Below are 55,217 nucleotides of genomic sequence, written 5' to 3'. Positions count from 1 at the left end.
TCAAAAGCCATGCGTTGGGTTGGCCAAAGACCAAGGGCCTACTTGCCATCTGCGATACCAAACGAATGATGCTCTCCAACCATTCAAAGACAAGGTTAAGCTGAGTGACTGGGTAAACAAAAGACAGAACGAATAAGATAGACAACAGCGGTAAGAAAACCAAGTCAAACAAGAAGGAAAAGACAAAGGTCAAAAGGATTGACCAAGGCTGAAATTCTGAAAAATAGAAGGATAGAATGGGCAATATTCCCAAGGAAATGACCAGACTTTCTCTGGTAACAGCCTTGAGCCCCTCCCCTTCTTTGCTTGTCATAGTCAAGATAAAAACGTAGGCGCAGGACAAGACACCTCCTGCCGTTAGGAAAAAGTTGGGCGTGATGATAAAGAGGACAAGAACCGTTAAGGCAAAATTATCCAAACCCTTAACACCATGTTGGGCCAGTAACTTTTGCAAGAGACTGCGAATGACCGAAGCTGAGAATCCTGTCAGACCTGCATAGATAAGGGAAAAAGGATAGGTCAGCCACTTCAACTTTTCTTGAGTCAAGCCCAATCGTAAGAGGAGTTTCTTAAAACCATCCATAAAGAAGCCAACCTGCATACCTGACAAGGCAAAGAGATGGATAATACCAAGACTGGAATAAAGCTCATTCATCTCTTCAAAGTCGGTATCCAGATGTCCGAAAAGAAGACCTGTCATATAGTTGCGCATAGGATCTGGAAAGTGCGTCTTGATCCAAACTACAGCCTTTCGACGTAAACAGGACAGATTTTCTCCTATATCCCAACTGCTAATCTTTTTCATTGACTGGATACTCTTGATAGTCAAAGTTTGGTAAATCCCCTGAGTTTTCAGATAGGCTTGGTAGTCAAAGCCACCAAAATTTCTCTGGCCTTCTGGTTCCGAAAGTTTTCCTTCTAGTTCTATCTCATAGAGCTCTGTCAAGGCTTGAAATTGCTCTTTCTCCTCCTCGGACTGGAGTTTATAGTAAACTTGGAAGGTGAGGCCTTCAGTCTTGCCCCGAAAAGATAGACTATCTCCATTAACCTTAATAGTATCTGGTAAAATTCTCACCTTCTCTACAGACGCAACTAAGTCTTGACCAGCTTGTGTCTGTTGCCAGTTTTGAAACAGAAACCAAAAGCCAAAGACTCCACAAATAGCTAGAACTTTACCAGCCGATTTCCAAGGAAATTGGAAAAAGAGACAGATGAGCAAAAAAACGAAGCCCAACAAAGCAAGATAAGATGCTGAGAAAATAGCATAGTAAAGCCAAAGCAACAAAAAGCTCAGATAGATTAGGGGAATAGGGAAATTCTTAATCCACTGTGACATAATCTTTTAGCTTTTCTATGGTCTTAGCGCCAATGCCAGATACTTTCTTGAGTTCATCTACCGACTTGAATTTGCCATTTGCCTCACGATGGTCGATAATATCCTGGGCTCGCTTTCCTCCCAAGCCTTTGACCTGTTTTAGTTCTTCCAGACTAGCTTTATTAAGGTTGATCTTCTTTTCTTTACTTGTCGAAGGAGTCGTTCCAGAGGCAGCCTGCTGACTAGCCGCTTCTTCTCCCTTAGTTGGAACATAGACAAGAGCCTCGTCACTGACTTTCTGAGCGAGATTGAGCGATTTGCTATCTGCCTCCTCTGTCAAGCCACCTGCCTTCTGAACGGCATCATGAACCCGACTACCTACTGGCAAATCATAAATCCCTGGTGATTTAACAGCACCTTTGACATCTACTGTGATTAGATCTTGTTCAGGAGATTCTTCCTTTTCTTCCTTCTTGATTTCCTTTTCAGATGATGAATCCTTTGAAACAGCTGCGACTTCAGCCTGCAAATTTGTTTCTTTCACAGATGTTTGTGAAGTTGGCTTTAGTAGGAAAAATCCGCCCAAGGCCAAACCCAAACCAGCACAAATGAAAATGATTTTATACTCTTTGATTTTCTCGATAATTGCTTCCATATTTTCTCCTCTCTTAAGTTATTCGCAAGAGAAAGAAAAAAACAGTCGAAAATTTCTTTTCAACTGCTTATTTATTTGCAAAATAGTCTTCCTTGGTCAAGACATAATGAACTCTTGTGATCATTCGACCTGGTTCTTTATTATCCATTCTAGCATAAGGTTCTTCGTGGGAAAAGCGCATATCTGATTTCTCCATGACCTTGCCTGATGCAGGATTGTCTTTATCGTGAAGAGCAGTCAACTTGTTCATTCCAATCTGCTCAAAAGCCAGTTCAATCACGGCACGATTGGCTTCTGTCGTCAATCCTTGATTCCAATATTTTTTATTGATAATGTAGCCAATGGCTGCCTTCTTAAGAACAGTATCGATCTTGTGCAAGTCAATGGTACCAATAAACTGACCATTGCTTTTTAGTTCGATTCCCCACCGTCCCAAGGGACTAGCCAAGTAAAACTGAGCTATGTTGTTCTTGGTTTCTTCTAAGCTTTGATTTGTTGGAAAAGTGTAGCGTGTATTTTCTCTGTCTGAGGCATACTCAAACATAGCTTCCGCATCGTCCAAGGTTACAGGTCGGAGCAATAAACGCTCCGTTTCTATAGATGGATACTGGGCAAATTTCACAAATATTGATTCCATGCTTTTTCCTCCATTGGAGCTTGATTCTCACTAGTCTAGCATAAATAAATTTGGATGACAAGTTTTTCTTGATTTTTGAAGCGGTTTCATATACAATAAAACCATCACATTTTTGATTTATGAACTGAAATGTGACAACTAAAACAATCCCGTCAATTGAAAGGTAGGTTATCTCTATGTTAATCGGAATCCCAAAAGAAATTAAAAATAATGAAAACCGTGTTGCCCTCACTCCTGCTGGCGTCCACAGTTTAGTCAGTCGTGGACATCGTGTCCTCATCGAAACAAATGCTGGTCTCGGTTCAGGATTTACTGATGCGGACTATCAAAAGCAAGGAGCTGAGATTGTCGCTACTGCTGCTGAAGCCTGGGCTGCCGAGTTGGTCGTGAAAGTAAAAGAACCACTAGCTTCTGAATATGGATACTTGCGCGACGATCTTCTCCTCTTCACTTACTTGCACATGGCCGCTGCGCCAGAATTAGCAGAAGCTATGTTAGCAGCCAAAACAACAGGAATTGCCTATGAAACTGTTCGTGACAATCAAGGACAACTACCGCTCCTCGTTCCTATGAGTGAGGTTGCAGGTCGTATGGCTGTTCAAATCGGAGCTCACTTCCTTACTAAGCAAGCTGGTGGTTCTGGTGTCCTACTAGGTGGTGTACCAGGTGTTCCAAAAGGAAAAGTAACCATCATCGGTGGTGGTGTCGTCGGTACACATGCTGCCCGCATCGCCCTTGGTCTTGGTGCTCAAGTGACTATTTTAGATATCAGTGCGAAGCGTCTCTCAGTTCTAGAAGAAGTCTTTGGAAACCAAATCCAAACTCTTATGTCTAATTCATTCAACATCGAAGCAAGTGTGAGAGATGCTGATGTGGTGATTGGTGCAGTTCTCATCCCTGGGGCCAAAGCACCGAAATTGGTGACAGATGAGATGGTCAAACAAATGCGTCCTGGCTCAGTCATCGTTGACGTTGCCGTTGATCAAGGTGGCGTTATCGAGACAGCTGACCGTGTGACAACGCACGATGAACCTGTCTATGAAAAATACGGTGTTCTCCACTATGCCGTTGCCAATATCCCTGGTGCGGTTGCACGTACTTCAACCATCGCCCTAACCAATGTCACTCTTCCTTATATCGAAGCATTGGCTGGCAAAGGATTCGCACAAGCAATTGCTGAAGATGAGGGCTTGCGTCAAGGTGTGACCACTTATAAAGGTTACTTGACCAGCCTCCCAGTTGCTCAAGGCCTCGATAAAGATCACACGTCAATCGACGAACTTGTTTAAAGCTAGACACTCATTAAAAAAGCAGTTCAAATCTGAACTGCTCTTTTGCTATTCTGTTTCTTGATTCTTTTCTTCAACCTTAACTGGAGCCGGTTCATAAGCTCGGATAATCTGAGCGACAACTGGATGGCGAACCACATCCTTGGCTGAAAAATGAACAAAGTCGATTTGGTGAATGTTCTTGAGCTTTTCTTGAGCATCAATCAAACCAGACTTAACATTACGTGGTAGGTCAATCTGGCTGATATCTCCATTGACAATCATCTTCGAATTAAATCCTAAACGAGTCAAGAACATCTTCATCTGCATGATGGTCGTATTTTGTGCCTCATCTAAAATGACAAAGGCATCATCCAAGGTCCGCCCACGCATGTAGGCAAGGGGCGCGATTTCGATAATTTCACGCTCCATGAGACGGGTCGTTTGGTCTTTGCCGAGAATCTGATACAAGGCATCATAAACTGGTCGAAGATAAGGATCGACCTTCTCCTTAAGATCACCTGGAAGAAATCCTAGACTCTCACCTGCTTCCACTGCTGGACGAGTGAGGATAATCCGCTTGACTTGCCCACGTTTAAGGGCAGTTACTGCCAAGGTCACTGCAAGAAAGGTCTTCCCTGTCCCTGCAGGTCCGATTCCAAAGGTCACATCATGCTGTTTGACACTGTCCACATAAAGCTTTTGACCCAAGGTTTTGACACGAATAGGCTTCCCTGTATTGTCTTTGATAATTTCTTCTTCGTAAAGGGCGACAAACTTGTCGATTTCATCATTTTTGACCATGCTAATCGCAGTCACCACATCTGGCGTGCCAACCGTCATCCCCCGATTCACCAAGACCATCAAGGCTTGGATAACCTGACGGGCTTCCTCACAGGCAGACTCTTCTCCGATAACCTGGACAATTTCCGTACGAGCATGAATCACCACACCGAGCTCTTCTTCCATCAAACGAAGATGGCGCTCGTTGGATCCAAAAAGATGAAACAGGTCATCTGGATGACTTAGTTGAATGTCTATTGAATGTTCCTTCAAATAAAGAACCTCTCTAATCCGTTTATTTCTTTTTATTATAGCAAAGAGAACAATAAAATACTAGCCTCATCTCATTGTCTCTAGTGTTCTAAGTATTCTTGCCAGATGGCGTCAAAGTCTCCTAGGTTAAAAGAGAAGCTGGCATGCTCCTCCAAAAAGCGACTCACCTCATCAAAATCATCCGTGTGTTTTGGAAAAGCTGACTCCTCAAAAGCGAGATCTGCCAAGATGGCTTTGGGGCTATTACTTTTAGGATTGCGCTCGGTCATGAGCCAAGTGTAAAATGATTTTCTCAATTCTTTCTCCTATCAAGAGTTTTTTGATGACACTTTTCTGATTCTTGAAAATTACTGGACTTAGCCTCTGAAACGTAGTGGTTTATAAAATCTGTTTTCGCATCTGTATAGGCGTCTCGGTTGTGTTCAAATTGTTTCCACAAACTGAGTTTTAATTCCTGATACGCTTGGGCAATATCTGGGTGCTGGCAGAGATAATCTCTAAAATAAATCTCGTCATGATCTCCCGTCATTCGCAAATGTAAATGAAAAACTTTCTCAGCAAATCCCTGCTCTGTATATCCTTTATTTAGCAAAATCCTGTTAGGACTCTCCGACATCACTAGCCAACCATTCTTCACCAATAAATCCCTAACTCTTGCTAAATTCTCTATTCTACCTACTTCTAGCAGAATATCAACGATATTTTTGGCCCAAATATTAGGGATAGCAGTGCTACCGATATGTTCTATTCTTTGAATAACATTTGCACCCAATATTTTTTTCAGACTTGTTTTTTCCGATTCATACCAGTCTTTCCACTCTGACTTGTGCTCTACTAGAAAAATAGGAAAAAGTTACCAGAGTTCCTCTAAACTCATTTCTTCAAGTTTCTTTATCATGTCTATAAGGTTTAAATCAACTCTGTACCAAACTGGTCTTGCTTGATTTTGCCAGCCTTCATCAAGCCACCGAGTGCTTTCTTGAACTGACCTTTAGAGATACCAAAGGTTGCCTTGATATCCTCAGGAGACGACTTATCATTTAAAGTCATGAAACCGCCATTGATTTCCAAGTAGGTCAAAATCATCTGAGCATCATTTTCCAACATTTCAAAGGAACGTGGTTTGAGGGAGAGGTTCAAGGTACGATCCACTTCACGGAAACCGATGACCCGCGCATCTAACACTTGCCCCAAACGTGGCTCTGCGTAGCGCTCACTTGGGTGAATGAAACCAAGCATGTTATTCTCTGGCAGATAGACAAAGGTCCCTGACAGCTTGAGACGGTAAACAATGGCCGGCCAGTTTTGGTTCTGCATGTTGTTGTAAGCAGGACGAGCCAGACGTTGGAAGTCTTCCTGATACGCCAAGAGTCCCCAGATTCGGTCTTTCTTGTCCACTTCAAGGCGGATGTAAAGTTTATCACCCTTCTTAGGCCAGAGTTCCTTGAGCTCAGGGAGAATATCAAGTGACACAACGATTTCCTTGTCAGGTAGACCGGTATCGACAAAGACACCCAAGTCCTTACGAACTTCTGTTACGGTTCCCCAGCCAAATTGGTCCTGAGTGGCAGTCACTTCTAAGGTTGTCAGACGGAGTTTTTGCTTCATATCCGTGTAGGCAAAACCTTTGACCGTATCCCCTACTGTATGTTGGCCTTCTTCCTTGGCAAGGGCGTAGGTCTGACCATCCTTTTGTACAAAGTAAAAACGGTCATTTTCATCGATGATGAGTCCAACGATAAAACTTGCAAGATTTGTATTCATATTTCCTTCTTTCGAATAAAACTCAGCCAGCAATGCCAACTGAGTTTTTCTGTTTATTTTTAGACTTCCAAGATTTCTTTTTCTTTATTGGCAGTCATGTCGTCGATGTGTTTCACAGCGTCGTCTGTTACTTTTTGAATATCTTTTTCAAGAGTCTTCAATTCGTCTTCAGTGATTTCTTTTGCTTTTTCTTGTTTTTTAGCTTCGTCCATAGCGTCGCGGCGGATATTGCGGACAGCTACTTTAGCATTTTCACCGACCTTCTTCACTTCTTTGGCAAGGTCACGACGAGTCTCTTCTGTAAGAGCTGGGATAACCAAGCGGATCACAGAACCATCATTAGCTGGGGTGATACCAAGGTCAGAAGCGTTCAAGGCACGTTCGATGTCCTTCAATGAAGACTTGTCAAATGGTGTTACCAACAAGACACGCGCTTCTGGTATGGTAATTGAAGCGATTTGGTTAAGAGGAGTTTCGACTCCATAGTATTCTACGTGGATACGGTCTAGTAAGCTTGCGTTGGCACGACCGGCGCGGATACCACCGAATTCACGAGCAAGTGATTGGTGAGACTGGGTCATTCTCTCTTTAGCTTTTTCTACAATTGCATTAGCCATAATTTTCTTATTCCTTTTCTTCAATATTGTTTGAAACTGTTGTTCCGATATTTTCACCAAATACGACACGTTTGATGTTGCCTGGTTGGTTCATGTTGAAGACAACCAAGTCAATGTCGTTGTCCATAGAGAGCGTGGAAGCTGTTGAGTCCATGATACGAAGACCTTTGTTGATAACGTCACGATGAGTCAATTCTTCAAACTTAACAGCTGTCTTGTCTTTCTTAGGATCGGCATTGTAAACACCATCGACCCCATTTTTAGCCATAAGGATGGCATCCGCTTCGATTTCAGCTGCACGAAGGGCTGCTGTTGTATCTGTTGAGAAGTAAGGTGAACCAATCCCAGCACCAAAGATAACGATACGGCCTTTTTCAAGGTGGCGAAGGGCACGTCCACGTACGTAAGGTTCTGCCACTTGTTGCATGGCAATGGCAGTTTGCACACGCGTATCGACGCCAACTTGCTGCAATGAATCTGCCATCACAAGAGCATTCATCACGGTCCCAAGCATTCCAGTGTAATCTGCCTGAACACGGTCCATTCCTGCTTCTGCAGCAGGTTCCCCACGCCAGAGATTTCCTCCACCAATAACAAGGGCAATTTCGATACCTAAGCTATGAACTTCTTGAATCTCTTTTGCGATTGTTTGAACTGTTTGGATATCAATCCCTACGCCACGTTCACCGGCAAGGGCTTCACCTGATAACTTGATTAAAATACGTTTATACTTGGGATTCGCCATTTTTACTCTCCTTTTTTTATCCTACCTATTTTATCACAATTTCTAAGATTTTTATAGTGCCATGAGCAATTCTTTCAAAAAAATTAAACCGTTAAAAATTCCTCTAAGTCGGTAAGAGCACGCTCTGCAATTTTTTCATAACGAGCCTTCTTATCACGGATACGCTCGCCATCCAATTCCTTGATAATCCCAAAATTGACATTCATTGGTTGGAAATGTTTGCTATCAGCGTGAGTGATGTAATGAGCTAGACTTCCGATCGCTGTGGTCTCTGGGAAGATAGCTTCACTTTCACCCTTGAAGAGTCGAGCCGCGTTAATACCTGCAACCAAGCCTGAAGCTGCTGACTCAACATAGCCTTCTACACCCGTCATTTGACCAGCAAAGAAAAGATTGGGTTGTTTCTTAGAACGGTAAGTCTGCTCGAGAAGATTTGGTGAATCCATGTAAGAATTGCGGTGCATGACCCCATAACGGACAAACTCAGCATTTTCAAGACCTGGAATCATTTGGAAAACACGCTTTTGCTCCCCCCATTTGAGGTGGGTTTGGAAACCAACGATATTGTAGAGGCTACCAGCCGCATTGTCCTGACGAAGTTGAACAACTGCATAAGGAGTTTTAAATTCGCCATCACGAGGTCCTGTGTAGTCGTCTGGATACTCCAAACCGACTGGCTTCATCGGACCATAAAGCATGGTTTTAATGCCACGCTTAGCCATGACTTCGATAGGCATACAACCTTCAAAGTACTTTTCTTTTTCAAAGGAATTGAGCGGTGCTTCTTCCGCATTGACCAAGGCTTCATGGAAATCCATAAACTCTTGCTTGGTCATTGGAGCATTGAGGTAGGCCGCCTCTCCCTTGTCATAACGAGACTTGAGATAGACCTTGCTCATATCAATGGTGTTGACATCGATAATCGGCGCCGCCGCGTCGTAGAAATAGAAACCATCGCCGTCATTAAGGGCATGAATCTTTTCAGCTAGGGCATCGCTGGTTAAAGGACCAGTAGCGACAACTGTAATAACATCGGTCGGCAATTCTGTAATTTCATCACGAACCACCTCAATCAAGGGGTGGTTGGCCACTTTCTCAGTCACCATTTGGGAGAAACCGTCACGGTCCACCGCAAGGGCACCGCCCGCAGGAACACGTGTAGCTTCAGCAGATTCCAAGATAACAGAACCCAAGCGACGCATTTCTTCCTTGAGAAGACCGACAGCATTTGTCAAAGCATCCCCACGTAAGGAATTGGAACAAACCAATTCAGCAAAATTGTCTGTTTTGTGTTGGGGTGTTGACTTGACACCACGCATTTCATAGAGTTTAACTGGAATACCACGTTCTGCGATTTGGTAAGCTGCTTCAGACCCTGCCAAACCTGCTCCGATAACATTGATATAAGATTGAGACATGACACTAATACCTCTTTGGGTGGAACCTAAGTTCATATCAAAACAAGCTACTAGACTGTTTGACACCCACAAATCTTTCTAAATTTTCTTTTACTAGTATAACAAAAAAAGGGAAGAAGGCAAACTTCCCTGTTTAGTCATTTTCTTGATTTTCTTCCCAATCGTGGTAGGCAGCGTAGAGATGGCTTTTATTCCACTGGTAGAGTTTCGCAACTTCCTTAATGGCTTGATTTTTCTTCATGCCATCTTGGATACGAGCTTGGATTTCTGAAAACAAGTCCTCCTCGTCCTTTTCCTCCACATCCTGACTGGCGCCTTCAACGATGAGAAGGCATTCACCCTTGAGTGGCGTTTCAGCAATACTTTCTAGTAGCTCTGAAATCTTTCCTCGTTGGTATTCTTCATAGATTTTGGTCAATTCTCTGACCAAGACCACCGAGCGATCGCCGTATACTGCTAGCATATTTTCTAGCGTATCCGCTACACGATGGGGTGATTCATAGAAAATCTGAGTTTCTGGGTAATCTTTTTTTAAGTCGAAAAATTGCTTTTGCTGGCCAGACTTTCTCGGTAAGAAACCGTAAAAGATATGTGGCTGTGGTGCTAGGCCACTGGCAATCAAGGCAGAAATTCCTGCAGAGGCACCTGGAACTGTCACTACTGCAATTTCTTCCTCAATAGCTACCTTAACCAAATCATGCCCTGGATCTGAGATACTAGGCAGACCCGCGTCGGAGACCTGAGCAATACTTTGTCCTGCTTTCAGAAAACTAATCAAGTCAGGAATCTTTTCCTTGGCATTGTGCTCGTGAAAACTAATCTGCTTGGTGGAAATGTCAAAATGCTTGAGCAAAAGTCCTGTATTGCGCGTGTCCTCAGCTGCAATCCAGTCCACTTCTTTCAAGGTCTGAATGGCACGAAAGGACATATCGTCTAGATTGCCAATCGGCGTTGCTACTAAGTAAAGCTTGCCATAGGGAGTTTGCCCCTTAAAACTTTTTTGAATCTGCATGCCTACTCCCTGTACAACAACTCGTCACAGAACATACATTCCTCGTCCTGCTCTCGGCGTTGTCCATAAAAATCATTACATACGTGAAACCCGTCTTTATAGATTCGACGGACACTTTCACGAACATGCTTGGCCTTGACGGGGGTATCTGCTTCCACCTCGCCTAAGCGTTCACGCAACTTACTATTTTCCAAGCGAAGAGCTGTATTTTCCTCTACCAGGCTCTTGAGATTTTTCTTAATGGCTTCCACATCGGCCAAGGTCACCAATAACTGTTGAGAAAAATCGTCTAGCGCGTCAAATAATTCTTTTTTGTCCATAAAACAGCCCTTTCCTTTCTTTATCCTTCATTTTGAGTTTATATTTCTTTCAAGACCAGATATTCCATGGCATTTTGAAAGCTGACATTAGCCTGCCACATTTTTCTAGCTTCTAGTAAATCTTGTAAAATCTGTCGAATCCTTGCTTGCAAGAGTTCCTGACCACAGAGTACTTCGAGGATTCGCAAAACCTGATCTTGTTTTTCCTTGTCATCTGCCAGACTAGCTAATTTAGCCACCTGCAAATAACTCTCTTTTTTCTTAGCTAATAACCAAGTCAGCAGTCGTTCGCTCTCATCCACCAAGGTCCAAAAACTAGCTTGATTGACCAACTTTTCAGCTTCAGCACGCGATTGACAAAACTGGGCTAAGAGAGTCGCTTTTTTCTTGACCAGACCTGCTTGTTCTAATTGATGGATGAGCTTTTCTTCTTGCTTTTTAAAATGGAAAATCTGGGTCCGACTACGGATGGTCGGTAAAATTTTTTCCTCATCACTAGTTAAGAAGAAAATGTAAACTTCACTCTGGGGTTCTTCGATGACCTTGAGCAGAGAGTTAGCTGCGTTGGGATGCATTTTCTCCACCTGCTCGATAATAAAAACCTGCTGCTGGCTTTCAATCCCTGTTTGGGAAAACTGGCCCACCAATTCCCGAATGCGTTCTGTCTTGATGACCTGATTGACTGGCTTAATCAAGGTAACATCGGGAAATTCTTCCTGTTCAATCAGCTTGCAGTTTCGGCAGTTCTCACATGGTAAAACGCCTACTTTATCCGTACAGAAAAGACTTTTAGCCAAAAATTGCGCCATTTCCAAACTTCCAAAGAAACCTGAAAAGAGATAGGCGTGATTGAGCTGGTCTTGTTCTAGGATACGGACAAAACGGTCAAACTGGTCTGGCTGCCAAGCTTTTAGTTGTTCTTGTTTCATTTATCCAAGCCCATTCTGTCAAACAAGACAGCCTTGGTCGTTTCCACAACTTGCTCCAAAGGAAGACTCGCATCAATCTTGACAATGCGATTTCCTTCTTTGTCCAGAAGAGAAAGGTAACCTTGACGGACTTTCTTGTGCAAGTCCAAACCTTCCATGTCCAAACGATTGACCTCGCGATCACTATTGGCAGCAATGCGAGCCAGTCCTTCTTCCACCTCGATGTCAAAATAAAGTGTCAAATCAGGTTTGAGGCCATCTGTCGCAAAGTGATTGAGCCAATCAATGGCATCAATATCCAAGCCACGGCCAAATCCCTGATAAGCAACGGAACTATCGATGAAGCGGTCCATAATGACCAACTTACCAGCTTCAAGAGCAGGGAGAACTTTTTCCACCAAGTGCTGTCTGCGACTTGCGATATAGAGAAGAAGCTCTGTTTTAGAATCCATCTGAGTATGACTTGGGTCCAAAATCACTTGACGAATCTTCTCCCCAATCAAGACTCCACCTGGCTCACGGGTCGTCAGTACCTCTACTCCTTTTTCCTCTAAAATGGGGAGTAGAGCCTCTAAAACACTGGTCTTTCCTGCTCCCTCTGGTCCCTCAAGAGAGACTAAAAATCCTTTTGACATGTCTAACTCATTTCTTTTTTTCTACTTTCTATTCTATCAAAAAAATAGGTTTTTGTGACAATCTTTTTGTTTCTTCTCTATTCAATCGACCATAAAAGAGGTTGGGAGTTATCCAACCTCTTAATTACCTAGTTCTTGTGTTCGTTTATAAGCTTGATGAACTGCGTCCATGACTGTGCCTCTAAAGGCATGTTCTTCCAAACTTGCTACACCCGCGATAGTCGAACCTCCTGGACTGCAAACTTGGTCTTTCAATACTCCAGGATGTTGTTGACTTTCGAGGACCATTTGTCCAGCGCCGACTACTGTTTGAGCTGCCATTTTCAAGGCCATTTCTCTTGGCAATCCTGTCTGTACACCCGCATCTGCCAAAGCCTCGATAAAAAGATAGACAAAGGCCGGCCCACAACCTGCAAGACCTGTCGCAGCATCGATTAAGCCATCTCCCAGCTCAACCAAGAGACCGGCCTTGGCCAATAATTGACAAAAGAGTTCACTTTCCTCGGCACGACAGTTTGCTGACATGGCATAACTAATCACTCCTTGGCCGATAGCAACTGGTGTATTAGGCATGATGCGAATGATGCGGTGGTGACTTGGAAGAAGTCCATCCAGTTTTTCCAAGGTCAATCCAGCCGCCATGGAAATTAAAAGAAGACTCTCTCTCTTTTCAAGAATGGTCTGATATTGAGAAAGCAGTTCAGAAAACTGAGCAGGCTTAACTCCTAGAAAAATCACATCTGCTTCTGCGAAGATTTCGTCATTGCTGGAAGCCTGACCACCAAAGTTGGCAATGAAAACATCTACTTTTGCTTGACTACGATTGGCAAGGAGAATCTGAGCACCCGTCTTGGCCTGCAAGACAGCCTTGGCCAAGCTAGCTCCCATATTTCCCAAACCGATAAATCCAATCTTCATCTCTTACTCCCTTATCTGTCCGTCACCAGTAACCACATACTTGTAGCTAGTTAATTCCTTCAAACCCATTGGACCACGTGCGTGCAGTTTCTGAGTCGAAATCCCCATCTCACAGCCAAGACCAAACTGGCCTCCATCAGTGAAACGTGTTGAAGCATTGACATAAACCGCTGCAGAGTCCACTTGATTTGTAAAGTAAGCCGCAGATTCAGCATTTTCTGTCACAATGGCGTCCGAATGATGGGTACTGTGAGCTTCAATATGCGCAACCGCTTCTTCTAAACTGCTCACGACCTTAACCGCTAGGACATAGTCTAAAAACTCAGTGTCAAAGTCTTGGGCCTCAGCCGCTCGACCTGAAACAAACTGACTTGCTTTCTCATCCAAGCGGAATTGAATCGGTTCCAGTCCAGCTTCTTTTCGATCCGCAATCAGCATTTGCTCCAAACGAGGAAGGAAATCCGCTGCCTTGTCTTCATGAACCAGCAAAACCTCCATAGCATTGCAGACAGAAGGACGACTGGTTTTAGCATTGTTGATGATAGACAGAGCCTTGTCTTCATCGGCATCCTTGTCCACATAGACATGGACAATTCCAGTTCCTGTCTCGATAACAGGTACGATAGCATTTTCAACCACGGCATTGATCAAGCCAGCTCCTCCACGAGGAATGAGAAGATCTAGATAACCCTTGGCCTTCATCATGGCATAGCTGCTTTCACGGCTAGTATCTTCTACTAGTTGAATCACCTCTGGATGAATGGTAGTCGTCTCCAAGCCCTTCTTCAAGGCTGTGACAATAGCATGGGCAGTTTGATAGGCATCCTTGCCACTACGAAGAACGACTGCATTACCACTCTTAAGAGCCAAGGCAGCCGCGTCAGACGTCACATTTGGACGGCTTTCATAGATAATACCGATAACCCCCATAGCCACACGTTTCTTGGTAATAAGCAAGCCATTTTCAAGATGACTTGTTTCTAGGACTTCACCGATGGGATCTGGTAAAGTAACCACTTCACGAATCCCTCTTGCCATCGCTTCTATACGTCCCGCATCCAAATAAAGACGATCCAGCATGACATCTGAAATTTTCCCCTTGGCTGCTGCCATATCAAGAGCATTGGCCGCTAAAATTTCCTCACTAGCTGCTAATAAGTGATCAGCCATAGCTAGCAAGGCTTGGTTTTTCACTGCTTCACTGGCTGTGTTGATCGACTTTTTAACAGCCTGTACTTGCTCAAATTGTTCTTGTATCCTTACCATCGCTCACCTCTAAAATTCTGTAAAGAGTAGCTGGATTTCAGGAGTGATGGAAATCCAGTCATCACGGTGAATTAAGACTCCCTTAGCTTTTTGAGAACGGAGCATATCTTCTAGGGCTGAGACGCCAAATTGGACACGTCCCTTTCCAAGAGATTGACCTGTTTCTTTATCTGCTACTGTGACAATATCATGGTAAGAGAAGTTGCCTTCCACTTCTACCACACCTGATAAAAGGAGACTTTTCCCGTTTTTTGAAAGTGCCTCAGCAGCTCCACCATCGACCCAAATCGTTCCCTGACTTTGAGCATAGAAGGCTAGCCATTGTTTCTGAGTACGAAGGCCTTTCTCTTGCGCAACAAAGAAGGAACCATCCTTGGTCTCCTCCGCCGCCTCAATCAGGGCATCTGATTTCAGGGACGAGCAAATATAGACCGGCACCCCCGACTCCGTCGCAATCGTGGCCGCCTTGATCTTAGTCAACATCCCACCTGTACCATTAGACGAACCTGCTCCACCAGCCATATCAATAATCTCACGATTGATAGTCTCGATTCTCTCAAGACGTTTAGCTCTTGGATCTGAGTTGGGATTTCCAGTATAGAGACCGTCTACATCCGTCAAGAGAACCAAAAGGTCTGCTTGAACCATAGCCGCTACCTGAGCACTCAAGGTATCATTGTCCCCAACCTTGAGCTCATCAATAACGACACTGTCATTCTCGTTGATGATAGGAATGGCACCACGATGAAGCAATACAGACAAGGCCTGGTGGGCATTCTTATAACGACGTTTATCTACAAAATCATCTTGTGTCAGCAAAATTTGCGCAGAGACTATTTGACGCATGAGGAGGTTGGTTGTGTATTCTTCTAGTAGCAAACCTTGTCCTACTGCAGCCGAAGCCTGCTTATCTGCAATCTTGGTCGGACGTTTTTTAAAGCCCAAAGCTCCAAACCCTGCCGCTACTGCACCAGATGAAACCAAAATCAACTCATGTCCAGCTTCATGCAACATAGCTAATTGTTGGGTAATTGCCTTTACTTTACTTCTTGATAAACTCCCGTCTTCATTTGTCAAGGACGAAGTCCCCACCTTAAAGACGATTCGTTTGTACTTCATATTCTCACTCCGATTCTTCATATTTATCCATTATAACATGAATGTTTTAAAATAGAAAAGACTTGAAATGAAAAAGGTTGAGACAGCAATCTCAACTCTTTTATCTATTCTCAGTTTTACGCAACCTTTCCAGCGTTTCTTTAAAAATCTCTGGAATATCTGCTGTGAATTCCAAGGTTTCACCTGTTCTCGGATGGGTAAAACCTAGAGTTTTAGCATGGAGGAATTGCCCATGTCCTTTCAAGGTTTTGCGTGGACCATAGACCTCGTCACCAGCGACTGGATGACCGATATAAGCCATATGGACACGGATTTGGTGGGTACGCCCTGTTTCCAGTTGCAACTCTAACAAACTATAGTCTCCAAAGCGTTCCAAGACCTGAAAACGAGTCACAGCTGGCTTCCCTTTAGCAGTTACAGCCTGTTTCTTACGGTCTTTTTCGCTCCGACCAATCGGTGCTTCAATGACACCACGATCATTTGGCAGATTGCCATGAACAATCGCCCAGTATTTGCGTAGTGACTTCTTATCTTTTAGCTCTTGGGCAAGTGCTAAGTGGGCCTCATCATTTTTAGCAATCATGAGGAGACCAGACGTGTCCTTGTCAATGCGGTGAACGATTCCTGGGCGAAGAACCCCATTGATACCTGACAAGTCCTTGATATGGTACATGAGGGCATTGACCAAGGTTCCACTAGTATGACCTGCGCTGGGATGAACCACCATACCTTGAGGTTTGTTGACAACGGCGACGTCCTCATCTTGGTAGATAATTTCCAGAGGAAGGTCCTCAGCCACATACTCCAAAACTTCTGGCTCTGGAACATGGTAAGTTACGACATCCCCCTCTTGGACAGTGTATTTAGCTTTCTTGGCTTGGCCGTTGACCAAAACTTGTCCAGCCTTGATTTGTTCATTAGCGAGACTGCGTGACAATTCTGTCAGGTCCGACAGGGCCTTGTCTAAACGGAGTCCGCCTCTTTCAATTTTTATTTCCATTTACTTCCTCTTTAAGCATTGCAATCAATAAAACAATGACACCAACTGTCAAATAGCTGTCAGCCACATTGAAAATCGCAAAGTTAATAAAGTCTAGGTGGAACATATCCACCACAAAACCTTGACTTATTCTGTCAATAAAGTTGCCAAGACCTCCCGCGATTATCAAAGTCAGTCCAAAAACCATCCAGAGAGAATCCTCCATGTGCTTATGTAGATACCATATGGCACCTGCCATGACAAGCAAGGTTATGATGGCAAAAAACCACTGCTGGTCTTGTAACATAGAGAAGGCTGCTCCTCTATTCTGCAGGTAGGTCAAGCTAACAAGATTGGGTATCCAAGACCGAACCTCTCCCAAAGGTATCTGTTGGACGACATAGGCTTTAACCCACTGATCCAGTGCAATTAAGAGCAGTACAATCACTGCCACTATTCCTCTTTTTTTCATGATTTCCTCTTTTGATCAAAATATTCTTGCATAACCTCAACGAAAAGAGTCCCAGCTTGACTAAGCTCAACTTCTTCCCGTTTGACATAGACCATGCGGTTATCTAGATTATCCTTGAGACGAATGACTGTAATCCCATTAACACTGTCGCTATCTAAAAATCCAGATCCAGTCGCATAAGCATCCGTCCGCTCCAAAATACCATTCAAAGTAGCACGGTCGGTCACATTGAACATCTGGGAGCTTGCGCTGGTGTCGACAAAGTTCTCTGAATAGTAAAGGTACTCATCCTTTTCCTGAGTAAAACGAACCGTTGGTAAATCTGCTAAATCCCCCATGACCAATTCCTCTTTCTGTGCTAAAGGATGCCCTTCACGGAGATAAATGTGAGTCTGGAAAGGAATTAGTTCAATAACTTCTAAACCAAGCTTTTCAACCCGTTGCATGATTCCCTTTTGATTTTGATTGTTGAGGTAGATAATCCCAATCTCACTGTGCCCCTGAGCTACTTCATCAAGGATTTGAACTGTAGTAGACTCAAAAATACGGAAGTTTTTGTAGTCAGGATAGCGCTCTGAAAAAGCCGTAATCGTTGGTGGCAAGAAGTCATAGTGCTGACTGGCAATGGAAAATTCATCCTTTTCTTCCTCAGGATTGGCATACTGATTTTGAAAAACATCAAACCCTTTGACCAATTCCTGCGCTTTTTCGTAAAATTCCATACCACGACGGGTCAAGAAAGTTCCCGAACTCGTCCGACGGAAAATCTTAAAGCCCAGCTCTTTTTCCAAATCACGAACAGAAATTGACAGACTGGGCTGACTGACATACATCTTTTCAGCAGCTTCACGGAAAGTACCACTGTTGGCAATAGCCACAACATAGCGTAATTGTTGAATATTCATCTTCTACCCCCAACTTCTCTATCTGTTTATTATACCATAAATCAGAAGTTTTCCACAAAGGGAAAAGAATATCCATCATAAAATCCAACTATACAAGACTTAAAAAAGATGGGTATCAGCGTGGGTATCAAAACAAAAAAACAGGCTCTCCGAAAACTCGGAAAGCCTTATTTAATGCTACTTCTAGCTTCCTCGCCTTTTCATTTCAAGGCTCGGGATAAAAAGGTTCACTGGACCTTTTTATTTTGCGATTGGGTAAACAGAAACTTGTTTCTTATCGCGACCTTTACGTTCAAAGCGTACTACGCCTTCAACTTTAGCGAACAAAGTATCGTCTCCACCACGTCCAACGTTTACACCTGGATAGATGTGTGTACCACGTTGACGGTAAAGAATTGATCCACCTGTTACAGTTTGTCCGTCAGCTGCTTTAGCTCCAAGACGTTTCGCTTGTGAATCACGTCCGTTTGATGTAGAACCTCCACCCTTTTTGTGGGCGAAAAGTTGCAAGTTGTTAAGAGTCATTTTTAACATAATGTTTTCCTCCGTGTTAGTTTTCTGTGATAACTCTGGTTTGGACGAACTCAGACGAGTTCTCCGATAAGTTTGCCATACCCAAGAAAAATGATTCGAAGAATAACTGCGTCATTTCTCTCTGGTGAGAAGGAAGATCTTTTGGTATTTCCACCATCAGATAGCCACCTTCATCTTCGTTTAATTCTAGGATTGGTTCATAGCCTGCAAATTTCTCAATAGAATTGATAAAGTTAATGGCAAGCGTAGAAACCGATGCACACACGACATCTAAGCCGTATTCGCCACTCTCGGCGTGTCCAGTAATTTCCGCACTCCTCAGCTCGCCATCTTCGGCTCTCTCAAAGACTGCCTGTATCATGTGTTCTCCTTAAAATTAAGCGTTGATTGCGTTGATGACAACTTTTGTATATGGTTGACGGTGACCTTGTTTACGGTGGCTACCTTTTTTAGGTTTGTACTTGTAAGTAACAACTTTCTTTTGTTTTCCTTGTTTTTCAACAGTTCCAACTACAGTAGCTCCAGCAACAAGTGGAGTTCCGACAACAGTGTTTTCACCACCAACAAGAACAACTTCGTTAAAAGTAACTTCTTGACCAGCTTCAACGTTCAATTTTTCAACGTAAACTGCTTGACCAACTTCAACTTTAACTTGTTTTCCGCCAGTTTTGATAATTGCGTATGTGCTCATTATGCACCTCCTATGATTTTTTGGGTTTCCCCGTATTTTGTGAAGACTCGCCTAGCATCGTGGGACGAACCACTTAGAAGAGCTCTAAGTATAACAAAGTTTATATTTTGTATACGTCGAGCAACGATGTTCGTGCGGTTGCACAGGACTGTGCATAGTCAACTCTTCAAGTATAGCATATCTTCTTTTTTCTTACAAGCGAAATCAATCAAAATTAAGCTTTTTCTTTCCCTTTTTTCCTCCAAGAAGCAAAAACCATACTGAGGTAAAAGATGCTCATCATCACAGGAACACCTAGAATCGTCTTTTCATGATAGAAAATCGTCAAGTAAGCTGAAAAGACAACTCCAAGAACAAAGCTGGTAAGTAGGCTAACGAAAATCAGGGCTTCACGCAGAAAGGGCGTATGCTTGGTTCGGAAATAATCCCCAAAAGCCAACATGGTTCGTTTGATATTCCCTGTCATAAAGGCATTATTATAGGCGATACCCGAAACCTCTCCAAAGGCTGTTGTCACCAGTCCCATACAAAAGGCTAAAGGTGGGACTAGGTAGATATTATCAACCGTTTTCGGTACAAAGCCAATGATTATGGATAAGACCGCGAGTGGAATCAAGGACAAAATCGGCTTTTTAACTATTCGTAATTTTTCTTTATACAATGTTAGTAAAAAGACACCCATCATAAAGGAAAGCAAGGTCATTACTTTGACACTGGCATCCGAGACATTCTGCTGAATGAGTCCTACAGAAAGAAAAACCACATTCCCAGTTTGTCCAGCCACAAGGGTGTTCCCTCGCACGATAAAAGTATAAGCATCGACATATCCTGCACAAAAAGTCAAAAAAAGCGCTAGTCTTTTAGACTGACGAGATATTTTTCTTATTGGTAATAATCTCATTATCCCTCCCATTTCAGTTTCATTTACTCATTTCAATATTGTACCACTTTCTCCAAGAAATGCGTAGTCCATTTGAAAATTTTTACCATCTGTTGGATAGTCTTTCTTTTCTATGTTATAATGAAGGAAGGATTTAAAGTCGGAAAAGGAGTATCTATGCTTAAACTAGGTGTCATCGGAACAGGCGCTATCAGCCATCACTTCATAGAGGCAGCCCATGCCAGTGGCCAATACCAACTGGTCGCTGTCTACTCTAGAAAACTAGAAACCGCAGCAACCTTTGCTTCTCGCTATCAGGATATCCAACTCTTTGAACAATTGGAGGACTTCTTCAAGAGCTGCTTTGATGTAGTTTATATCGCCAGTCCAAACTCCTTGCATTTTGCTCAGGCAAAAGCTGCATTGTCTGCAGGTAAACACGTCATTCTTGAAAAGCCAGCTGTCACTCAGCCACAAGAATGGCTGAATTTGAGACAGACAGCTGAGAAAAATCACTGTTTTATCTTTGAGGCAGCTCGTAATTACCACGAGGAAGCCTTTACCACTATCAAGAATTTTTTGGCAGACAAGCAAATTTGGGGAGCAGATTTCAACTATGCCAAGTATTCTTCCAAGATGCCGGACTTGTTGGCTGGGCAGACGCCAAATGTCTTTTCAGATCGTTTTGCTGGTGGAGCCCTTATGGACTTGGGGATTTATCCTCTCTATGCTGCTATTCGCCTTTTTGGAAAGGCTCAAGACGCGACTTATCAAGCTCAACAGCTTGACAATAGCATTGACCTAAATGGAGATGGTATCCTCTTCTACCCAGACTATCAAGTTCATATCAAGGCTGGGAAAAACATCACTTCCAATCTTCCTTGCGAGATTTATACAGCAGATGGAACCTTGACCCTCAACACGATTGAGCATATCCGTTCAGCTATTTTTACCAACCACCGAGGAAATCAAGTTCAGCTCCCTATCCAACAGGCTTCTCATACGATGACTGAGGAAGTTGCTGCGTTTGCACAGATGATCCAGCAACCAGATCAGACACTTTACCAGAACTGGCTGGATGATGCAAGTTCTGTTCATGACCTATTATATACCATGCGCCAGTCTGCTGGCATTAGATTTGAGGCAGAAAAATGAAAACTAAACTACCGACTGAATGGCAAGAACTGAGCGACCAGCTCGGTTTCCAAGAATTCACCCCCATTCAAACTCAACTATTTGAGCCTATACTTGCTGGAGAAAACCTCTTGGGAGTAAGCCCAACAGGAACTGGTAAGACCCTCGCTTACCTCTTACCAAGTCTTCTCAGACTACAAAAGAAAAAAGCCCAGCAACTCTTGATTCTAGCACCAAATACAGAACTTGCTGGACAGATTTTTGATGTATGTAAAACGTGGGCAGAGGCTGTCGGCTTGACTGCTCAGCTCTTCTTATCAGGTTCCAGTCAGAAACGTCAGATTGAACGCCTAAAAAAAGGACCAGAAATTCTGATTGGAACTCCTGGCCGTATCTTTGAGTTGATTAAATTGAAAAAAATCAAGATGATGAATGTGGAAACCATCATTCTGGATGAATTCGACCAATTGCTCGATGATTCTCAGATTCACTTTGTCGAGAAAATCACTCACTACGCACCTCGTGACCATCAACTCATCTATATGAGTGCGACGACCAAGTTTGATCAAGAAAAGATTGCACCAAACACGCGCACCATTGATCTTTCTGACCAAAAGTTGGACAACATCCAACATTTCTACATGCAGGTGGACCAACGCCATCGTGTGGATATGCTACGGAAACTGGCTCATGTTGAGGATTTCCGTGGTCTGGTCTTCTTTAACAGCTTGTCAGATCTAGGAAGTGCAGAGGAAAAACTACAGTATCGCGATGTCTTGGCCGTTTCCCTCGCTAGCGACGTCAATGTCAAGTTTAGAAAAGTTATCTTGGAAAAGTTTAAGAACAAGCAACTAACTCTTCTTCTTGCAACAGACCTTCTGGCTCGTGGAATTGATATCGATAGTCTAGAATGTGTCGTAAACTTTGACGTCCCTAGAGATATGGAAACCTATACCCACCGTGCAGGACGTACAGGTCGCATGGGCAAAGAGGGCTATGTGATCACTCTCGTAACCCATCCTGAAGAGCTTAAAAAAATCAAGAAGTTAGCTACAGTTCGAGAAATTGTCCTAAAAAACCAAGAACTCTATATCAAATAAGGTTGGCTCACACCAACCTTTTTCTTATCCCCAAGTAATTTCCAATTGATAGCTGGCAAAAGGGTGTCCCTCTTGATTTTGTAGTTGATAGGCTAGCTCAATCTTTTGCCCATCCAGTTTGTAGTGACTTGTCTGAATGATGAACTCCTGCATCCCCATTGGAGTAGGAATATAGGCCAAACTATCACTATCCTTTAGAAAACGCATGATGGTCTTGGGACTCGAGAAACGGGTCATCACTAGTTCTTCTTGATGAAACTTGAGAACCACTTTTTCCTTTTCCTCATTGTAGAAAAGCAGATAGCTATAATCGCCCTTTTCACGCATTTCCACATCATAGAGTTGGTCAACGACTTCCAACTGTTCATCAAACTGAATCGTATTTCGCATCCGAATCTTCACATCAAATCCTCTTTCTTGTCTCTTGTCCTACTATTTTACCAAAAAGAGCAGGATTTTGCTATAATGGTCATATGAACGAAAAAGTATTCCGTGACCCAGTTCACAACTACATCCATGTCAATAATCAGGTCATATACGACTTGATCAATACCAAAGAATTTCAACGCTTGCGTCGTATCAAGCAGCTAGGGACTTCCAGCTATACTTTCCATGGTGGGGAGCACAGTCGCTTTTCCCACTGTTTGGGGGTCTATGAGATTGCACGACGTATCACGGAGATTTTTGAAGAAAAATATCCTGAAGAATGGGATCCTGCTGAGTCTCTTTTGACCATGACCGCTGCGCTCCTTCATGACCTCGGGCATGGTGCCTATTCCCATACTTTTGAAAATCTCTTTGATACAGATCATGAGGCCATTACTCAGGAAATCATCCAAAGTCCTGAAACAGAGATTCACCAAGTCCTGCTACAAGTAGCGCCAGATTTCCCGGAGAAGGTATCCAGTGTCATCGACCATACCTATCCTAACAAGCAGGTCGTGCAACTCATTTCTAGTCAGATTGATGCAGACCGCATGGACTATCTCTTGCGCGACTCCTATTTTACAGGAGCATCTTATGGGGAATTTGACTTGACACGGATCCTCCGAGTGATTCGCCCAGTCGAAAATGGCATCGCCTTTCAGCGCAATGGCATGCACGCCATCGAAGACTATGTTCTCAGTCGCTACCAGATGTATATGCAGGTTTATTTCCACCCAGCAACTCGGGCTATGGAAGTTCTCCTACAGAATCTTCTCAAACGCGCCAAGGAACTCTATCCTGAAGACAAGGACTTCTTTGCACGCACTTCTCCTCATCTCCTTCCTTTCTTTGAAAAAAATGTGACCTTGTCTGATTATCTAGCTCTGGATGATGGCGTGATGAATACCTACTTCCAGCTCTGGATGACCAGTCCTGACAAGATACTAGCCGACTTGTCGCAGCGCTTTGTCAACCGCAAGGTCTTTAAATCCATTACTTTTTCAGAAAAAGACCAAGACCAACTCGCAAGCATGAGACAACTGGTTGAAGAAATCGGTTTTGATCCAGACTACTATACTGCTATTCATAAGAATTTTGACCTCCCTTATGACATCTATCGTCCCGAATCTGAAAATCCACGGACACAGATTGAGATTCTACAGAAAAATGGTGAACTGGCAGAACTCTCTAGCCTGTCCCCTATCGTCCAATCCCTTGCTGGTAGCCGCCACGGAGATAATCGTTTCTATTTCCCAAAAGAAATGTTGGACCAAAACAGCATCTTCGCAAGCATCACCCAGCAATTTTTACACTTGATTGAGAACGATCATTTTACCCCAAATAAGAACGAATAGAGGAACTATATGAGTATTAAACTAATCGCCGTCGATATCGATGGTACCCTGGTTAACAGTAAAAAGGAAATCACTCCTGAAGTCTTTTCTGCCATTCAAGACGCCAAACAAGCTGGCGTCAAGGTCGTCATTGCAACGGGCCGACCTATCGCAGGCGTTGCCAAACTTCTGGACGACTTACAGTTGAGAGACGAGGGTGACTATGTGGTAACCTTCAACGGTGCCCTTGTCCAAGAGACTGCTACTGGTCATGAGATTATCAGCGAATCCTTGACCTATGAGGATTATCTGGATATGGAATTTATCAGTCGCAAGCTCGGTGTCCATATGCACGCCATTACCAAGGACGGTATCTATACGGCCAATCGCAATATCGGAAAATACACGGTGCACGAATCAACCCTCGTCAGCATGCCCATCTTCTACCGTACTCCCGAAGAAATGGCTGACAAGGAAATCGTCAAATGTATGTTCATTGATGAACCAGAAATTCTTGATGCTGCGATTGAAAAGATACCAGCAGAATTTTACGAACGCTACTCTATTAACAAATCTGCTCCCTTCTACCTCGAACTCCTTAAAAAGAATGTAGACAAGGGTTCAGCCATCACTCACTTAGCTGAAAAACTAGGATTGACCAAAGATGAAACCATGGCGATCGGGGACGAAGAAAATGACCGCGCCATGCTGGAAGTCGTTGGCAACCCCGTTGTTATGGAAAATGGAAATCCAGAACTCAAAAAAATCGCCAAATACATTACCAAAACAAATGACGAATCTGGCGTAGCCCATGCTATTCGTACCTGGGTATTGTAAAAAGGCAAGAATAGACGAAAACCGCTCTGCTGAGCGGTTTTTGTCTATTTCATTTTAGAATTAGCAATAAATTCAAAAGATAAATAAGTTTGCCTTAGTTTCTGCAGAAACCGAACCTGTAGAAACTACCATACCCAACATTGCAAGTGCAAGGATAACTCCACAAGCACCACCAACTTTCATCTTACAGATTGAACCATAAGCCTTATATTCTTGTCCTTTTGACATTTATTTTTTTCTCCTTTTCTAAAAACATCTTTTTACCAAATTAAAAACTCTCAATCACTTGATGGTGAACGAGAGAGTTTATAAACAACTACAATCATATTTTCTCCTTTTCTACAAAAAAAGAGCCAGTAAAACTGACTCTTAATCTATTTCCATCTACCTAAATCATCAACCCAATAGCCTTGTACCCTCTCAGAACGAGCATAGATACCATTAGACTTCAAATAGAACCATGCTTGATAATAATTATCGTAAATCCATTCACTTTTTGCCATCTTACCATTAGATTTCAGATAATATGAGCCTTGCCATGCACTATTCGCATAAACTCCATTCGATTTTAGATAATACCACGCTTGATAAGAACTATCATAAATCCATTCACTTTCTGCCATCTTTCCATTAGATTTCAGATAATATGAACCCTGCCATGCACTATTCGCATAAACTCCATTCGACTTTAGATAGTACCATGACTTGTAATATGAGTCATAAACCCATTCACTCACAGCCATCTTCCCATCTGATTTCAAATAATATGAACCTTGCCAAGTATTTTTCAATGGCTGATTATTCTTATAGAAATACCACGTTTTACCTTCTTGAATCCAGCCATTCTTCTTAAATGAAGGTGCAAGATCAGGCTTAGTTGGATTTTTTTCTACCTTTTTCTCCTTTGATGGAGTTGGTTTTGTCTGAGCAGGTTTCTTATTCTGAACATATCGCCCAGTTCCATCAACATAGTATCGACCATTGTCTACCCATGAATTGGTAACCATTTTTCCATCAGAACCGAACCAATAATCACCTTCCCATGTGTTTTTTATAGGCCTATTATTCTTATAGAAATACCATACTGTTCCTTCTTGAACCCAACCATACTTTTGATTTTTATTTTGAACATATTTTCCTGACTTGTCAACGTAATAGCGACCATTGTCTACCCATGAATCGGTAGCCATTTTTCCGTCAGAACCGAACCAATAATCACTTTCCCATGTGTTTTTTATAGGCCTATTATTCTTATAGAAATACCAATCGTTTCCTTCTCTTATCCAGCCTTTTTTCTCTTTTAAGGCTTCTTTCGCTTTACGTTCTTTCTCCTTTTCTTTTTCTTCTTCTTCGTTTAACTTATCAATTTCTTTAGAGATTTTTTCATATTCTTTATAAGAAATATTTAGTTTTTCCAACTTCCCTTTTTCTACTTCCAACTCTTTCTCTTTCTTGCCAAGAGTTGATTTTCTGTTACTTTCTGTAGTATTCACAGGAGTTTTTGTACTAAAATTATTCTTAGTTGATTTTGAAATTTGCTTGTCCGAAACAGTAATAAAACTCATTTGAGTTCCATCTTTCAACAAGAAAATTGAAAGACCAAAATAATCTACATCATTCGGCTTCCCCCAATTCACTCCAGCAATGGATTGAGCATGATAGTATTCATAACCATTATACATAAAATCTAAAATGGCATTATAAATAGTACGTTTTAATTGTGCTTTTGTAACATCATATAAACCCTGAGTCGTACCTGCGCCATTTTCATAATATTGAGCACCATATTTTTTTTCTTCATCTTCCTTAGTAGAAGTAGGCAACCCATACTCTCTGGCTACCTCATTGATTCCTTTTACATAGTGCCAATACTCTACACTTCTATCTGCTTTTTGCATTTTAACAGACAGTTTACTAGCAAAATCAATAGACGATTCAGCAAGAACTAGTTCCTTAGTTCCCATTTGCCTTCTTACTTGATTTATCATATCAAAGGCAAAATAGTTCAATTCAATCAATACTTCTTTTGGAAGATTATCAAGATCATAAACTTCAGCTTTATCTGAACCAACAGTTACAAAGTCATTTTTCTGTAAAGCTAACTTCGCACTTTCACTTTTCAGAATTTCTTCTGCCTGATCTCGTTCTTGTTCACTCTTACTATCATCAAAATTATCCTTTAATGCTTTAACATAAGCAGGACTTACCTTAATAGTATTCTTTTCACTATATGGCACTTTCAAGGCTTCAACTTGTTTCTTCAAGGTATCAACCTTATTCTCAGATTCAACAAGTGAATACCAACGACCATCACCTAGATAGCCAGTAACACCATTCTTCTTAGCAAGTTCACTTCTTTGATTATCCAATTCTTTAATCTTAGATTGTCTTGCAGAATCAGCATGAACAACACTACTAAATGCCAACAATATAGCAGTTGATAAAAAAGCTATTGACTTTTTATATTTCATTCAAATATCCCCTTTTTTTTAAAAATGTTATATACATTATATCATATCTCTTTAAAAATAAATTTTATTATTTTAAAATTCAATAATCACTCCATCTTCTCTAAAACGATTATAGGTTCTTTCAATCTTAGACATAATTTTACTGTAATAACTTCGTGTAAGTTGACCTACAGCATACAACTGATAATACAAATCATCACAACATTTTTTTGAAGATACATATACATCAGCACCATTTTTTACATGAGCATAGATTTTCAAATTCCAGCAGAATCGACTATAGATTCGGTTATACTCTTTTATGATCCATTCTTCGGAATATGTCCTCAAACCCTCCTTATAACCATACTCTTCGATCTTAACACACCTCTTTCCTACTACTAAATCTTCTCTGCTAGGTCGAGTAAGAATCGTTTCACTTCACTCTTATGAACGTATTTTGTCTTATCATCATCAGAAAAGCGAATAGTTTCTTCATAACTCTTTCAATTAGACAACATTTTTATCAGTCCATGAGAAAATTGATGGTGAGTCTAAATCCTTTGTAGACAATACTTCTTCACGCTTCACAGTGAATTTTTCATCTACATTGATAAAATCATCTATCGTACAATTATAATACTTTGCTAGCTTATAAAGTTTATCAATACTAGGCTCACGATCACCACTTTCATAGCGTTTATACGCTTTCTTTTGAATACCTAGATAATTTGCTAAATCATCTTCTGACTTATTGTTTCTTTCTCTATACAAAATCAATGCTTTTGATACGTTAATCATTTTGTTTCCTCTTTTCTCTTTTCTACACCTCTACTCATATTGTTAATTTACATAAAGGAACTCCATAGATTTCCTTGTGAAAACTAACAATACTTTCAATTCTTATCAGGACAAAACCTGTTTTATAAAAATCTAGTTATTGTTAATTTTTCGCAAAATAAAAAGGCTTTTTTCAATAGAATATAGCAATATAAAATGTATGCTCTTATCTTCGCATACTTTCAGTTTTTCAGCTTACTACCTGCGCCAAGGTCACAAATTTAAAGATAACTCAATATCCCCTCTTTCTTACCCAAAGGCATTAGCAAGATTTTACTCTCACACACGACCATACAACACATAGACCTCACTATCTCACTCTAGCTACCTTCTAAGAAGTATCATTGACTGTACCACAGCCGTCAGTTCCCTTTTCTTATCTACTAAGGCGAAAGGGCGAAACACCTACATTTTACATATTTGTATATAAAATGTGGGTGTTTCTCACAACTAATTTACATTAAACAGAGATAAACAAGTCAAAAATTAATTATTTAACTAACATAGCGAACATAAATAACTTATACCTATAAAGCCTTACTCCTATGATCTACTTAACTTCATAATCATCAAAATCAAAACAAATATTTGGTCAAATTTTGGTCACAATTTGGTCAAAAATTCCAAAAATACTAACCTATTTTAAAAAGCTAACTTGTTTTAACAGCTTCTCACACGCTATTTTAGCTTCTCTGTACGTTTTAGATTCGCCGATGAAGTAATCAGCAAGTTCAATGATTTTATCTTCCATTCAACCTCCTATATCAGTCTCGAGACTGATGTATATCCCTCCTAATTTGCTATAATAACTTTGACTAGGACCTCTCACCGTTTTAGTCAAAAATTTCAATAGAAAGGAGCAGTCTTATGTCAAAGACTCCAATAAAACCTGGAACAGATAATCAGAAACCCGGCCACTATGTAGAGGTGGGACCTCGTGGTGGAAAAGTCACTAATGGTCATACCGCAACTATTGGAAAAGGTGATCGGCTACCTCCGACATCAGCTAAAGGCAATGGCTGGAAGAAAGTCTAATCTTCGTTTGCGTACAATCGTTCAATGGTTGTACGCTTTTTCCATAAACAAAAGCACATTCCAAAAATATTGATTTGAATCCATGCTTCGGCGTAATCTTTTCCATTTCTTGCATAATGAGTTATATAATGATGAATCATATTTTTCCTTTCTAAATTTGGTATAATGAAATCAAAAACGAGGTAATTCTAATGAAATTAAATCCTGATTGTATTCGTGACCTATTGCTTGATGTCGAAGCAAAATCTACATTTGATAATGTTGTGATCTACAGCGAAGAAAAGGACGAACCTTTATTTAATAAATATGGAGTAGATACGGTTTTTTATCATATTCGTCAAGCAGACTACGCAGGATTTTTTATTGGAGAAGTAACTTACACTTTTGATTTATCCGCAGTTATTATCGACTTATCTCCAGAAGCACATGAGTTCCTGGCTAACATTAGACAAGATACAAATTGGAATAAGACCAAGAGCATAGCTTCAAAAGCGGGTTCGTTTTCATTGAATGTTTTAAAAGACATCTCTGTAGAAGTCATTTCAAAAGTCATTTCAGACCAACTTAACAAGTAAAGTAATTTTTAATTCAGAAAATTTTGTCGTTGTTTCTAGACTTTTCAATTCATAATTTTTACCCCTGTTAATTCCTTGGAATCCAAAATCAATTTATTGTCGCGTAAGGACAATTTACTTAATCGTGGCCTTCTTGTGCTTCTTTTGGTAACATACGGCCAATGTTTCGGTCTTGGTATATATCTTTCTCCTTTCTAAATATGGTATAATCAAAATAAAACGATTGGAGAGAAAATATGACTGAAAAGATCTGTTTTATTGTAACTGCCATTGGCGAATCTGGAACACCTACCAGAGAGCGAGCTGACAATGTATATAAATATCTTATCGCCCCAGTTTGTGAAGAACTAGGTTATAGATCTGTTCGTGTCGACCACGTTAATGCGGTTGATAACATCAACGAAACAGTTATAAACTACCTCAAAACCGCCCATATGGTTGTAGCAGATATGACGGACCATAATCCAAACGCATTTTACGAATTAGGTTTCAGACAAGCTCTTGAACTTCCTCTCGTTCCAATCATAAAAGTAGGTGAAAGACTTCCTTTCGATGTTATTACGACTCGTACCGTTTTCTATGATACAGACGTAGCAAAAATTGAAGATTCTAAAGAGAATTTAAAAGCTAAAATTCAAAGTTTCGAAAACTTTGAAATGCCTGAGAGTCGTGCCGAAAGAAGCCTTACTCTTGATGACCTCAATGACAATTTGACCAAAAAGCTAAACAAGATACTGGATCTATTAGAAAAGCAACAGCCTTATTCTTCTCTCTTGCATACGCATAATTTGGATTTTAAACAACCACAACTTGACCATCAGTCATTTATTCAACAGACTCAAGAGAGGATCAAACAGGTCCAGAACCATCCATTATTCCCCACAGATAAGAAATAGCTAGCTCTTGCTGAGTTTGAAGTTCATTAACCTCAGCGACTTTTTGATTTATAAGTCTAACCGTCCTCAACACCTCATCGAGGGCTTTTCTTTCGAGTTCTTTCATCTTTCTGCTCCTTCTACTCAATTCATTTTTTACCGAATTTTAAAATCTTCAATCACACGAGCGATGAACTGATTCGCTTGTCGATTTTTTAATTTACCATTCAGTTTATTCGTCACATCCTGACGAGTCATGCTATACTGTACTGCTAGCCTCACCATCGTCAGATTGTGTTCTTTCAGATAATCTCTGATTTTTTGACGTTCACCATCCATATTTGGCATCTGCCTCCCTCCTTTCTTCAAAAGTAAGAAAATGAGTTAGAAATTTTATAAAATATTTGACAACTTTTACACTAGGGTGTAAAATGAAAGCATAATTAAAAACCTTGATAAAACAATATATCTATCAATTTTCTTGCTCGCCAAAGCTATTTATTTTTAGATAAGTTTTAACTTCGTTTTTTACCAACTCATCAACTTACAAAAACTATTCTACACTTTTGTATTATTTTTTCAATATAAAATAATACTTTTTTATAAAATATTTTTTGTCATGTCTTATAAAAGGTGATACGACAATGTTTTCAACACTTGAAAAAATTAAGGAACTCGCTCTAAAACGAGGAATAAGCCTTCAAAAAGTCGCTGAAGATTTAGGTTATAGTATAAATTATCTTTATACTTTGAAAGAAAAAACTCCTAAATCAGACAGATTACAAGAAATCGCCGACTACTTCAATGTATCCACCGATTACTTACTCGGCCGGACGGATAATCCGAATATCGCTGGGGATACTGTCACTACTCCAGACGGTCGTGTGGTTGACTTATCGAATCTTCGTGAACGTATCGTCCTATTCGATGGCAAACCTCTATCGGATGATGATGTAGACAAGATTGCACAGATCATTAAACTCTCTTTGGGGGTATCGGATATTGAAAATAAATGAACTACTGGATGAATACCAAGTTACACTATATCTCTTCCCAGAGACCATGTGGGAGCGTAGAGGCTTCTATTCCCCCGATGAGCGCATTATCTACGCCAATAGGGATTTATCCCTAGAAGAGCATGAAGAGGTCATACTGCACGAATTAGGGCACATAAACAACAATCCAGCCAATTACAAACGGCTGCTATACAAATATGAGAACGAAGCAGACTTCTTCATGATTCGACATCTCATCTCTGAAGAACTCGCGCAGTATGAAGTATCAGACTTCAACTGGCTCCAATTCGCAGAAAGACATAGAATTTCAACTACTTGGGGAGAAGTTATGATTCAGGAAGAGTTTTATAGATTGACTGGTAGTTAAATATAAAAAAAGGAGTAAAATCTTATGGGATTTTTTGACAACGTAAAACAAGAATCATCGTTTTCTACAGCTTCTGGCTCGAATGGATTACACTATGTCGTCCTTCAAGTTACTTTGAAAGAAAAATTCTTTGGTACTGGATCAGGGAATTTGACAGAACTGGAAAATGTAATTAATAAACAAGTTGCTAAAGGATATCGACTACACACTATTACTACTGCCAATGGTGGCAGTAAAGGCCTAGGTGGTGGTGACCGTATCCAAGCCACAATGGTTTTTGAGAAATTATTTAGTTAGATTTTTTACTATTACCTTCAGAAAATATGAAAGAAATAACTTTTTATATATTCTACTTGACAAAAACACAAAAAGACTCTATACTGTTTTTATACGAATTGGTCCGGATGCCCGATGCATCCTACCGAAAGAGTCTCAATAAATTATTGAGGCTCTTTCGTGCTTTATAGGAGAAGAAATGAAACCTTTTTCCGATTTTAATAAACAAATTAAAATATTAGAAAATAGAAACTTAACTATTTTAGATAGAAAAGCAGCTAACTTTGCTCTCAGAAACTACGGTTATTACGAAATAGTAAATGGATACAAGATTTTTTTACTTGATTCATCCAAAAAAGTTGAAACATTTTTAGAAAAGGAAACATTTGAACACCTTGTGTCACTTTATAATCTTGATAAACAAATCAGAAATTTGGTCATGCAAGCAACTTTGGAAGTAGAGTTGTCTCTAAGAACATCTCTAGCTTATACTCTAGCAGAAGATTTTGGTGTTTTAGAGTCAGATTATCTGGATAGAAAAAAATACAATAAAGGGAAATTTCAACATAAACACAAAAAATATCAAAGAGATTTTCTTCTGGATATGCTTAAAGACATCGCAGCCAATAGACCTGTAGAGCCTTTAAACTCTTATCGAATCAAACATAAGCACATACCTCCATGGATACTTTTTAAAGAAACAACACTGGGAAATATCACAAATTTTATTAAAATCCTAAAAGGTCCACAAAAAGACAAGATTATTTCCCTTTGTACAGGTCTTTCTAGCTCTCAACTAACACCAGCAGATAAAGCTTTATTTATAGAAATACTCGATTTAATATTAGCATTCAGAAATCGTGCTGCTCATGGCGGACGTATGTTTAATTATAAAGCAAGTGCGAGTCTAAGTTACCACAAAAAGTTTCATAACCAAATAAAGATAACACCGGCTGATTACCGAAATGGTAAAGGGCAAAGAGATTTATATACTTTCTTCCATTCTTTAGCCTTATTTGATAACAAAGCAGGCTTTAACTTATTAGAACTATGTCTCTATTCTATAAAGGAGCATGACGCATCATACCCCTCAGATTGGCTAGTTTTAGCCAGCGAAATGGGATATCCAAAAGATGTTCTAAAAACAGATTTACAAAGGCATCGTAATTTCCACAAAAATTACCGTTGGAGTTACCTGTGGCATGCTATAAAAAATATATTTAATAAATAGAAAATAAAAAAATCCCCACACTCTCCATCGCCAAAGTTTGAGTGTGAGGAAATCATGTATAAGAAACAACCATTCAAAAGGTCGTTTTCTTGTACCCATTTTAGCAAAAAAGTGAGGTAAAATCAAATGGCATCATACAGAAAAAGAGAGGATGGTAAGTGGGAATATCGCATTTCTTATAAATCCCATGATGGTAAATATAAAAAAGCTGAAAAAGGGGGATTCCCAACAAAAAAAGCTGCACAAATTGCAGCTGCTGAAAGAGAGAAAGAACTGCTACTTCCATCTCATGTTTCAGACGACATTACTCTTTACGAATACTTTAAACAATGGGCAACCATTCATAAGAAACCTAATATTTCTCCCGTGACTTGGCAAGTTTATCAAGTTACCAATCACAATATTGAAAAACTTTTCCCAGGGGCGAAACTTAAAAACATAACCAGTTCAATCTACCAGCAAGCCTTAAATACATTTGCTGAAACACATTCACAAGCAACGGTTGAAAGATTGAATATTCATATCAAGCAATGCGTAGCTATGGCAGTTCACGAGGAAATCATTCAAAAGGATTTCACAACCTTTGCCAAAGCAGTTTCTCAAAATAAAGGTATCGAAAAAGAAACTAAGTTTCTCGAAGTTGAAGAATACAAGAAAGTTATATCCGTTTCGAAGGATAAAATGGACGTTCAATCATATGCAGTGATCTATCTTATCGCAGTTACTGGAATGCGTTTCGCTGAATGTTTGGAGCTTACTTGGGACAGTGTAGACTATGATAACAAACTACTCAACGTGAATAAAACCTGGAATTACAAAACTAATCTTGATTTCAGCTCTACAAAAACAAAAAGCAGTATCCGAAAGATACCACTTGACGACTCAACTCTTGAATTATTAAAAAAGTACAGACAAGATCATTGGCTGGGAAATAAAGATAATCGTATTTTCTCTAACATATCAAACAATGCAGTCAATAAGACGCTAAGATATATCGTTGGAAGAAATGTCCATGCTCACTCGTATAGAAACACATACGCTTCTTTCTTGATTTCAAAACACGTTGAACTACTATCTATCTCTAAAATCCTTAGTCATGAGAATATGAACGTCACCATCGAAGTCTACGCTCACCAGTTGAAAGAATTGGAAGAGGCAAGCAATTCAGAAGTAAGAGAAATATTTGTAAATTTAGAGGCGAATTTGGGGCGAAATACCTCAAACACCCAGTAAAATCAATAGTTTCTATGCCCCCTGCAGGAATCGAACCTGCAACTACTCCTTAGGAGGGAGTTGTTATATCCATTGAACTAAGGGAGCTAGAGAAAAACCCTGCCGGGTAAGCAGAGTTTTTTAGTCGAATTAACGACGGATTTCTTTGATACGAGCTGCTTTACCTTGAAGAGCACGCAAGTAGTACAATTTCGCACGACGTACTTTACCGTAACGAACAACTTCGATCTTTTCAACACGTGGAGTGTGGATTGGGAAGATACGCTCAACACCTACACCGTTAGAGATTTTACGAACTGTGTAGTTTTCTGAGATGCCTGCACCTTTACGTGCGATAACAACACCTTCAAAAATCTGAACACGTTCACGGTTACCTTCGACAACTTTCGCGTGTACACGAACAGTGTCACCAGGACGGAATGATGGGATATCTGTACGAAGTTGACCTTCAGTCAAGCTTTGGATTAATGGATTCATTTTTTTCTCCTATCTTTGTCAATCTTGAGGAACCTTCCTCAGCGGATAAACTGTATTTTTGTGCGTCCATTACACACAAGATACAGTTTACCAAATTTCATAGAAAAAGTAAAGAAATTTAAAGCAAAATTCCTAAAAAAATCGCTAGAAACCCGCCTATGTAAGTTAAGAGGAAATAGCTATAAAATACCTTCTTGTCACTGATTAGTCTTTGAAGCTCGTCGTTCAAGGTTGAAAAGGTCGTCAACCCACCACAAAAACCTGTCGCTAGGATAGCATAGACTTCCTTGGACTCCACATGATTGTAGAGTAAGCCAATCAAAAAACAACCGAGAAGATTCGCTATGAGAGTTCCTAGGGGCAATTTTGAGGATTGATTATAGCGAGAAAAGAAATACCGTACTAGGGCTCCAAAGCCACAGGCGATTGCAAGATAGATGATTACCATTTCTTCCTCCCTAGAACATAAGCCAAGAGCAGACCCCCACCGATGCTCAAAAATAAGTAGATGCCTAAACTAAGATAACGCCCGGTATCGAGCAATTTCACGACATCAAGCATTAGACTAGAAAAGGTTGTTAGCCCACCAAAAAAGCCTGTACCCAGCGCCAAAACCAAGCCTTTACTAGTTCCCTTATAGACCAGATAGCCTTTTACCAGATAGACCAAGCAGATAATGCCCAGATAGTTGACAAGGAGGGTGCCCCAAGGAAAGTCAGGACTGGCTGGCAACTGACTAGATACAAAATAGCGGACAAGGCCACCCAACATGGCAGCTAGAAAAATCCCTAGCGGATAGAATTGTTCTTTTTTCATTTGATGTTTTGATCCTGATAATCACGCGAACGTTTGAGAATGTCTGAAAAAGTCGCGACAATAGTCTCCTGATAGCGCTTATCTTCTACTCGATTTCTGACTTTATCAAAAATAACTTCTTCTCTCTTAGTATCTAAAATAGGTTTTCCTGAGGCTTTCTTATAAGCGATAACCCCTTCAACTAAATGCATTCGTTCTTCTAGGAGCTTAACGATTTGGTCATCGATTTGATCAATTTCTTGCCGAATACTATCTAAATCCATAGTGTCTCCTCCTTTATTTGAATTATTGTATCAAAAAGCCACCAAATAGGCTAGTAAAATCTAGTTTAACTACTAAAAACTGCACCGACTCCTTCCAGTCAGCGCAGCTTGTTTCTTATCCTACTTTTGCAGCCAATTCTTCTGCGAATTGTTCCAAGCGTTCGATGTCTTCTTCCTCAGCAGAAAGATCTACTTTAACACACTCTGAACCTTTTTCTGCTCCTGTCGCTACAAAAACACGATCAAAGTCATCGACAGCCTTACAGAATTCGTCGTAGAAGGTGTCACCTGAACCGACCACTCCATAGATTTTACCATTCAAGTTGAGATCAGCTAGGTCTTCGTAGAAGTCCATCATCTCATCCGGCAATTCTCCATCTCCGTAAGTGTAAGTCGCAACAATTGCGATATCCGCTTCCAAGAAGTCTGAAGCGTCAACAGTCGTACATTCATCCACATCGACATCCAAGCCCAAGTCACGCAATTTATCTGCTACAATATCTGCAATTTCTTCGGTATTACCGGTCATACTGGCAAATACAATTTTTGCTAATGCCATATCGTCCTCCTCAATTTATCTTTCTCCATTATATCATATCTTTTTCATTTTAAAAATAAAAATTCTTGTGCTACAATGAAATGAGAAAGAATTGAGGTTATTTATGGAAATTTGCCAGCAAATTTTAGAGAAAATCAAAGAATACGATACCATTATCATTCATCGTCATATGAAACCAGACCCTGATGCCTTGGGAAGTCAGGTAGGCTTGAAAACCTTGCTCAACCACCATTTTCCAGAAAAAACTATCAAAGCAGTCGGCTATAATGAACCGACTTTGACTTGGATGGCAGAAATGGATACTGTTCAAGATAGTGACTACCAAGGAGCTCTTGTCATTGTCTGCGATACAGCCAATACTGCTCGTATCGATGATAAACGTTATCATCAAGGTGACTTCCTGATTAAGATTGACCACCATCCTAACGATGATATCTATGGTGACCTATCTTGGGTGGATACAAGTTCAAGCAGCGCCAGTGAGATGATTGCTCTATTTGCTCAAGAAAATCAGCTAGCTTTGTCTAGTGAAGCGGCACGACTTCTCTATGCAGGAATTGTCGGGGACACAGGGCGTTTTCTCTACCCGTCAACTAGTGCCCGTACCTTTAGAATAGCTGGCCAGCTCAGAGAAGTTGATTTTGACTTTGCTGGATTGTCTCGTCAAATGGATACCATGAGCTTCAAGATTGCAAAATTGCAAGGGTATGTCTATGATCACTTGGAAGTTGATGAGAATGGGGCTGCGCGTGTTATTCTCACCCAAGAAATCTTGAAGAAATACGACGTTACTGATGCGGAAACAGCAGCCATCGTTGGAGCTCCAGGCCGTATTGATACTGTTAGCCTTTGGGGAATCTTTGTGGAACAAGCAGATGGTCACTACCGCGTTCGTTTACGTAGTAAAATCCATCCAATCAATCAGGTCGCCAAGGAACATGACGGTGGCGGCCATCCTCTTGCTAGTGGGGCAAATTCGTATAGTTTAGAAGAGAACGAGCTCATCTACCAAAAATTAAAAAACTTGCTGAAAAATAGATAAAAAGCTTGCCAAACTTACCAGAATCTGATAGACTAGTAAGGTAACAATCTATGGCTCGCAAAGAGACCATGGCAGAAAGGAAATATTGCAAAATGAAAAAAGATATCCATCCAGAATATCGCCCAGTTGTCTTCATGGACACAACTACTGGTTACAAATTCCTTAGCGGTTCAACAAAACGCTCTAACGAAACTGTTGAGTTCGAAGGCGAAACTTACCCATTGATCCGTGTGGAAATTTCATCAGACTCACACCCATTCTACACTGGACGTCAAAAGTTCACTCAAGCAGATGGACGCGTGGATCGTTTCAACAAAAAATACGGTCTCAAATAAGAATAAAAAGAACAGCTTCGACTGTTCTTTTTTCTTTCTTCAAATCAAGTCTCAAGCACCACTGCTGTTCCACTACAGGTAACCATCAGCATACCATTCTCAGCACCTAAGGTTTCATAGTCCATCTTAACCCCAATGATAGCATTTGCGCCACGTTCACTTGCACGCGCCATCATTTCTGCTAAGGCTTCTTCTCGAGCCTGCGTAAGCTCTCCCTCATAGGAACCTGAACGACCGCCAAAAATATTACGGAAACCAGCCGCCATATCTTTGAACATATTAACCCCAGCAACCACTTCGCCAAAGACAATTCCTTTGTATTCTAGGATTTTCTTTCCTTCGATCCCCGTAGTTGAAATAATCATCTTTAGGTCCTCCTTGCTTCTTTTAGAACATTGTAACCCCTTTCATTGTCTTTGTCAAGAAATTCCCTATTGCTTTTATACTCCCCATCAAAAAAGAGAAGACTTGGAGTCTTCTCTTTTTTCTTGGTTAAATCGCTTCTGTGACAAAACTACGACTTTCTAGCACCTTGAGCATGGCATTTGCTGTGTCTAGTGCTGTAAAGAGTGGCACACCGTGTTCAATAGCTGAACGGCGGATTTGCTCACCATCTTCATCAGCAGTTCGTTTGGTTCCGACAGTATTGATGATTGCTTGAATTTTTCCTTTGCGGACAAAGCTTGGGATATCCTTCTCATCATCACCAATCTTACCAACTGGCTGAGCATGCAGTCCATGGCTAGCAAAGAAGGCTGCAGTTCCTTCTGTCGCGAGGATACCGTAACCGATATTTTGGAAACGGCGAGCCAAGTCCAAGGCTTCTTCTTTGGCATCATCTGCAATGGTGAAGACTACATTTCCAAAGGTTGGCAAATGGAGGTAAGAAGCTTCAAAGGCTTTATAGAGAGCTTTTTCTAGAGTAGCATCAGAGCCCATGACTTCCCCTGTTGACTTCATTTCAGGACCAAGTAAGCTATCTACCTTAGCTAACTTGGTGAAGGAGAAGACTGGAGCCTTGATATGAACACGAGTGCTTTCAGGGTAAAGACCATCTTGGTAACCAAGTTCTCCAAGGTTTTGACCAAGAATTAACTTAGTCGCTACTTGAGCCATAGGGATATTGGTTACTTTTGAAAGGAATGGAACCGTACGGCTGGCACGAGGATTTACTTCAATGACGTAGACTTTTTCATCCTTGATGACAAACTGGATGTTCATCATACCAAGACAGTTAAGACCAATTGCTAAACGTTTGGTATAGTCTGCGATGGTTTCCTGAACCTTTTGCGACAAGGTTTGTGGTGGGTAAACGGCCATTGAGTCACCTGAGTGGACACCAGCACGCTCGATATGTTCCATGATACCAGGGATAAGGACATTTTCTCCATCTGAAATGGCATCAACTTCACACTCTTGCCCAACGATGTAAGAGTCAACAAGAACTGGGTGGTCTGGACTAGCCTTAACAGCGGTACGCATGTAAGAACGGAGGTCTTCTTCGTTTTCAACGATTTCCATGGCACGTCCACCCAAGACATAAGATGGGCGAACAAGGACTGGGAAACCAATCTTGCGAGCTGCAAGCACGGCTTCTTCTTCATTGGTAGCCGTTTGTCCTGGTGGCTGGGGAATATCCAAGTCTTTAAGGGCTTGTTCGAAGAGATCACGGTCTTCAGCTCGGTCTAGGTCAGCGACTTGAGTTCCAAGAATGGTCACACCTGCTTTGGCTAATGGCTCCGCAAGGTTGATAGCTGTTTGACCACCGAACTGAACGATAACACCCTTTGGTTGCTCCAAGTCGATAACATTCATCACATCTTCAAAAGTTAATGGCTCAAAGTAGAGCTTATCAGATACAGAGAAGTCCGTAGAAACGGTCTCTGGGTTTGAGTTCATGATAATGGCTTCGTAACCAGCTGCTTGGATAGCCTTAACAGAGTGAACAGTTGCGTAGTCAAACTCAACTCCTTGCCCGATACGGATCGGACCTGAACCTAGGACTAGAACGGATTCCTTGTCAGATTTGATAGATTCATTTTCCCAACCATAGGTTGAATAGAAGTATGGTGTTTCAGAGTCGAACTCTGCTGCACAAGTATCGACCATCTTATAAACTGGAACAATCTTGTTTTCCAAGCGAAGTTGACGAACTTGATCAGCTGTTGTTTTCCAGAGTTCAGCAATCTTACGATCTGAGAAGCCATTTAGCTTAGCTGTTTTCAAAACTTCTAGATCTTGTGGATGGGCGCCCAATTCTTGCTCAATTTCAAAGATATGCAAGAGTTTATCAAGATAGAAGATATCAATCTTGGTCAATTCAGCAATTTCTTCTGGTGTGTAGCCACGGCGAATGGCTTCTGAAACGTAGAAGAGACGATCATCTTGGGCTTTGACAACCTTTTCAATCAAAGCATCATCTGAAACCGCTGCAAGCTCAGGCATTTCATTGTGATGGACACCAATTTCTAGAGAGCGACAAGCTTTAAGGAGAGATTCCTCGATGTTTCGACCGATGGCCATAACTTCTCCAGTTGCCTTCATCTGGGTACCAAGACGACGTTCCCCTTTTTCAAACTTGTCAAATGGGAAACGTGGAATCTTGGCAACGACGTAGTCAAGGGCTGGCTCAAACATGGCATAGGTTGAACCTGTAACTGGATTAATGACCTCATCCAAGGTCAAACCGACGGCAATCTTGGCAGCCAACTTAGCAATCGGATACCCTGTCGCCTTAGAAGCAAGGGCAGAAGAACGCGATACACGAGGGTTTACTTCGATAACATAGTACTTAAAGCTATGCGGATCAAGGGCCAGCTGAACGTTACACCCACCTTCAATCTTGAGGGCACGAATGATGCTCAAGCTGGCATCACGAAGCATTTGGTTTTCATAGTCTGACATGGTTTGCGCAGGGGCAAATACAATGGAGTCCCCTGTGTGAATCCCAACCGGGTCAAAGTTTTCCATGTTACAAACAACTAGGGCATTGTCAGCCGAGTCACGCATGACTTCGTACTCGATTTCCTTGAAACCTGCAATGGAACGCTCAATCAAACATTGGGTAACAGGTGACAGTTTCAAACCATTTTCAGCGATTTCACGCAATTCTTCCTCATTGGCACACATACCACCACCAGTACCACCTAGGGTAAAGGCTGGACGGACGATGACAGGGTAGCCGATTGACGCCGCAAAGGCAACAGCTTCTTCCACTGTGTTGACAATTTCAGATTCAGGGATTGGCTGCTCAAGCTCTTCCATCAATTGTTTAAAGAGGTCACGGTCCTCCGCTTGGTCGATGGCCGATAATTTAGTTCCCAGAAGCTCTACTCCAAGCTCATCTAGGATACCGTTTTTAGATAATTCCATGGCCATATTGAGACCTGTCTGACCACCGAGAGTTGGGAGCAAGGCATCTGGACGTTCCTTACGGAGAATACGTGTCACAAACTCAAGTGTAATCGGTTCGATGTAAACCTTGTCAGCAATCTCCTTATCCGTCATGATGGTTGCAGGGTTTGAGTTCACCAAGACAACTTCATAACCTTCCTCTTTCAAAGACAAGCAGGCCTGGGTTCCAGCATAGTCAAACTCAGCAGCCTGACCAATAATAATCGGACCAGAACCAATCACCATAATTTTTTGAATATCAGTACGTTTAGGCATAGTTTATGATACAAAGCCCGTAAAGAACACAGTGAAAATAGGAAACTTGGTGCAGACGCCTTTAGCGTCAAGACGATGTTTATCTTTTTCACACAGTTCTTAGGGCGTGTTCACTTCCGCGAACAATGTATCTTCTCCTTTCTATTCGGCAACTCTCAGGTTGCCATTAAATAAATTCTCCGACGATTTTTTAGAGAAACAATCATTTTCGATAAAAAATTTAGTGCAGGGAGTTTTTAGTTCGCCTGATAGCGACTAAAAGAAAAGACCTGCCTTTCTATTCGTCGCCTCACAGAGCGACATTAAATAAGATACAAAGGACGATAAGAAAGCGACTGAATTTTGGAAACCAAGGATAGCAATCCTTCCTTGGTTTCTCTAAATTCCGAGCTTTCCTCCGTGTTCAATTCCATAAATTCTCCGACGAGTCTTACTCGTTCTTAGTTGGCTTGTTTAAAAGCTTCCATCATCTCGATAAACTCGTCAAAGAGGTAGCTAGCGTCGTGTGGCCCAGGAGCTGCGTCTGGGTGGAATTGTACAGAGAAACCTGGTTGGTATCTGTGACGCACACCTTCAACTGACTTGTCATTGATTTCTTCGTGGGTAATGATCAAGTGCTCTGGCAAGTCCTCACGACTAACCGCATAACCATGGTTCTGGCTAGTAAAGTCTACTCGTCCTGTTGCGATTTCACGGACCGCGTGGTTAAATCCACGGTGACCAAATTTCATCTTATAGGTCTTGGCACCATTTGCCATGGCAAAAAGTTGGTGCCCCATACAGATACCAAAGATTGGAATCTTCCCTTGCACACCACGAATCATATCGAGGGCCTGGGGAACATCTTCTGGGTTTCCTGGACCGTTTGACAACATGACGCCGTCAGGGTTGAGATGGAGAATTTCTTCTGCTGTAGTTGTGTATGGAACCACAGTCACGTTACAGTTCCGTTTCGAAAGTTCTCGTAAAATGGAATGTTTGAGACCAAAGTCTACCAGAACGACACTCAATCCAACTCCAGGAGCAGGATAAGCTGTCTTAGTAGAGACTTGCTTGATATTATCTGTCGGCAAGACTGTTGCTTGGAGCTGATCTGCAATATGGTCCATGGTATCACCAACATGCGTAAGGGTTGCCCTCATAGTACCATGCTTACGGATAATCTTTGTAAGCGCGCGAGTATCAATTCCTGAGATACCAGGGATTTTCTTGGCTTTCAAGAATTCGTCCAAGGTCATTTGATTGCGCCAGTTGCTGGCTCTACGCGCTTCTTCAAAAACTACTACTCCCTTACAGGTAGGACTGATGGATTCGTAGTCATCACGGTTAATCCCATAGTTTCCCACCAACGGGTATGTGAAAGTCAAGATTTGTCCATTATAAGACTGGTCTGTAATGGATTCTTGATAGCCGGTCATCCCTGTATTAAAGACGATTTCACCTGTTACATCAATATCTGCTCCGAAGGCCTTGCCTTCAAAAACTGTGCCATCTTCTAATACTAGAAGTCGTTTTGTCATATAGTCACCTCTCGTGGACGCTCTCTGGCGTCTTTTAACGTCTTGTGTTTATTTTGCTTTTCTGTATGCCAGAACAGATTCTAAGATTGCCATTCTGACAAATACACCATTGGTCATTTGTTGGACAATGCGTGATTTTGGCGCTTCAACTAAATGGTCTGCGATTTCGACATCACGGTTGACTGGGGCAGGGTGCATGAGAATTGCTTTTTCTTTCAAGCGATCATAACGCTCTTGCGTCAAACCATGTTGCGCATGGTAGCCTTCTTTTGAAAAGACTACTCCACTTTCATGACGTTCATGCTGGACGCGAAGGAACATCATGACATCCACCTGATCGATGATCTCGTCAATACTTACAAACTGGCCATAGTCTGCGAATTCCTGACTTCTCCATTCCTCAGGACCTGCAAAGTAAAGCTCTGCGCCTAAACGTTTCAAAATTTGCATATTTGATTTGGCTACACGTGAGTGGTCCAGATCCCCAGCGATAGCGACCTTAAGCCCCTCAAAATGGCCAAATTCTTCATATATTGTCATCAAATCAAGCAAGCTCTGACTTGGATGTTGTCCTGAACCATCTCCACCATTGATAATGGAAGTCGTAATGGTTGGACTGGCAATCAACTCTCTGTAGTAGTCGACTTCTGGGTGACGGATAACACAGGCATCCACTCCAAGTGCAGACAGTGTCAAGATTGTGTCATAGAGTGTTTCACCCTTGTTAACTGAACTCGTCTTCACATCGAAATCGAGTAGATTCAGTCCCAGCTTAATCTCTGCCACTTCAAAGGACTTGTGCGTACGAGTCGAACTTTCAAAGAAAAGGTTGGAAACGATATGCTGGTCCTCATAGGAAGCCTGCGCTCCATTCTTAAATTCGATTCCTCGTTTGATCAATTTCATGACCTGATCTACAGTAAGGTCTTCCATAGAGACCACATGTTGCAAAGCTTGTTGATTTTCTGACATGGTTAACTCCTTTTTGCTATCTAGGCTTCTTCGGTAATAAGAACTCTATCTTGTCCATCTAGTTCTGCCATCTCTACGATGATCTCTTCAGAGCGACTAGTTGGAATATTTTTCCCAACATAGTCTGGACGGATTGGAAGTTCTCTATGTCCGCGATCCACTAGAACTGCTAAACTCACACGAGCAGGGCGACCATGGCTGACGACGTTGTCAATAGCTGCACGAATGGTACGACCTGTATAGAGCACATCGTCCACCAAGATGACTTCCCGGTCTGTCACATCAACAGAGATTAAAGAAGTATCTTCACCACTTTTAACATCGTCACGGAAAGGTTTGGTGTCCAGCTCTACTACTGGAACTGAAAGAGATTCTAACTGTTCCAAGCGTTCTTGGATACGGCGAGCAATAAAGACACCTCGCGTTTTAATACCAGCCAAAACGATTTTGTTCAAATCTTTGTTTCGCTCAATAATCTCGTAAGTGATTCGAGTAATCGCGCGTTTGACGGTCAATTCGTCTACAACTTCTTTTGCCTTCATGACAAACCTCCAAAAAGAAAAGTCTCCTTAACAAGGAGACTTCAGAATGTATAGCCAAGCGAGCCCTACCGCAAACAGTATAGACTTCACCCTTCTACTTAATCCAGCTCCTTGTCTGCCTCACGGGACAGGTTTAAAGGAATATTTTATTGTCATTACTATATCACAAAGACCCGTTCAAATCAAGTAAAAAAATTCATTATTTTCACTTATAACGAACTAAAATCATATAATTGAGGATAGTGATCGCATTCTGGATTTTTTGGATGACAGATAGCTCGTCCAAAGTAAATCATGGCCTGGTGAGCTGCTAACCACTCTTCTGGTGGCAAGACATCCATAACACGTTTTTCTACTTCAAGTGGCGTAGCTGATTTTTTAACGATATCGTGATGCTTACAGATACGCTCCACATGAGTGTCCACTGCAAAAGCAGGAATTCCAAACCCCACACTCATGACGACATTAGCTGTTTTACGACCAACACCCGCTAGACTTTCTAATTCCTCTCGAGTCTGAGGCACTTGACCGTCAAAATCGTCTAGTAACTGTTGGGCACATTTTTTAAGGAATTTGGCCTTATTTCGATACAGTCCCAGGCGAGAAATGTGTGAAGCAATTTCACTCTCTGTCGCTACAGACATGGCTTGTGGCGTTGGAAAAGCAGCAAAGAGACCTGGCGTGGCCTTATTTACCGCTGCATCTGTCGTCTGAGCTGACAACATCACTGCAACCAGTAGTTCAAAATGATTGCGAAAATCAAGACTAGGCTTAGCATCTGGAAAGAGGGCAATTATTTCCTCAATGACATGACGGGCACGTTTCTTGGATAAAACCATCTACTCGTCTCCATCAAACAGTCCTTGCAAGCCAGCAAATGGACTGTTTTCTTCTTTCTTGACTGCTTGTTGAGCTTGATATTCGTCTTCAGTCATGATTTGCCAGTCATTTCCTGACACAAAACCTTGGCCCGCCTCTTCTTCTGCCGTCAAGACCTTGATTGGGATATTGAGCAAGATATTATCTGCTACGCTCTCAGCAAGGTCGATTTCCCCATTTTCGATAGGCAAGACCAAGTCATCATCAAGAACCTCCTGGTCCAGTTGGTTGGTCGCTCCTTCCATGAAGACCTCTGTGACTGGATAAGACTCAGCCAGCTCAACTGGCTCCATACTGCGGCTGGAAGCAAGGACAATGGTATATGACAACTGATAGTCTAAGAAATACAGACGGTCTTCGTACTGTACCTTCCCCACTGCAAGGATATCTTTGACATCTAAAATCTCTTGGTTCCGTTTACGCAAGTCTGCTGCCAGGTCTAAAGCTTGTTCAAAATGCAGGCCTTCAGGTTGCTTACGAATTTCTTGAATGTTTAACTTCATATTTCCTCCATAAAGATGTACTCACTTGATTATACCATGAAAAGGCTATAAGTCAGCCTCCCAAACTTTGATATTAAAATCTCATTTTTTAACATATTTACTATGACAAACCTTCCTATTAGTGCTATACTATAGGCAAGAATAGATCAGAGCAAGGAGGATGCTCATATGGAAGACAAAGCACTCATCACTGAAGCTTACCAACTCCTTTCCGAGTTAAATAAAAGCTACCAAAGTTGCAAACAAGGTACAGCCGATGATCTTCGACTGCAAGAGCTACTGAACACCACTCTTAAAGAACTAAAAAAAGCAGAAAACCTAGACAACAGTATCTTAATCGACCTTGAGAAATTTTACCAATGTACTAGTCTGCTGATTGGACTAGGGAGCCTAAAACTAAACGATCAAGCTCGTACTGCTTGGCGCAACTATGACAAGTTCCACTACGAACATGTCAAACACGTGCTAACTCTCTATGGGCCTGTTTTCGGATTTTAGAGCTTGAAATTACTTGTTTTCTATTGACAAAATTTCCTGAAAGGTATAGGATAGAGGTATTAATACTCGGAGGTAAGGGAGACATGAACAACTAATCTATCAAATAAAGAACCTTTATTTAGTAGATCTTGTTTTTGTCTCTTTTTGCATGCTCTTTTTATACTAGATTTTCTAGTATATTGTCCCCATTGAAAATCAAAAAACTAGAAAGCTATGCTCCTCTTGGGTTGGGTTAGGCAGCTCCAAGCTAGTTTGACGAGCTTTTCAACGAGGATAATAGAGTTTTGACAGTGACTTTGGGCTCTACTAGATAAAGTAGAGCTTTTTATTATGCACTATCGACATTCTAGAAAGGGCAACAATATGATAAAAATCAATCATCTAACCATCACGCAAAACAAAGATCTACGAGATCTTGTATCTGACCTAAGCATGACCATCCAAGACGGGGAAAAGGTTGCTATTATTGGTGAAGAAGGAAATGGTAAATCGACTTTACTACGAGCTTTAACGGGGGAAGCATTATCTGATTTTACTATCAAGGGCGACATCCAGTCTGACCTTCAATCACTGGTCTACATTCCTCAAAAACTCCCCGAGTTCCTGAAAAATAGGACTCTACATGACTACTTCTTTTTGGATTCTGCTGATTTAGACTACAGCATTCTTTATCGTTTGGCGGAGGAGTTGCACTTTGATAGCGACCGTTTTGCTAGCGACCAAGAAATTGGCAGTCTATCAGGGGGCGAAGCTTTGAAAATTCAGCTCATACATGAGTTAGCAAAACCCTTTGAGATTCTATTTTTGGATGAACCTTCAAATGACCTAGACCTTGAAACGGTTGATTGGCTAAAAAGGCAGATTCGAAAAATTAGACAAACTGTTATTTTCATTTCCCATGATGAAGACTTTCTTTCTCAAACGGCAGATACTATTGTCCACTTGCGACTAGTCAAGCATCGGAAAGAAGCGGAAACGCTAGTCGAGCATTTAGACTATAATCGCTATAGTGAGCAGAGAAAGGCTAATTTTGCCAGACAAAGTCAGCAAGCTGCTAACGACCAGAGAGCCTATGACAAAACCATGGAAAAACATCGCCGCGTCAAGCAAAATGTAGAAACTGTACTTCGAGCTACCAAAGACAGTACTGCTGGTCGCCTATTGGCTAAAAAGATGAAAACTGTTCTCTCTCAAGAAAAACGCTACGAAAAAGCAGCTCAGTTAATGACACAAAAGCCACTTGAAGAGGAACAAATCCAACTTTTCTTTTCAGACATCCAACCATTACCGGCTTCTAAAGTCTTAATCCAACTGGAAAAAGAAAATTTATCCATTGGCAAGCGCATTTTAGCTCAGGAGTTACAACTAACTGTTCGTGGCCAAGATAAAATCGGTATCATCGGGCCAAATGGTGTTGGGAAATCAACTCTGTTAGCCAAGTTGCAACAACTGCTCAGCACCAAAAGAGAGATTTCGCTTGGTTTTATGCCACAAGATTACCATAAAAAACTGCAATTGGATTTATCTCCAGTAGCCTACCTCAGCCAAACTGGACAAAAAGAGGAACTACAGAAAATCCAATCTCACCTAGCCAGTCTCAATTTCAACTATCCAGAGATGCACCACCAAATCCACTCCCTATCTGGTGGTCAACAAGGCAAACTCCTACTTTTGGATTTAGTGTTGCGCAAACCAAACTTTCTCCTTCTGGATGAGCCTACACGAAACTTTTCTCCCACTTCTCAACCTGAAATCAGAAAACTCTTTACCTCCTATCCCGGCGGTCTGATCACTGTTTCGCATGACAGACGCTTCTTAAAAGAGGTCTGTACGAGTATCTATCGTTTAACAGAAAATGGTTTGGAAGTCGTCGATTTACAAGATTTATAAATGTTGAACATAGCAAAAATCCAGAGAGGTTTCTCTGGATTTTTTTACATGTGTTTCAAGCGTTCGATTCGTTCTGAGATAGGTGGGTGGGTGTAAAATAGTTTTTGTAGTCCGCCAGCTTTCTTGGGATCATTGATATAAAGAGCGCTGCTAGCATCGTCGACATGGTGATGCATTGGCTCGCTATTGTCCAACTTGCGCAAGGCATTGATCATCCCTTGAGGATTGCGGGTCAGCTCCACACTGGATGCATCCGCTAGAAATTCTCGCTGACGAGAGATAGCTAGTTGTACCAAGGTTGCTGCGAGGGGTGCTAGAACAATGGCTAAGAGAGAGATAACAAGCATGATAATCTCTAGACCATTTCCATCACGATCATTATCACTCCGTCTGCGGCCTGCGCCACCCCACCACATCATCCGACCAGCCATACTAGATAGCATGGTAATAGCACTAGCAAGGGCGACAGCAATGGTCGAAATGCGGATATCGTAGTTCCGAATGTGACTGACTTCATGCCCCATGACCGCTTCTAGCTCCTCACGATTCATGATGGCTAGGAGACCCGAAGTGGCCGCAACAGCCGCATTCTGCGGGTTGGAACCTGTTGCAAAGGCATTTAAAGAAGAATCCTCAATGATGAAAACACGTGGCATGGGAATCTGAGCAACCATGGCCATATCTTCCACTACATGGTAGAGGTCTGGTGCTGTTTGCTCATCAACCTCACGCGCCCCATTCATAGACATGACAATCTCTGTTGATTGAAAGATCATGGTCAAGGCATAGACAAAACCGATGATTAGGGCTATGATCATACCCCCAAGACCTGAGCGCATGAAGAGATAACCAACCGCATAACCAACCAAGGTCAAGAGTAGGAAGAAAACCAGCAATAAAATCCAAGTTTTTCGTTTATTACTCGAAATTTGATCAAACAACATCTTAGTCACCTAAACCGCTAAAGTCAACTTTAGGAACTGCCTTTTCCTCTTCAGGTGTTTGAAGGAAGTCTGCAGCTTTAAATCCAAATAGTCCTGCGATGATGTTACTTGGGAAGCTTTCAAGTTTTACATTGTAGTTGCTGACAACACTGTTGTAGAGTTGGCGTGAGTAAGAAATTTTATTTTCTGTATTGGTCAACTCTTCTTGCAATTTGATAAAGTTAGCACTAGCTTTCAAGTCTGGGTAATTCTCTGCTACTGCAAAGATACCAGAAATCTGGCGGGTAAGGGCATCACTGGCCTTCATCGCTTCAGCTGGTGAAGTTGCTGCGGCTACTTGTCTACGAAGTTCTGTCACCTTTTCCAAGGTAGAACCTTCATATTTGGCATAGCCTTTGACTGTTTCAATCAAGTTTGGGAGGAGATCATTACGACGCTTCAACTGAACATCTATCTGGCTCCAAGCCTCCTTGGTCTGCATACGATTTTTCACCAAACCGTTATAGCTAACAATCACAAAAATAACAATCAGAGCCAAAACTCCAAGAATAATCCAAGTCATAATCTTATTCCTTTCTGCTTTTAGATTACTACCAGTATATCAAAATTTTAATGAATATGGTAAAATAAGATGATACTAGAGAAGGAAACGACTATGAAACCAGAAACATTTTACAGCTTGCTCGTCGAGCAAAATCTTCCACTTTCTGACCAGCAAAAGAACCAATTTGAACGCTATTTTGAACTCTTGGTCGAGTGGAATGAAAAGATTAACCTGACCGCTATTACAGACAAAGAAGAAGTCTACCTCAAACACTTTTATGATTCTATTGCACCCATCCTACAAGGCTTGATTTCAAATGAAACTATCAAACTTCTTGATATCGGGGCTGGGGCAGGATTTCCTAGTCTTCCTATGAAAATCCTCTATCCTCAGTTAGATGTAACCATCATTGATTCGCTAAATAAACGCATCAACTTCCTCCAACTATTGGCCCAAGAGCTGAATTTGGACGGAGTTCACTTCTATCATGGACGTGCAGAAGACTTTGCTCAAGACAAGAACTTTCGTGCTCAGTTTGATATGGTGACGGCTCGTGCTGTTGCCCGTATGCAAGTCTTATCTGAATTGACCATTCCCTACCTTAAAGTTGGTGGAAAACTACTGGCTCTCAAGGCCAGCAATGCCCCCGAAGAATTACTAGAAGCCAAGAATGCCCTCAATCTCCTCTTTAGCAAGGTTGAGGATAATCTCAGCTACGCCCTACCAAATGGAGATCCACGATACATCACTGTGGTAGAAAAGAAAAAAGAAACCCCAAACAAATATCCACGTAAGGCTGGCATGCCCAATAAACGCCCGCTTTAATTTTTTTAGTAAAAAAATGTTTACAAAGTTCGCCTCGCTTTTTTATTTCTTGGCTCGGGAAAAAATGATTTACAAAATCATTTTTTTCTGCTATACTATCACAAGCAAAGGTTTTTAATGTCATCCCGTGAGGTGACGAAGACGCAGAAATATATGAAATTCTTTAATGAGATACCCCTCTTTTTAAAGAAGTCTTACTCTGAGAGCCTGTTGCTGTAAAATAATGGGCTCTTTTTTGATGCCCAAAAGTGAGGTTTATATGAAACAAGAATCAACTGTTGATTTGTTACTAGACGTTGATCAACGTCCTTCAGCTGGGAAAGGTATCCTCCTCAGCTTCCAGCACGTTTTTGCTATGTTTGGAGCGACCATCCTAGTTCCTTTGATTTTGGGAATGCCTGTATCCGTTGCCCTCTTTGCATCTGGTGTCGGAACCCTGATTTATATGGTTTCAACTGGCTTTAAAGTTCCAGTCTATCTTGGATCATCCTTCGCCTTTATCACAGCCATGTCCCTTGCTATGAAAGAAATGGGTGGCGACGTCTCTGCTGCTCAAACAGGGGTTATTCTAACTGGTTTGATTTATGTCATTGTCGCAACAAGTGTTCGCTTTGCTGGTACGAAATGGATTGACAAACTCTTGCCTCCTATCGTTATCGGACCTATGATTATCGTTATCGGTCTTGGTCTTGCAGGCTCAGCCGTTACCAATGCTGGTCTTGTAGCTGATGGAAACTGGAAAAATGCCCTTGTAGCTGTCGTAACCTTCCTCATTGCTGCCTTCATCAATACAAAAGGAAAAGGGTTCCTTCGTATCATTCCTTTCCTCTTTGCCATTATCGGTGGATACATCTTCGCAGTTCTTCTTGGTCTTGTGGACTTCACCCCAGTCCTTCAAGCCAACTGGTTTGAAATCCCTAGTTTCTACTTGCCATTTAGCACTGGTGGAGCCTTTAAAGAGTACAACTTATACTTCGGTCCTGAAACAATCGCTATCTTGCCTATCGCTATCGTAACCATCTCTGAACACATTGGAGACCACACAGTTTTGAGCCAAATCTGTGGCCGTCAGTTCTTGAAAGAACCAGGACTTCACCGTACGCTTCTTGGTGACGGTATCGCGACATCTGTATCTGCCTTCCTCGGTGGACCAGCCAATACTACCTACGGTGAGAACACTGGAGTTATCGGTATGACCCGTATCGCTTCTGTTTCCGTTATCCGAAACGCTGCATTTATCGCCATTGCTCTTAGCTTCCTAGGTAAATTCACTGCCTTGATTTCAACCATTCCAAATGCTGTGCTTGGTGGTATGTCCATCCTTCTCTACGGAGTTATCGCCAGCAACGGTCTGAAAGTTTTGATTAAAGAGCGCGTTGACTTCAGTCAAATGCGTAATCTCATCATTGCTAGTGCCATGTTGGTACTTGGACTTGGTGGAGCCATCCTCAAACTTGGCCCAGTTACACTTTCAGGTACTGCTCTATCAGCCATGACAGGAATCATCTTAAACTTGATTTTGCCACACGAAAATAAAGACTAATCATCTATACACACAAAATCCACTCGATTGAGTGGATTTTTTTATTACTTACTCTTTATTTCCAACAGTAAATCTTTCAATGAAATAATGGTCACGGCTAGTAAAATCATGGCCATACCGACAAAATCAATCGCATAAAACTGTTCCTTCATAATCAGAAAGGCAAAGAAAACGGCAGAAATTGGCTCTATGGAAGCCAATAAACTAGACTTAACAGGGCCTATCAGACTAGCTCCTTTTAGGAAAGCTGTATAGGCAAAGACCGTTCCGATGATGATAATGCCAGCAAATGCAAAGAGAAAATCTAGACTAGTCGGTATGCTGGCCTGTAAGACTCCTGTGAAGGGAATAGCCACTACACCAGAAATAACCATCCCGACACCAATCACCAAAATACTGCCCCACTTCTTAATCAAAGCAATGGGAAGGATAATATAGAGGGCATAGGTCAAGGCTGAAAAGAGGCCCCAGAACAGACCTAGGGGTGTGACAGACAACTGGTCGACTTTCCCATGCGTCGCGATAAGAAACGTTCCTCCAATTGCTAAACCAATCGAAATAATCTCAGCCAGAGTAGGCGCCACCTTGTCCTTGATACAGGTATAAACCAAGATCCCAACGGGGCATACATACTGGAGAACTGTCGCCGTTCCAGCATTGGTTTCCTGAATGGCAGAAAGATAGGCAAACTGGTTTAAGAAAAGCCCGAACACTGCAAATAGCAACAGAGATAGCAGACTTTTTCTGTCTTTTAAAAAAGCATAGAGTTTATCCTTTGCAGTCACGTAGGATAAGAACACCAGTGCCAAGCCTGCAATAATGAGCCGCAGATTGGTCAAGACTAGAGCGGAAATCACGTGTGCCATCAGGTATTGGCCACTGGTTCCAGACAAGCCCCAAGCAATCCCTGCAACTACTGTAAATAGAGTTCCTTTTACGGTCTTTGACATTCTTCCCCCTACTCTTCTTGGCGAATCATTTCCATGACTTGGTTTCGATCGACTATCCACTGAGCACGTTCATCCTTCTCATACGTTCGATTGGATAAAAAGATGGCTGCTTCCTGTTTCTTTCGATTCCACATGATGAAGGTACCTGTATAGCCCGTATGGTCCAGCCAGGCTCCTTCCAGATTCCAAGATAGGGAACGCTCCTTATCCTCTAAGGGAGAAAAATTTTGGCTCAATTCTGCTGCAAAATCATCTTTCAAGTAATGTTCCAGAAAGATCTGCAAATCCTTAACAGTCGAAAACAAACCAGCACTTCCAGCGTGCTTCCCTAATAGACGGGCTTTGGGATCGTGAATGATTCCGGCCTCCGCTCCTCTCACTGTTGGTACAGCAACCTCAACGGGACCAAACATCGTTTCCTTCATCCCCCATGGGGTCCAAACTTGTTCTTCTATAATCTGATCCAAATCTTGATCAAAGATTTTTTCCAAAAGAAAACCCAAGAGTAAAAAGTGAACGTCCGAGTATAGGAAGGCTGGCTGATTTCGTCTGTTGAGGTGAAACATGGCTTCTCTTAATTCCTCTGCACTTAACTTGTCTCGATTGGGAATAAAGGGGTCCAAGTCTGTGGCATGGGTCAGAAGCTGCCGTATAGTAATATCTGGATAATCACACTTCGGTAAAAAATCCGTCACCAGTCGCTCAATATCTAATTTGCCCTGCTGCCACAAGAAGATAAGAACCGTCCCCACTCCCACGACTTTACTCACACTTGCCAAATCATAAACCAAACCGGTTTCTGTCTTCAAGTCTCGTTCTGGATCACTCAATCCTAGATAAGACTCTTTCCATTCACCATCCTTATAATACGCAAAAGAGGCCCCGGGATAAATCCCTGCCTCGATTTGATTTTCTATTTTTCTTAGAATTTTTTCCCACTTCATGCTTCTTCAAACCACAATTCAATGTTATTGGTATCTTTACCAAGGAAGAATTTTTCAGACTTAGGGACAAAGTAGTCTGTATTTTCAAATTTCTGACGAAGACTGGTTAGATCAAAATTCTTGACTAAAAATTTTAACATCGTCAAATCCCATGTGACATTGTTTTCAACAGCCAAATCTGGTCCTTGCCCTTTCGTAAAGGTGATTGCTGGTGCTACTCCTTCAGGATCAAGTAAACTCTCTGTACCTTTAGGTAAACGCAACTCCATAGAAACCTCAAATTGGCTCACGTATTTTATACTTGTATTTGAATAAAATTCAGGAATAGTTTCCAGTGGAACCAGATCTCTTACGTCATTTTCCGCATGAACAAGGATCACATCCTGTTCAGGTGAAACAATCTCAAAAGCATAACCACAGCTTCCTTTAAATAGGCGAGGAAGAGAATTCATTTGAGAAAGAATGCCCTCGATTTCAGAAGGATTCTCAACCTTTATCAAGAGTCTAGCTAGCTTCTTAAGCCCTTCAACTCTGCGTGTTCGCATGCTCGGAGCTTCTTCTAAAATCAATCTTTCAGTACCTGTCTGATCTCCCAAGGAGAGAAAGGCAGACTCTTCTAACAAGGGTTTCATCCCTAG

65 protein-coding genes, 1 tRNA gene and 1 other annotated feature (2 of these 67 only partly in view) are annotated in these 55,217 nt (G+C 41.5%); of the genes, 19 read left to right on the top strand and 47 right to left on the bottom strand.

The features are described 5' to 3' along the window. The 3 genes from ACVC7S_RS01980 to ACVC7S_RS01970 all read right to left on the bottom strand — a co-directional run. Nucleotides 1-1,336, bottom strand: partial view of a DNA internalization-related competence protein ComEC/Rec2 gene (locus tag ACVC7S_RS01980; protein WP_447265987.1) — the 5' portion only. The gene continues 905 nt to the left of window position 1, outside the view; the window shows 1,336 of its 2,241 coding nt (coding positions 1-1,336); its start codon is at nt 1,334-1,336; its stop codon lies off the left edge, out of view. Beyond that, the gene (locus tag ACVC7S_RS01975) at nt 1,320-1,970 is read right to left on the bottom strand and encodes a helix-hairpin-helix domain-containing protein (RefSeq protein WP_447265986.1); all 651 of its coding nucleotides are present in this window, start codon (nt 1,968-1,970) and stop codon (nt 1,320-1,322) included. The genes ACVC7S_RS01980 and ACVC7S_RS01975 overlap by 17 nt, the downstream gene beginning before the upstream one ends. Before the next feature lie 67 nt (nt 1,971-2,037). Continuing rightward, nucleotides 2,038-2,607, bottom strand: coding sequence for a GNAT family N-acetyltransferase (locus ACVC7S_RS01970; RefSeq protein WP_447265985.1), 570 nt, complete (start codon nt 2,605-2,607; stop codon nt 2,038-2,040). 176 nt (nt 2,608-2,783) lie between these two features. On the opposite strand from ACVC7S_RS01970, the gene ald reads away from it, so the two are divergent. Beyond that, nucleotides 2,784-3,896: an alanine dehydrogenase gene (gene ald / locus ACVC7S_RS01965; RefSeq protein WP_447265984.1), complete on the top strand. Its 1,113-nt coding sequence runs from the start codon at nt 2,784-2,786 to the stop codon at nt 3,894-3,896. A 48-nt stretch (nt 3,897-3,944) separates the two neighbouring features. On the opposite strand, the gene ACVC7S_RS01960 is transcribed toward ald, so the two are convergent. The 21 genes from ACVC7S_RS01960 to ACVC7S_RS01860 form a co-directional block, all read right to left on the bottom strand. Further along, nucleotides 3,945-4,931, bottom strand: a complete 987-nt coding sequence (locus ACVC7S_RS01960) for a PhoH family protein (RefSeq protein WP_447265983.1) — start codon at nt 4,929-4,931, stop codon at nt 3,945-3,947. An 80-nt stretch (nt 4,932-5,011) separates the two neighbouring features. After that, complete coding sequence (locus ACVC7S_RS01955; protein ID WP_001232084.1) at nt 5,012-5,227, bottom strand: YozE family protein; 216 nt, start codon at nt 5,225-5,227, stop codon at nt 5,012-5,014. Next, entirely contained in the window at nt 5,224-5,775 is a 552-nt protein-coding gene (locus ACVC7S_RS01950; protein WP_447266043.1) for a GrpB family protein, read from the bottom strand. Before ACVC7S_RS01950 ends, ACVC7S_RS01955 begins: the two co-directional genes overlap by 4 nt. Before the next feature lie 65 nt (nt 5,776-5,840). Further along, nucleotides 5,841-6,695 (bottom strand): RNA-binding virulence regulatory protein CvfB, encoded by an 855-nt coding sequence (gene cvfB / locus ACVC7S_RS01945; protein ID WP_447265982.1) that lies wholly within the window; start codon nt 6,693-6,695, stop codon nt 5,841-5,843. 59 nt (nt 6,696-6,754) lie between these two features. After that, nucleotides 6,755-7,312: a ribosome recycling factor gene (frr, locus tag ACVC7S_RS01940; protein WP_001262235.1), complete on the bottom strand. Its 558-nt coding sequence runs from the start codon at nt 7,310-7,312 to the stop codon at nt 6,755-6,757. 7 nt (nt 7,313-7,319) lie between these two features. Next, nucleotides 7,320-8,057, bottom strand: coding sequence for a UMP kinase (gene pyrH / locus ACVC7S_RS01935; protein ID WP_000002996.1), 738 nt, complete (start codon nt 8,055-8,057; stop codon nt 7,320-7,322). 83 nt (nt 8,058-8,140) lie between these two features. Next, a complete protein-coding gene (gene trmFO / locus ACVC7S_RS01930) occupies nt 8,141-9,475 on the bottom strand; it encodes a methylenetetrahydrofolate--tRNA-(uracil(54)-C(5))-methyltransferase (FADH(2)-oxidizing) TrmFO (protein WP_007518882.1) in 1,335 nt (444 codons plus the stop codon). Between the two features lie 133 nt (nt 9,476-9,608). Beyond that, nucleotides 9,609-10,487 (bottom strand): 16S rRNA (cytidine(1402)-2'-O)-methyltransferase, encoded by an 879-nt coding sequence (gene rsmI, locus ACVC7S_RS01925; RefSeq protein WP_447265981.1) that lies wholly within the window; start codon nt 10,485-10,487, stop codon nt 9,609-9,611. A 2-nt stretch (nt 10,488-10,489) separates the two neighbouring features. Continuing rightward, the gene (gene yabA / locus ACVC7S_RS01920; RefSeq protein ID WP_000358229.1) at nt 10,490-10,807 is read right to left on the bottom strand and encodes a DNA replication initiation control protein YabA; all 318 of its coding nucleotides are present in this window, start codon (nt 10,805-10,807) and stop codon (nt 10,490-10,492) included. 38 nt (nt 10,808-10,845) lie between these two features. Then, on the bottom strand, nt 10,846-11,736 hold the full coding sequence (locus tag ACVC7S_RS01915; protein WP_447265980.1) for a DNA polymerase III subunit delta': 891 nt from the start codon (nt 11,734-11,736) through the stop codon (nt 10,846-10,848). Further along, nucleotides 11,733-12,371: a dTMP kinase gene (gene tmk, locus ACVC7S_RS01910; RefSeq protein WP_447265979.1), complete on the bottom strand. Its 639-nt coding sequence runs from the start codon at nt 12,369-12,371 to the stop codon at nt 11,733-11,735. Before tmk ends, ACVC7S_RS01915 begins: the two co-directional genes overlap by 4 nt. Nucleotides 12,372-12,491: 120 nt before the next feature. Further along, complete coding sequence (gene proC, locus ACVC7S_RS01905; RefSeq protein ID WP_447265978.1) at nt 12,492-13,289, bottom strand: pyrroline-5-carboxylate reductase; 798 nt, start codon at nt 13,287-13,289, stop codon at nt 12,492-12,494. Nucleotides 13,290-13,292: 3 nt separating this feature from the next. Further along, entirely contained in the window at nt 13,293-14,555 is a 1,263-nt protein-coding gene (locus ACVC7S_RS01900; protein WP_447265977.1) for a glutamate-5-semialdehyde dehydrogenase, read from the bottom strand. A 9-nt stretch (nt 14,556-14,564) separates the two neighbouring features. Continuing rightward, the gene (gene proB / locus ACVC7S_RS01895) at nt 14,565-15,674 is read right to left on the bottom strand and encodes a glutamate 5-kinase (RefSeq protein WP_447265976.1); all 1,110 of its coding nucleotides are present in this window, start codon (nt 15,672-15,674) and stop codon (nt 14,565-14,567) included. A gap of 100 nt (nt 15,675-15,774) precedes the next feature. Continuing rightward, a complete protein-coding gene (locus ACVC7S_RS01890; RefSeq protein WP_447265975.1) occupies nt 15,775-16,674 on the bottom strand; it encodes an RluA family pseudouridine synthase in 900 nt (299 codons plus the stop codon). Next, complete coding sequence (gene lspA / locus ACVC7S_RS01885) at nt 16,658-17,125, bottom strand: signal peptidase II (protein ID WP_447265974.1); 468 nt, start codon at nt 17,123-17,125, stop codon at nt 16,658-16,660. The genes ACVC7S_RS01890 and lspA overlap by 17 nt, the downstream gene beginning before the upstream one ends. Next, nucleotides 17,122-18,030 carry a LysR family transcriptional regulator gene (locus ACVC7S_RS01880; protein WP_447265973.1) on the bottom strand — a complete coding sequence of 303 codons (909 nt, stop codon included), beginning with the start codon at nt 18,028-18,030 and terminating at the stop codon, nt 17,122-17,124. Before ACVC7S_RS01880 ends, lspA begins: the two co-directional genes overlap by 4 nt. Nucleotides 18,031-18,270: 240 nt before the next feature. Next, nucleotides 18,271-18,564 (bottom strand): 50S ribosomal protein L27, encoded by a 294-nt coding sequence (gene rpmA / locus ACVC7S_RS01875; RefSeq protein ID WP_000916509.1) that lies wholly within the window; start codon nt 18,562-18,564, stop codon nt 18,271-18,273. A 16-nt stretch (nt 18,565-18,580) separates the two neighbouring features. Then, nucleotides 18,581-18,925 (bottom strand): ribosomal-processing cysteine protease Prp, encoded by a 345-nt coding sequence (locus tag ACVC7S_RS01870; protein WP_000613699.1) that lies wholly within the window; start codon nt 18,923-18,925, stop codon nt 18,581-18,583. Between the two features lie 15 nt (nt 18,926-18,940). Further along, entirely contained in the window at nt 18,941-19,255 is a 315-nt protein-coding gene (rplU, locus tag ACVC7S_RS01865) for a 50S ribosomal protein L21 (protein WP_000109141.1), read from the bottom strand. 33 nt (nt 19,256-19,288) lie between these two features. Then, nucleotides 19,289-19,405, bottom strand: a sequence feature (ribosomal protein L21 leader region). 64 nt (nt 19,406-19,469) lie between these two features. Beyond that, the gene (locus ACVC7S_RS01860) at nt 19,470-20,156 is read right to left on the bottom strand and encodes a YoaK family protein (protein ID WP_447265972.1); all 687 of its coding nucleotides are present in this window, start codon (nt 20,154-20,156) and stop codon (nt 19,470-19,472) included. Nucleotides 20,157-20,312: 156 nt separating this feature from the next. Here ACVC7S_RS01860 and ACVC7S_RS01855 point away from each other — a divergent pair, with 156 nt between their 5' ends. Then, nucleotides 20,313-21,290 (top strand): Gfo/Idh/MocA family protein, encoded by a 978-nt coding sequence (locus ACVC7S_RS01855; RefSeq protein WP_447265971.1) that lies wholly within the window; start codon nt 20,313-20,315, stop codon nt 21,288-21,290. Then, entirely contained in the window at nt 21,287-22,369 is a 1,083-nt protein-coding gene (locus ACVC7S_RS01850; protein WP_447265970.1) for a DEAD/DEAH box helicase, read from the top strand. Before ACVC7S_RS01855 ends, ACVC7S_RS01850 begins: the two co-directional genes overlap by 4 nt. A 24-nt stretch (nt 22,370-22,393) precedes the next feature. On the opposite strand, the gene ACVC7S_RS01845 is transcribed toward ACVC7S_RS01850, so the two are convergent. Then, nucleotides 22,394-22,771, bottom strand: coding sequence for a DUF1934 domain-containing protein (locus tag ACVC7S_RS01845; RefSeq protein ID WP_447265969.1), 378 nt, complete (start codon nt 22,769-22,771; stop codon nt 22,394-22,396). 71 nt (nt 22,772-22,842) lie between these two features. Between ACVC7S_RS01845 and ACVC7S_RS01840 the strand changes: the two genes are divergently transcribed. After that, entirely contained in the window at nt 22,843-24,150 is a 1,308-nt protein-coding gene (locus ACVC7S_RS01840; protein WP_447265968.1) for an HD domain-containing protein, read from the top strand. A 9-nt stretch (nt 24,151-24,159) separates the two neighbouring features. After that, nucleotides 24,160-24,966 (top strand): sugar-phosphatase, encoded by an 807-nt coding sequence (gene yidA, locus ACVC7S_RS01835; RefSeq protein ID WP_447265967.1) that lies wholly within the window; start codon nt 24,160-24,162, stop codon nt 24,964-24,966. 72 nt (nt 24,967-25,038) lie between these two features. Here the strand turns inward: yidA and ACVC7S_RS01830 are convergent, their stop codons facing one another. The 3 genes from ACVC7S_RS01830 to ACVC7S_RS01820 all read right to left on the bottom strand — a co-directional run bounded on the left by ACVC7S_RS01830 (nt 25,039) and on the right by ACVC7S_RS01820 (nt 28,217). Further along, nucleotides 25,039-25,194 (bottom strand): hypothetical protein, encoded by a 156-nt coding sequence (locus ACVC7S_RS01830; protein ID WP_447265966.1) that lies wholly within the window; start codon nt 25,192-25,194, stop codon nt 25,039-25,041. Nucleotides 25,195-25,340: 146 nt separating this feature from the next. After that, nucleotides 25,341-27,437, bottom strand: coding sequence for an SEC10/PgrA surface exclusion domain-containing protein (locus tag ACVC7S_RS01825; RefSeq protein WP_447265965.1), 2,097 nt, complete (start codon nt 27,435-27,437; stop codon nt 25,341-25,343). A 489-nt stretch (nt 27,438-27,926) separates the two neighbouring features. After that, on the bottom strand, nt 27,927-28,217 hold the full coding sequence (locus ACVC7S_RS01820; protein WP_447265964.1) for a helix-turn-helix transcriptional regulator: 291 nt from the start codon (nt 28,215-28,217) through the stop codon (nt 27,927-27,929). A 906-nt stretch (nt 28,218-29,123) separates the two neighbouring features. On the opposite strand from ACVC7S_RS01820, the gene ACVC7S_RS01815 reads away from it, so the two are divergent. The 3 genes from ACVC7S_RS01815 to ACVC7S_RS01805 all read left to right on the top strand — a co-directional run bounded on the left by ACVC7S_RS01815 (nt 29,124) and on the right by ACVC7S_RS01805 (nt 30,762). Continuing rightward, the gene (locus tag ACVC7S_RS01815; protein WP_125398439.1) at nt 29,124-29,291 is read left to right on the top strand and encodes a YjzC family protein; all 168 of its coding nucleotides are present in this window, start codon (nt 29,124-29,126) and stop codon (nt 29,289-29,291) included. A gap of 191 nt (nt 29,292-29,482) precedes the next feature. Continuing rightward, a complete protein-coding gene (locus ACVC7S_RS01810) occupies nt 29,483-29,866 on the top strand; it encodes a DUF2513 domain-containing protein (RefSeq protein ID WP_129312619.1) in 384 nt (127 codons plus the stop codon). 236 nt (nt 29,867-30,102) lie between these two features. After that, nucleotides 30,103-30,762: a hypothetical protein gene (locus ACVC7S_RS01805; protein ID WP_447265963.1), complete on the top strand. Its 660-nt coding sequence runs from the start codon at nt 30,103-30,105 to the stop codon at nt 30,760-30,762. Nucleotides 30,763-30,897: 135 nt separating this feature from the next. Here ACVC7S_RS01805 and ACVC7S_RS01800 read toward each other — a convergent pair whose 3' ends face one another. Next, on the bottom strand, nt 30,898-31,089 hold the full coding sequence (locus tag ACVC7S_RS01800; protein WP_447265962.1) for a hypothetical protein: 192 nt from the start codon (nt 31,087-31,089) through the stop codon (nt 30,898-30,900). 296 nt (nt 31,090-31,385) lie between these two features. Here ACVC7S_RS01800 and ACVC7S_RS01795 point away from each other — a divergent pair, with 296 nt between their 5' ends. The 5 genes from ACVC7S_RS01795 to ACVC7S_RS01775 all read left to right on the top strand — a co-directional run bounded on the left by ACVC7S_RS01795 (nt 31,386) and on the right by ACVC7S_RS01775 (nt 34,864). After that, complete coding sequence (locus ACVC7S_RS01795) at nt 31,386-31,757, top strand: helix-turn-helix domain-containing protein (RefSeq protein ID WP_042767701.1); 372 nt, start codon at nt 31,386-31,388, stop codon at nt 31,755-31,757. Next, nucleotides 31,741-32,124: an ImmA/IrrE family metallo-endopeptidase gene (locus ACVC7S_RS01790; RefSeq protein WP_447266042.1), complete on the top strand. Its 384-nt coding sequence runs from the start codon at nt 31,741-31,743 to the stop codon at nt 32,122-32,124. The genes ACVC7S_RS01795 and ACVC7S_RS01790 overlap by 17 nt, the downstream gene beginning before the upstream one ends. A gap of 24 nt (nt 32,125-32,148) precedes the next feature. Next, entirely contained in the window at nt 32,149-32,421 is a 273-nt protein-coding gene (locus ACVC7S_RS01785; RefSeq protein WP_447265961.1) for a DUF4177 domain-containing protein, read from the top strand. A 178-nt stretch (nt 32,422-32,599) separates the two neighbouring features. After that, on the top strand, nt 32,600-33,631 hold the full coding sequence (locus ACVC7S_RS01780) for an Abi family protein (RefSeq protein WP_447265960.1): 1,032 nt from the start codon (nt 32,600-32,602) through the stop codon (nt 33,629-33,631). Between the two features lie 126 nt (nt 33,632-33,757). Then, nucleotides 33,758-34,864, top strand: a complete 1,107-nt coding sequence (locus ACVC7S_RS01775; protein WP_447265959.1) for a site-specific integrase — start codon at nt 33,758-33,760, stop codon at nt 34,862-34,864. Nucleotides 34,865-34,879: 15 nt separating this feature from the next. Here the strand turns inward: ACVC7S_RS01775 and ACVC7S_RS01770 are convergent. The 6 genes from ACVC7S_RS01770 to ACVC7S_RS01745 form a co-directional block, all read right to left on the bottom strand. Continuing rightward, a tRNA-Arg gene (locus tag ACVC7S_RS01770) sits at nt 34,880-34,951 on the bottom strand. Nucleotides 34,952-34,993: 42 nt separating this feature from the next. Then, complete coding sequence (gene rplS / locus ACVC7S_RS01765) at nt 34,994-35,341, bottom strand: 50S ribosomal protein L19 (protein ID WP_001068670.1); 348 nt, start codon at nt 35,339-35,341, stop codon at nt 34,994-34,996. A 118-nt stretch (nt 35,342-35,459) separates the two neighbouring features. Next, nucleotides 35,460-35,789 (bottom strand): fluoride efflux transporter CrcB, encoded by a 330-nt coding sequence (gene crcB, locus ACVC7S_RS01760; protein WP_447265958.1) that lies wholly within the window; start codon nt 35,787-35,789, stop codon nt 35,460-35,462. Further along, complete coding sequence (crcB, locus tag ACVC7S_RS01755; RefSeq protein WP_447265957.1) at nt 35,783-36,157, bottom strand: fluoride efflux transporter CrcB; 375 nt, start codon at nt 36,155-36,157, stop codon at nt 35,783-35,785. The genes crcB (ACVC7S_RS01760) and crcB (ACVC7S_RS01755) overlap by 7 nt, the downstream gene beginning before the upstream one ends. Then, nucleotides 36,154-36,420, bottom strand: a complete 267-nt coding sequence (locus ACVC7S_RS01750) for a chorismate mutase (RefSeq protein WP_447265956.1) — start codon at nt 36,418-36,420, stop codon at nt 36,154-36,156. Before ACVC7S_RS01750 ends, crcB (ACVC7S_RS01755) begins: the two co-directional genes overlap by 4 nt. A gap of 115 nt (nt 36,421-36,535) precedes the next feature. Next, the gene (locus ACVC7S_RS01745; RefSeq protein WP_001162125.1) at nt 36,536-36,979 is read right to left on the bottom strand and encodes a flavodoxin; all 444 of its coding nucleotides are present in this window, start codon (nt 36,977-36,979) and stop codon (nt 36,536-36,538) included. Nucleotides 36,980-37,082: 103 nt separating this feature from the next. Between ACVC7S_RS01745 and ACVC7S_RS01740 the strand changes: the two genes are divergently transcribed. Beyond that, nucleotides 37,083-38,021 (top strand): DHH family phosphoesterase, encoded by a 939-nt coding sequence (locus ACVC7S_RS01740; RefSeq protein ID WP_447265955.1) that lies wholly within the window; start codon nt 37,083-37,085, stop codon nt 38,019-38,021. Between the two features lie 92 nt (nt 38,022-38,113). Continuing rightward, the gene (locus ACVC7S_RS01735; protein WP_000710762.1) at nt 38,114-38,356 is read left to right on the top strand and encodes a type B 50S ribosomal protein L31; all 243 of its coding nucleotides are present in this window, start codon (nt 38,114-38,116) and stop codon (nt 38,354-38,356) included. 44 nt (nt 38,357-38,400) lie between these two features. Here the strand turns inward: ACVC7S_RS01735 and ACVC7S_RS01730 are convergent, their stop codons facing one another. The 7 genes from ACVC7S_RS01730 to ACVC7S_RS01700 all read right to left on the bottom strand — a co-directional run bounded on the left by ACVC7S_RS01730 (nt 38,401) and on the right by ACVC7S_RS01700 (nt 46,441). Continuing rightward, on the bottom strand, nt 38,401-38,721 hold the full coding sequence (locus tag ACVC7S_RS01730) for a heavy metal-binding domain-containing protein (protein WP_447265954.1): 321 nt from the start codon (nt 38,719-38,721) through the stop codon (nt 38,401-38,403). A gap of 127 nt (nt 38,722-38,848) precedes the next feature. Then, entirely contained in the window at nt 38,849-42,025 is a 3,177-nt protein-coding gene (gene carB / locus ACVC7S_RS01725) for a carbamoyl-phosphate synthase large subunit (RefSeq protein WP_447265953.1), read from the bottom strand. A 440-nt stretch (nt 42,026-42,465) separates the two neighbouring features. Further along, entirely contained in the window at nt 42,466-43,545 is a 1,080-nt protein-coding gene (locus ACVC7S_RS01720) for a carbamoyl phosphate synthase small subunit (protein WP_049537374.1), read from the bottom strand. A 48-nt stretch (nt 43,546-43,593) separates the two neighbouring features. Further along, entirely contained in the window at nt 43,594-44,517 is a 924-nt protein-coding gene (locus ACVC7S_RS01715) for an aspartate carbamoyltransferase catalytic subunit (protein ID WP_096407681.1), read from the bottom strand. Between the two features lie 20 nt (nt 44,518-44,537). Further along, complete coding sequence (gene pyrR, locus ACVC7S_RS01710; RefSeq protein WP_000644748.1) at nt 44,538-45,059, bottom strand: bifunctional pyr operon transcriptional regulator/uracil phosphoribosyltransferase PyrR; 522 nt, start codon at nt 45,057-45,059, stop codon at nt 44,538-44,540. A gap of 209 nt (nt 45,060-45,268) precedes the next feature. After that, on the bottom strand, nt 45,269-45,898 hold the full coding sequence (gene nth, locus ACVC7S_RS01705) for an endonuclease III (protein WP_447265952.1): 630 nt from the start codon (nt 45,896-45,898) through the stop codon (nt 45,269-45,271). Next, the gene (locus tag ACVC7S_RS01700; protein WP_000773190.1) at nt 45,899-46,441 is read right to left on the bottom strand and encodes a YceD family protein; all 543 of its coding nucleotides are present in this window, start codon (nt 46,439-46,441) and stop codon (nt 45,899-45,901) included. A 168-nt stretch (nt 46,442-46,609) separates the two neighbouring features. On the opposite strand from ACVC7S_RS01700, the gene ACVC7S_RS01695 reads away from it, so the two are divergent. Both ACVC7S_RS01695 and ACVC7S_RS01690 read left to right on the top strand, forming a co-directional pair. Further along, a complete protein-coding gene (locus tag ACVC7S_RS01695; protein ID WP_447265951.1) occupies nt 46,610-46,939 on the top strand; it encodes a helicase BlpT in 330 nt (109 codons plus the stop codon). Between the two features lie 330 nt (nt 46,940-47,269). Then, the gene (locus tag ACVC7S_RS01690) at nt 47,270-48,829 is read left to right on the top strand and encodes an ATP-binding cassette domain-containing protein (protein ID WP_447265950.1); all 1,560 of its coding nucleotides are present in this window, start codon (nt 47,270-47,272) and stop codon (nt 48,827-48,829) included. 44 nt (nt 48,830-48,873) lie between these two features. Here the strand turns inward: ACVC7S_RS01690 and htpX are convergent, their stop codons facing one another. Both htpX and ACVC7S_RS01680 read right to left on the bottom strand, forming a co-directional pair. Beyond that, nucleotides 48,874-49,773: a zinc metalloprotease HtpX gene (gene htpX / locus ACVC7S_RS01685; protein WP_447265949.1), complete on the bottom strand. Its 900-nt coding sequence runs from the start codon at nt 49,771-49,773 to the stop codon at nt 48,874-48,876. 1 nt (nt 49,774) lies between these two features. Further along, nucleotides 49,775-50,335: a LemA family protein gene (locus ACVC7S_RS01680; protein WP_000219838.1), complete on the bottom strand. Its 561-nt coding sequence runs from the start codon at nt 50,333-50,335 to the stop codon at nt 49,775-49,777. Between the two features lie 93 nt (nt 50,336-50,428). On the opposite strand from ACVC7S_RS01680, the gene rsmG reads away from it, so the two are divergent. Together rsmG and ACVC7S_RS01670 are read left to right on the top strand one after the other, a co-directional pair. Further along, nucleotides 50,429-51,142, top strand: coding sequence for a 16S rRNA (guanine(527)-N(7))-methyltransferase RsmG (gene rsmG / locus ACVC7S_RS01675; protein ID WP_000801958.1), 714 nt, complete (start codon nt 50,429-50,431; stop codon nt 51,140-51,142). Nucleotides 51,143-51,401: 259 nt separating this feature from the next. Continuing rightward, nucleotides 51,402-52,685 carry a uracil-xanthine permease family protein gene (locus ACVC7S_RS01670; RefSeq protein WP_447265948.1) on the top strand — a complete coding sequence of 428 codons (1,284 nt, stop codon included), beginning with the start codon at nt 51,402-51,404 and terminating at the stop codon, nt 52,683-52,685. Nucleotides 52,686-52,729: 44 nt separating this feature from the next. Here the strand turns inward: ACVC7S_RS01670 and ACVC7S_RS01665 are convergent, their stop codons facing one another. The 3 genes in view from ACVC7S_RS01665 to ACVC7S_RS01655 are tightly spaced (at most 8 nt apart) and all read right to left on the bottom strand, a layout consistent with a single transcriptional unit that may run on beyond the window. Further along, on the bottom strand, nt 52,730-53,635 hold the full coding sequence (locus ACVC7S_RS01665) for a DMT family transporter (protein ID WP_447265947.1): 906 nt from the start codon (nt 53,633-53,635) through the stop codon (nt 52,730-52,732). Nucleotides 53,636-53,643: 8 nt separating this feature from the next. Beyond that, entirely contained in the window at nt 53,644-54,579 is a 936-nt protein-coding gene (locus ACVC7S_RS01660; RefSeq protein WP_447265946.1) for a serine hydrolase domain-containing protein, read from the bottom strand. Continuing rightward, nucleotides 54,576-55,217: the 3' portion of a CppA N-terminal domain-containing protein gene (locus ACVC7S_RS01655; protein ID WP_447265945.1), read on the bottom strand. It continues 84 nt past the right edge of the window; only the last 642 of its 726 coding nucleotides appear in the window; the start codon falls outside the window, past its right edge — the gene reads right to left on this strand; its stop codon occupies nt 54,576-54,578. Before ACVC7S_RS01655 ends, ACVC7S_RS01660 begins: the two co-directional genes overlap by 4 nt.

This window comes from Streptococcus sp. Z556 (assembly GCF_053010225.1).
This window is presented reverse-complemented; position numbering and strand designations above follow the sequence as displayed.

What these genes read in the sequence shown, in the direction of transcription:
- ACVC7S_RS01795 (WP_042767701.1), top strand. Translation starts at nt 31,386, where the DNA reads ATGTTTTCAACACTTGAAAAAATTAAGGAACTCGCTCTAAAACGAGGA.
- rplS (WP_001068670.1), bottom strand. Translation starts at nt 35,341, where the DNA reads ATGAATCCATTAATCCAAAGCTTGACTGAAGGTCAACTTCGTACAGAT.
- htpX (WP_447265949.1), bottom strand. Translation starts at nt 49,773, where the DNA reads ATGTTGTTTGATCAAATTTCGAGTAATAAACGAAAAACTTGGATTTTA.
- ACVC7S_RS01860 (WP_447265972.1), bottom strand. Translation starts at nt 20,156, where the DNA reads ATGAGATTATTACCAATAAGAAAAATATCTCGTCAGTCTAAAAGACTA.
- ACVC7S_RS01840 (WP_447265968.1), top strand. Translation starts at nt 22,843, where the DNA reads ATGAACGAAAAAGTATTCCGTGACCCAGTTCACAACTACATCCATGTC.
- ACVC7S_RS01665 (WP_447265947.1), bottom strand. Translation starts at nt 53,635, where the DNA reads ATGTCAAAGACCGTAAAAGGAACTCTATTTACAGTAGTTGCAGGGATT.
- ald (WP_447265984.1), top strand. Translation starts at nt 2,784, where the DNA reads ATGTTAATCGGAATCCCAAAAGAAATTAAAAATAATGAAAACCGTGTT.
- tmk (WP_447265979.1), bottom strand. Translation starts at nt 12,371, where the DNA reads ATGTCAAAAGGATTTTTAGTCTCTCTTGAGGGACCAGAGGGAGCAGGA.
- pyrH (WP_000002996.1), bottom strand. Translation starts at nt 8,057, where the DNA reads ATGGCGAATCCCAAGTATAAACGTATTTTAATCAAGTTATCAGGTGAA.
- trmFO (WP_007518882.1), bottom strand. Translation starts at nt 9,475, where the DNA reads ATGTCTCAATCTTATATCAATGTTATCGGAGCAGGTTTGGCAGGGTCT.
- ACVC7S_RS01690 (WP_447265950.1), top strand. Translation starts at nt 47,270, where the DNA reads ATGCACTATCGACATTCTAGAAAGGGCAACAATATGATAAAAATCAAT.
- ACVC7S_RS01735 (WP_000710762.1), top strand. Translation starts at nt 38,114, where the DNA reads ATGAAAAAAGATATCCATCCAGAATATCGCCCAGTTGTCTTCATGGAC.
- crcB (WP_447265957.1), bottom strand. Translation starts at nt 36,157, where the DNA reads ATGAAAAAAGAACAATTCTATCCGCTAGGGATTTTTCTAGCTGCCATG.
- proC (WP_447265978.1), bottom strand. Translation starts at nt 13,289, where the DNA reads ATGAAGATTGGATTTATCGGTTTGGGAAATATGGGAGCTAGCTTGGCC.
- ACVC7S_RS01890 (WP_447265975.1), bottom strand. Translation starts at nt 16,674, where the DNA reads ATGGAAATAAAAATTGAAAGAGGCGGACTCCGTTTAGACAAGGCCCTG.
- rplU (WP_000109141.1), bottom strand. Translation starts at nt 19,255, where the DNA reads ATGAGCACATACGCAATTATCAAAACTGGCGGAAAACAAGTTAAAGTT.
- ACVC7S_RS01670 (WP_447265948.1), top strand. Translation starts at nt 51,402, where the DNA reads ATGAAACAAGAATCAACTGTTGATTTGTTACTAGACGTTGATCAACGT.
- ACVC7S_RS01805 (WP_447265963.1), top strand. Translation starts at nt 30,103, where the DNA reads ATGACTGAAAAGATCTGTTTTATTGTAACTGCCATTGGCGAATCTGGA.
- ACVC7S_RS01825 (WP_447265965.1), bottom strand. Translation starts at nt 27,437, where the DNA reads ATGAAATATAAAAAGTCAATAGCTTTTTTATCAACTGCTATATTGTTG.
- ACVC7S_RS01715 (WP_096407681.1), bottom strand. Translation starts at nt 44,517, where the DNA reads ATGTCAGAAAATCAACAAGCTTTGCAACATGTGGTCTCTATGGAAGAC.
- ACVC7S_RS01900 (WP_447265977.1), bottom strand. Translation starts at nt 14,555, where the DNA reads ATGGTAAGGATACAAGAACAATTTGAGCAAGTACAGGCTGTTAAAAAG.
- yabA (WP_000358229.1), bottom strand. Translation starts at nt 10,807, where the DNA reads ATGGACAAAAAAGAATTATTTGACGCGCTAGACGATTTTTCTCAACAG.
- rsmG (WP_000801958.1), top strand. Translation starts at nt 50,429, where the DNA reads ATGAAACCAGAAACATTTTACAGCTTGCTCGTCGAGCAAAATCTTCCA.
- rsmI (WP_447265981.1), bottom strand. Translation starts at nt 10,487, where the DNA reads ATGCAGATTCAAAAAAGTTTTAAGGGGCAAACTCCCTATGGCAAGCTT.
- ACVC7S_RS01660 (WP_447265946.1), bottom strand. Translation starts at nt 54,579, where the DNA reads ATGAAGTGGGAAAAAATTCTAAGAAAAATAGAAAATCAAATCGAGGCA.
- ACVC7S_RS01740 (WP_447265955.1), top strand. Translation starts at nt 37,083, where the DNA reads ATGGAAATTTGCCAGCAAATTTTAGAGAAAATCAAAGAATACGATACC.
- rpmA (WP_000916509.1), bottom strand. Translation starts at nt 18,564, where the DNA reads ATGTTAAAAATGACTCTTAACAACTTGCAACTTTTCGCCCACAAAAAG.
- ACVC7S_RS01855 (WP_447265971.1), top strand. Translation starts at nt 20,313, where the DNA reads ATGCTTAAACTAGGTGTCATCGGAACAGGCGCTATCAGCCATCACTTC.
- ACVC7S_RS01870 (WP_000613699.1), bottom strand. Translation starts at nt 18,925, where the DNA reads ATGATACAGGCAGTCTTTGAGAGAGCCGAAGATGGCGAGCTGAGGAGT.
- ACVC7S_RS01830 (WP_447265966.1), bottom strand. Translation starts at nt 25,194, where the DNA reads ATGTCAAAAGGACAAGAATATAAGGCTTATGGTTCAATCTGTAAGATG.
- ACVC7S_RS01785 (WP_447265961.1), top strand. Translation starts at nt 32,149, where the DNA reads ATGGGATTTTTTGACAACGTAAAACAAGAATCATCGTTTTCTACAGCT.
- ACVC7S_RS01815 (WP_125398439.1), top strand. Translation starts at nt 29,124, where the DNA reads ATGTCAAAGACTCCAATAAAACCTGGAACAGATAATCAGAAACCCGGC.
- ACVC7S_RS01810 (WP_129312619.1), top strand. Translation starts at nt 29,483, where the DNA reads ATGAAATTAAATCCTGATTGTATTCGTGACCTATTGCTTGATGTCGAA.
- ACVC7S_RS01880 (WP_447265973.1), bottom strand. Translation starts at nt 18,030, where the DNA reads ATGAATATTCAACAATTACGCTATGTTGTGGCTATTGCCAACAGTGGT.
- cvfB (WP_447265982.1), bottom strand. Translation starts at nt 6,695, where the DNA reads ATGAATACAAATCTTGCAAGTTTTATCGTTGGACTCATCATCGATGAA.
- ACVC7S_RS01745 (WP_001162125.1), bottom strand. Translation starts at nt 36,979, where the DNA reads ATGGCATTAGCAAAAATTGTATTTGCCAGTATGACCGGTAATACCGAA.
- ACVC7S_RS01915 (WP_447265980.1), bottom strand. Translation starts at nt 11,736, where the DNA reads ATGAAACAAGAACAACTAAAAGCTTGGCAGCCAGACCAGTTTGACCGT.
- ACVC7S_RS01850 (WP_447265970.1), top strand. Translation starts at nt 21,287, where the DNA reads ATGAAAACTAAACTACCGACTGAATGGCAAGAACTGAGCGACCAGCTC.
- ACVC7S_RS01730 (WP_447265954.1), bottom strand. Translation starts at nt 38,721, where the DNA reads ATGATTATTTCAACTACGGGGATCGAAGGAAAGAAAATCCTAGAATAC.
- nth (WP_447265952.1), bottom strand. Translation starts at nt 45,898, where the DNA reads ATGGTTTTATCCAAGAAACGTGCCCGTCATGTCATTGAGGAAATAATT.
- ACVC7S_RS01780 (WP_447265960.1), top strand. Translation starts at nt 32,600, where the DNA reads ATGAAACCTTTTTCCGATTTTAATAAACAAATTAAAATATTAGAAAAT.
- lspA (WP_447265974.1), bottom strand. Translation starts at nt 17,125, where the DNA reads ATGAAAAAAAGAGGAATAGTGGCAGTGATTGTACTGCTCTTAATTGCA.
- ACVC7S_RS01695 (WP_447265951.1), top strand. Translation starts at nt 46,610, where the DNA reads ATGGAAGACAAAGCACTCATCACTGAAGCTTACCAACTCCTTTCCGAG.
- proB (WP_447265976.1), bottom strand. Translation starts at nt 15,674, where the DNA reads ATGAAGTACAAACGAATCGTCTTTAAGGTGGGGACTTCGTCCTTGACA.
- ACVC7S_RS01680 (WP_000219838.1), bottom strand. Translation starts at nt 50,335, where the DNA reads ATGACTTGGATTATTCTTGGAGTTTTGGCTCTGATTGTTATTTTTGTG.
- ACVC7S_RS01820 (WP_447265964.1), bottom strand. Translation starts at nt 28,217, where the DNA reads ATGATTAACGTATCAAAAGCATTGATTTTGTATAGAGAAAGAAACAAT.
- yidA (WP_447265967.1), top strand. Translation starts at nt 24,160, where the DNA reads ATGAGTATTAAACTAATCGCCGTCGATATCGATGGTACCCTGGTTAAC.
- ACVC7S_RS01700 (WP_000773190.1), bottom strand. Translation starts at nt 46,441, where the DNA reads ATGAAGTTAAACATTCAAGAAATTCGTAAGCAACCTGAAGGCCTGCAT.
- ACVC7S_RS01800 (WP_447265962.1), bottom strand. Translation starts at nt 31,089, where the DNA reads ATGCCAAATATGGATGGTGAACGTCAAAAAATCAGAGATTATCTGAAA.
- pyrR (WP_000644748.1), bottom strand. Translation starts at nt 45,059, where the DNA reads ATGAAGGCAAAAGAAGTTGTAGACGAATTGACCGTCAAACGCGCGATT.
- ACVC7S_RS01970 (WP_447265985.1), bottom strand. Translation starts at nt 2,607, where the DNA reads ATGGAATCAATATTTGTGAAATTTGCCCAGTATCCATCTATAGAAACG.
- ACVC7S_RS01775 (WP_447265959.1), top strand. Translation starts at nt 33,758, where the DNA reads ATGGCATCATACAGAAAAAGAGAGGATGGTAAGTGGGAATATCGCATT.
- crcB (WP_447265958.1), bottom strand. Translation starts at nt 35,789, where the DNA reads ATGGTAATCATCTATCTTGCAATCGCCTGTGGCTTTGGAGCCCTAGTA.
- ACVC7S_RS01720 (WP_049537374.1), bottom strand. Translation starts at nt 43,545, where the DNA reads ATGACAAAACGACTTCTAGTATTAGAAGATGGCACAGTTTTTGAAGGC.
- frr (WP_001262235.1), bottom strand. Translation starts at nt 7,312, where the DNA reads ATGGCTAATGCAATTGTAGAAAAAGCTAAAGAGAGAATGACCCAGTCT.
- ACVC7S_RS01750 (WP_447265956.1), bottom strand. Translation starts at nt 36,420, where the DNA reads ATGGATTTAGATAGTATTCGGCAAGAAATTGATCAAATCGATGACCAA.
- ACVC7S_RS01975 (WP_447265986.1), bottom strand. Translation starts at nt 1,970, where the DNA reads ATGGAAGCAATTATCGAGAAAATCAAAGAGTATAAAATCATTTTCATT.
- carB (WP_447265953.1), bottom strand. Translation starts at nt 42,025, where the DNA reads ATGCCTAAACGTACTGATATTCAAAAAATTATGGTGATTGGTTCTGGT.